This window comes from bacterium (assembly GCA_021372615.1).
Lineage (GTDB): Bacteria > Armatimonadota > Zipacnadia > Zipacnadales > UBA11051 > JAJFUB01.
In genome coordinates this window covers 1-57,671 of the sequence record JAJFUB010000102.1, presented here as the reverse complement: position 1 = coordinate 57,671, position 57,671 = coordinate 1, and the positions used below count along the sequence as shown (strand labels likewise).

The 57,671-nt window shown below is 68.0% G+C and carries 44 protein-coding genes and 1 tRNA gene (1 of these 45 running past the window's edge); 18 read left to right on the top strand and 27 right to left on the bottom strand.

Annotated elements, in window-relative coordinates:
- From LLH23_15690 to LLH23_15675, 4 genes are all read right to left on the bottom strand, one after another.
- Positions 1 to 767, bottom strand: partial view of a PAS domain S-box protein gene (locus LLH23_15690; protein MCE5239908.1) — the 5' portion only. The gene continues 1,819 nt to the left of window position 1, outside the view; the window shows 767 of its 2,586 coding nt (coding positions 1–767); the start codon lies at positions 765 to 767; its stop codon lies off the left edge, out of view.
- Positions 768 to 883: 116 nt separating this feature from the next.
- The gene (locus LLH23_15685; protein ID MCE5239907.1) at positions 884 to 2,287 is read right to left on the bottom strand and encodes a FecR family protein; all 1,404 of its coding nucleotides are present in this window, start codon (positions 2,285 to 2,287) and stop codon (positions 884 to 886) included.
- 131 nt (positions 2,288 to 2,418) lie between these two features.
- Positions 2,419 to 3,681 carry a glucose-1-phosphate adenylyltransferase gene (locus tag LLH23_15680; GenBank protein ID MCE5239906.1) on the bottom strand — a complete coding sequence of 421 codons (1,263 nt, stop codon included), beginning with the start codon at positions 3,679 to 3,681 and terminating at the stop codon, positions 2,419 to 2,421.
- A 25-nt stretch (positions 3,682 to 3,706) separates the two neighbouring features.
- Positions 3,707 to 5,647, bottom strand: coding sequence for an adenylate/guanylate cyclase domain-containing protein (locus LLH23_15675; protein MCE5239905.1), 1,941 nt, complete (start codon positions 5,645 to 5,647; stop codon positions 3,707 to 3,709).
- 258 nt (positions 5,648 to 5,905) lie between these two features.
- Here LLH23_15675 and LLH23_15670 point away from each other — a divergent pair, with 258 nt between their 5' ends.
- Both LLH23_15670 and LLH23_15665 read left to right on the top strand, forming a co-directional pair.
- Positions 5,906 to 6,112 (top strand): hypothetical protein, encoded by a 207-nt coding sequence (locus LLH23_15670; GenBank protein ID MCE5239904.1) that lies wholly within the window; start codon positions 5,906 to 5,908, stop codon positions 6,110 to 6,112.
- Positions 6,113 to 6,291: 179 nt separating this feature from the next.
- Positions 6,292 to 8,694 (top strand): hypothetical protein, encoded by a 2,403-nt coding sequence (locus LLH23_15665; protein ID MCE5239903.1) that lies wholly within the window; start codon positions 6,292 to 6,294, stop codon positions 8,692 to 8,694.
- A gap of 168 nt (positions 8,695 to 8,862) precedes the next feature.
- On the opposite strand, the gene LLH23_15660 is transcribed toward LLH23_15665, so the two are convergent.
- Complete coding sequence (locus LLH23_15660) at positions 8,863 to 10,833, bottom strand: right-handed parallel beta-helix repeat-containing protein (GenBank protein ID MCE5239902.1); 1,971 nt, start codon at positions 10,831 to 10,833, stop codon at positions 8,863 to 8,865.
- A gap of 155 nt (positions 10,834 to 10,988) precedes the next feature.
- On the opposite strand from LLH23_15660, the gene LLH23_15655 reads away from it, so the two are divergent.
- The 4 genes from LLH23_15655 (at position 10,989) to LLH23_15640 (ending at position 17,477) form a co-directional block, all read left to right on the top strand.
- Complete coding sequence (locus LLH23_15655; GenBank protein ID MCE5239901.1) at positions 10,989 to 12,026, top strand: Gfo/Idh/MocA family oxidoreductase; 1,038 nt, start codon at positions 10,989 to 10,991, stop codon at positions 12,024 to 12,026.
- A 206-nt stretch (positions 12,027 to 12,232) separates the two neighbouring features.
- The gene (locus tag LLH23_15650) at positions 12,233 to 14,782 is read left to right on the top strand and encodes a hypothetical protein (protein ID MCE5239900.1); all 2,550 of its coding nucleotides are present in this window, start codon (positions 12,233 to 12,235) and stop codon (positions 14,780 to 14,782) included.
- Positions 14,783 to 14,938: 156 nt separating this feature from the next.
- The gene (locus tag LLH23_15645; GenBank protein MCE5239899.1) at positions 14,939 to 16,249 is read left to right on the top strand and encodes an FAD-dependent oxidoreductase; all 1,311 of its coding nucleotides are present in this window, start codon (positions 14,939 to 14,941) and stop codon (positions 16,247 to 16,249) included.
- Positions 16,250 to 16,301: 52 nt separating this feature from the next.
- Entirely contained in the window at positions 16,302 to 17,477 is a 1,176-nt protein-coding gene (locus tag LLH23_15640; GenBank protein MCE5239898.1) for a FecR family protein, read from the top strand.
- Positions 17,478 to 17,564: 87 nt separating this feature from the next.
- Here the strand turns inward: LLH23_15640 and LLH23_15635 are convergent, their stop codons facing one another.
- The 4 genes from LLH23_15635 to LLH23_15620 all read right to left on the bottom strand — a co-directional run bounded on the left by LLH23_15635 (position 17,565) and on the right by LLH23_15620 (position 25,366).
- Positions 17,565 to 19,112 (bottom strand): AMP-binding protein, encoded by a 1,548-nt coding sequence (locus LLH23_15635; GenBank protein MCE5239897.1) that lies wholly within the window; start codon positions 19,110 to 19,112, stop codon positions 17,565 to 17,567.
- A gap of 112 nt (positions 19,113 to 19,224) precedes the next feature.
- On the bottom strand, positions 19,225 to 20,223 hold the full coding sequence (locus LLH23_15630; GenBank protein ID MCE5239896.1) for a Gfo/Idh/MocA family oxidoreductase: 999 nt from the start codon (positions 20,221 to 20,223) through the stop codon (positions 19,225 to 19,227).
- A 36-nt stretch (positions 20,224 to 20,259) separates the two neighbouring features.
- Complete coding sequence (locus LLH23_15625; GenBank protein MCE5239895.1) at positions 20,260 to 24,264, bottom strand: hypothetical protein; 4,005 nt, start codon at positions 24,262 to 24,264, stop codon at positions 20,260 to 20,262.
- Between the two features lie 61 nt (positions 24,265 to 24,325).
- Positions 24,326 to 25,366, bottom strand: coding sequence for an acyltransferase (locus tag LLH23_15620; GenBank protein ID MCE5239894.1), 1,041 nt, complete (start codon positions 25,364 to 25,366; stop codon positions 24,326 to 24,328).
- 149 nt (positions 25,367 to 25,515) lie between these two features.
- Between LLH23_15620 and LLH23_15615 the strand changes: the two genes are divergently transcribed.
- From LLH23_15615 to LLH23_15600, 4 genes are all read left to right on the top strand, one after another.
- Complete coding sequence (locus LLH23_15615; GenBank protein ID MCE5239893.1) at positions 25,516 to 26,283, top strand: sugar phosphate isomerase/epimerase; 768 nt, start codon at positions 25,516 to 25,518, stop codon at positions 26,281 to 26,283.
- Between the two features lie 89 nt (positions 26,284 to 26,372).
- On the top strand, positions 26,373 to 27,053 hold the full coding sequence (locus tag LLH23_15610; GenBank protein ID MCE5239892.1) for a DUF1559 domain-containing protein: 681 nt from the start codon (positions 26,373 to 26,375) through the stop codon (positions 27,051 to 27,053).
- Positions 27,054 to 27,119: 66 nt separating this feature from the next.
- Positions 27,120 to 27,389 carry a prealbumin-like fold domain-containing protein gene (locus LLH23_15605; GenBank protein ID MCE5239891.1) on the top strand — a complete coding sequence of 90 codons (270 nt, stop codon included), beginning with the start codon at positions 27,120 to 27,122 and terminating at the stop codon, positions 27,387 to 27,389.
- An 84-nt stretch (positions 27,390 to 27,473) separates the two neighbouring features.
- On the top strand, positions 27,474 to 28,247 hold the full coding sequence (locus LLH23_15600; protein ID MCE5239890.1) for a sugar phosphate isomerase/epimerase: 774 nt from the start codon (positions 27,474 to 27,476) through the stop codon (positions 28,245 to 28,247).
- A 214-nt stretch (positions 28,248 to 28,461) separates the two neighbouring features.
- Here LLH23_15600 and ftsH read toward each other — a convergent pair whose 3' ends face one another.
- The 11 genes from ftsH to LLH23_15545 all read right to left on the bottom strand — a co-directional run bounded on the left by ftsH (position 28,462) and on the right by LLH23_15545 (position 38,767).
- Positions 28,462 to 30,393, bottom strand: a complete 1,932-nt coding sequence (gene ftsH / locus LLH23_15595) for an ATP-dependent zinc metalloprotease FtsH (GenBank protein MCE5239889.1) — start codon at positions 30,391 to 30,393, stop codon at positions 28,462 to 28,464.
- A 31-nt stretch (positions 30,394 to 30,424) separates the two neighbouring features.
- A complete protein-coding gene (gene tilS / locus LLH23_15590) occupies positions 30,425 to 31,801 on the bottom strand; it encodes a tRNA lysidine(34) synthetase TilS (protein MCE5239888.1) in 1,377 nt (458 codons plus the stop codon).
- Between the two features lie 77 nt (positions 31,802 to 31,878).
- Positions 31,879 to 32,784 carry a phosphoribosylaminoimidazolesuccinocarboxamide synthase gene (locus tag LLH23_15585; protein ID MCE5239887.1) on the bottom strand — a complete coding sequence of 302 codons (906 nt, stop codon included), beginning with the start codon at positions 32,782 to 32,784 and terminating at the stop codon, positions 31,879 to 31,881.
- 18 nt (positions 32,785 to 32,802) lie between these two features.
- Entirely contained in the window at positions 32,803 to 33,513 is a 711-nt protein-coding gene (locus LLH23_15580) for a GNAT family N-acetyltransferase (protein ID MCE5239886.1), read from the bottom strand.
- A 9-nt stretch (positions 33,514 to 33,522) separates the two neighbouring features.
- A complete protein-coding gene (thrC, locus tag LLH23_15575; GenBank protein MCE5239885.1) occupies positions 33,523 to 34,596 on the bottom strand; it encodes a threonine synthase in 1,074 nt (357 codons plus the stop codon).
- Between the two features lie 79 nt (positions 34,597 to 34,675).
- Positions 34,676 to 35,965 carry a homoserine dehydrogenase gene (locus LLH23_15570; GenBank protein MCE5239884.1) on the bottom strand — a complete coding sequence of 430 codons (1,290 nt, stop codon included), beginning with the start codon at positions 35,963 to 35,965 and terminating at the stop codon, positions 34,676 to 34,678.
- 114 nt (positions 35,966 to 36,079) lie between these two features.
- Entirely contained in the window at positions 36,080 to 36,535 is a 456-nt protein-coding gene (locus tag LLH23_15565; GenBank protein MCE5239883.1) for a biotin carboxyl carrier domain-containing protein, read from the bottom strand.
- Positions 36,536 to 36,616: 81 nt separating this feature from the next.
- Positions 36,617 to 36,693 (bottom strand) — tRNA-Met (locus LLH23_15560).
- Positions 36,694 to 36,707: 14 nt separating this feature from the next.
- Positions 36,708 to 36,890: a hypothetical protein gene (locus tag LLH23_15555; GenBank protein MCE5239882.1), complete on the bottom strand. Its 183-nt coding sequence runs from the start codon at positions 36,888 to 36,890 to the stop codon at positions 36,708 to 36,710.
- Positions 36,891 to 37,127: 237 nt separating this feature from the next.
- Positions 37,128 to 38,285: a DegT/DnrJ/EryC1/StrS family aminotransferase gene (locus tag LLH23_15550; protein MCE5239881.1), complete on the bottom strand. Its 1,158-nt coding sequence runs from the start codon at positions 38,283 to 38,285 to the stop codon at positions 37,128 to 37,130.
- A 92-nt stretch (positions 38,286 to 38,377) separates the two neighbouring features.
- Positions 38,378 to 38,767, bottom strand: a complete 390-nt coding sequence (locus tag LLH23_15545) for a RidA family protein (GenBank protein MCE5239880.1) — start codon at positions 38,765 to 38,767, stop codon at positions 38,378 to 38,380.
- A 110-nt stretch (positions 38,768 to 38,877) separates the two neighbouring features.
- On the opposite strand from LLH23_15545, the gene rpsR reads away from it, so the two are divergent.
- Complete coding sequence (rpsR, locus tag LLH23_15540; protein ID MCE5239879.1) at positions 38,878 to 39,135, top strand: 30S ribosomal protein S18; 258 nt, start codon at positions 38,878 to 38,880, stop codon at positions 39,133 to 39,135.
- A gap of 89 nt (positions 39,136 to 39,224) precedes the next feature.
- On the opposite strand, the gene LLH23_15535 is transcribed toward rpsR, so the two are convergent.
- Positions 39,225 to 40,208, bottom strand: coding sequence for a MoxR family ATPase (locus LLH23_15535; protein ID MCE5239878.1), 984 nt, complete (start codon positions 40,206 to 40,208; stop codon positions 39,225 to 39,227).
- Positions 40,209 to 40,627: 419 nt separating this feature from the next.
- Here LLH23_15535 and LLH23_15530 point away from each other — a divergent pair, with 419 nt between their 5' ends.
- From LLH23_15530 to LLH23_15515, 4 genes are all read left to right on the top strand, one after another.
- Complete coding sequence (locus LLH23_15530) at positions 40,628 to 41,692, top strand: CapA family protein (protein MCE5239877.1); 1,065 nt, start codon at positions 40,628 to 40,630, stop codon at positions 41,690 to 41,692.
- Positions 41,635 to 42,618: a peptidylprolyl isomerase gene (locus tag LLH23_15525; protein MCE5239876.1), complete on the top strand. Its 984-nt coding sequence runs from the start codon at positions 41,635 to 41,637 to the stop codon at positions 42,616 to 42,618. The genes LLH23_15530 and LLH23_15525 overlap by 58 nt, the downstream gene beginning before the upstream one ends.
- A gap of 137 nt (positions 42,619 to 42,755) precedes the next feature.
- Complete coding sequence (locus tag LLH23_15520; GenBank protein MCE5239875.1) at positions 42,756 to 44,018, top strand: DegT/DnrJ/EryC1/StrS family aminotransferase; 1,263 nt, start codon at positions 42,756 to 42,758, stop codon at positions 44,016 to 44,018.
- A 107-nt stretch (positions 44,019 to 44,125) separates the two neighbouring features.
- Complete coding sequence (locus tag LLH23_15515) at positions 44,126 to 45,322, top strand: hypothetical protein (protein MCE5239874.1); 1,197 nt, start codon at positions 44,126 to 44,128, stop codon at positions 45,320 to 45,322.
- On the opposite strand, the gene LLH23_15510 is transcribed toward LLH23_15515, so the two are convergent.
- From LLH23_15510 to LLH23_15485, 6 genes are all read right to left on the bottom strand, one after another.
- On the bottom strand, positions 45,312 to 47,816 hold the full coding sequence (locus LLH23_15510) for a hypothetical protein (protein ID MCE5239873.1): 2,505 nt from the start codon (positions 47,814 to 47,816) through the stop codon (positions 45,312 to 45,314). The genes LLH23_15515 and LLH23_15510 overlap by 11 nt on opposite strands.
- 236 nt (positions 47,817 to 48,052) lie before the next feature.
- The gene (locus tag LLH23_15505) at positions 48,053 to 48,535 is read right to left on the bottom strand and encodes a hypothetical protein (protein MCE5239872.1); all 483 of its coding nucleotides are present in this window, start codon (positions 48,533 to 48,535) and stop codon (positions 48,053 to 48,055) included.
- Positions 48,536 to 50,860: a hypothetical protein gene (locus LLH23_15500; protein ID MCE5239871.1), complete on the bottom strand. Its 2,325-nt coding sequence runs from the start codon at positions 50,858 to 50,860 to the stop codon at positions 48,536 to 48,538.
- A gap of 114 nt (positions 50,861 to 50,974) precedes the next feature.
- Positions 50,975 to 51,718 carry a sugar phosphate isomerase/epimerase gene (locus tag LLH23_15495; protein MCE5239870.1) on the bottom strand — a complete coding sequence of 248 codons (744 nt, stop codon included), beginning with the start codon at positions 51,716 to 51,718 and terminating at the stop codon, positions 50,975 to 50,977.
- A 2-nt stretch (positions 51,719 to 51,720) separates the two neighbouring features.
- The gene (locus tag LLH23_15490; GenBank protein ID MCE5239869.1) at positions 51,721 to 52,719 is read right to left on the bottom strand and encodes a radical SAM protein; all 999 of its coding nucleotides are present in this window, start codon (positions 52,717 to 52,719) and stop codon (positions 51,721 to 51,723) included.
- Between the two features lie 43 nt (positions 52,720 to 52,762).
- Positions 52,763 to 55,474 (bottom strand): valine--tRNA ligase, encoded by a 2,712-nt coding sequence (locus tag LLH23_15485; GenBank protein MCE5239868.1) that lies wholly within the window; start codon positions 55,472 to 55,474, stop codon positions 52,763 to 52,765.
- A gap of 552 nt (positions 55,475 to 56,026) precedes the next feature.
- Between LLH23_15485 and LLH23_15480 the strand changes: the two genes are divergently transcribed.
- The 3 genes from LLH23_15480 to LLH23_15470 all read left to right on the top strand — a co-directional run bounded on the left by LLH23_15480 (position 56,027) and on the right by LLH23_15470 (position 57,541).
- On the top strand, positions 56,027 to 56,461 hold the full coding sequence (locus LLH23_15480; protein MCE5239867.1) for a transcriptional repressor: 435 nt from the start codon (positions 56,027 to 56,029) through the stop codon (positions 56,459 to 56,461).
- 162 nt (positions 56,462 to 56,623) lie between these two features.
- The gene (locus tag LLH23_15475) at positions 56,624 to 57,001 is read left to right on the top strand and encodes a desulfoferrodoxin (protein MCE5239866.1); all 378 of its coding nucleotides are present in this window, start codon (positions 56,624 to 56,626) and stop codon (positions 56,999 to 57,001) included.
- Between the two features lie 3 nt (positions 57,002 to 57,004).
- Positions 57,005 to 57,541, top strand: coding sequence for a ferritin (locus LLH23_15470; protein ID MCE5239865.1), 537 nt, complete (start codon positions 57,005 to 57,007; stop codon positions 57,539 to 57,541).
- The last annotated feature ends 130 nt before the right edge of the window (positions 57,542 to 57,671 follow it).

Genomic DNA, 57,671 nt, shown 5'->3' with positions numbered 1-57,671 from the left:
ACCAACTCGCGGTAGCGCGCCTCGCTGTCTTGCAGCGCCTGCAGCATCAGCTTGCGTTCGGTGATGTCCTCCGACACGATGGCGCAGTAGCCCTCGCGGGGGCTGTAGGCCAGCATGGCGAACCACTTGCCCAGGCGCTCGGAATGGCGCTCGAAACGCACCGGCGCCCCCGTCAGCGCCACCTGGCCGATCAGTTCCACCCATTCGCGATCCACATCCGGCCGCACCTCGGTGACGCGCATTCCCACCACGGAGTCGCGACTGATCCCGGTGATGCTCTCGAAGGCCGGGTTGACCTCGAGGAAGACCGCATCCACGGGGCGCCCCTGCTCATCGAGAATGACGCGGTAGTGCGCCAGCCCGTTGAGCATGTTCTCGACGAGCGTGCGGTAGCGGATGTCGCTTTCGTGCAGGGCTTCGAGGAGTTGCTGGTGGTCGCGTGCGTCCTCGAGCATCATGCAGTAGCCGCAGATGCCATCGGGGGCCAGCAGAGGCCACATGGTGACGCGCACCTGCCGCTCCTCGGTCGTGCCGACCCTGACGCGGCTCTCGAACTCGGTGAGGCGGAGGAGGCCCGGCCTGGTGGCGGGCTGGGGGAAGTCGAGGATAAAGTCACGGCACATCGTGCCGCGCAGACTGTCCTGAGTATGGCCGCAGAACCGCTCCCCCGCCGGGTTGATGTATAGAGCCCTGCCCTCCAGGTCACACACGACCACAGGCGCTGTCATGCCCTCGGCGATGGCGCCGTGGATCCGTTCGAGATCCATCCCAGACCTCCCGGGGCGATGCGGGCAGGAGCATCGCCGCAAGTGTGGCTGATGAGCGGGCGGTCAGCGGTTGTCTGCGACGCACGGCAGGCTGCGGCCCTCCGGCGGGCCGTCACTCAGCGTATGCCCCCCTCAGGCGGCATGGCGCCCGGCCGGAATGACACCTGCACGACCCTCCCTCGAGTCTCGGCGCTCTGGATCCATTGCCCCCCGCGCTCCAGACAGACGCGAGCCACCTCCTGGGGGGACATCTGTCCGGCCACGAGAAATGCGGCGCTGCTGTCAAAGCGCGGCAGGGGCGCGATCCGTCCGTCCGCTTGCAGGCTGGCCAGCAGCCCCTTCAGCGCCCGGACCTGGCGGGGGTCAGCGGGCCCGGTCACATCCACACGCACCGCCGCCGGGCGGTCCACGACGATGTCACGCATGAGCTGGGGGGCCATCTGCTGTGCCACGTCCTCCCCCAGCGCTTCCAGGACCGCCTGGATAGCCTGCCTGTCCCGGCCGTTCGGGAGGCCGAATGGCTTCTGGGGCGGCACGGGCAGCTTGCGTTGCGCCTGGGCCGTGCTGACCAGGTGGTAGTCATCCGCGCCCACGAGCCGGGCATGGATCGTCGCCACGCCAGCCGTGGCCCGGCCGGCGCCAGCGCGGGGCAGTTGCACGCGAATGGCCCCCACCAGGTAGTAGTCCGCGAGTTTGGGCTTCACCCGCAGCACACCCTGACTGTCGTAAGTGGCCTCGCGCAGGTGCTCGGGTTTCACCGGTGTGGCCAGATAGCCCAACTGCCGCAGTTGCTCCACGAGCCGATCGGAGGTGGCCATCGCCGCTTGGGGCCGCGTGTTCTCGACGACGCTCAGGGCCACCAGCACCCTGGGGTTGCCAACCCCGCTGAGAGCCTCGCAATGGCGGTTGTAGCGCACGAAGTCGCGTCGCTCATCCTCGTCGGGGTTGATGTCCGCCAGTGCGGGCCGCCCGCCCTGACGGGCGCGGGCGAAACGGTCCGGGGCCACGCGCACCACCTCACCGGCGCCGGTGACATCCACCTCCCCCTCGTACACATAGACCCCCGTCTCGCCGTCGTCGCTCACCTCGCAGCGGAAGATCGTGCCGCGCGCGCCGGCAGTGACCGAGGGGGTCTGGACCTCGAACTTGGTCGGGACGCCGATGGCCTTCTGGATCGTCACCCAGACCCCGCCCACCAGCGTCTTGAAGCTGGTGATGCCGTCCTGCTGGACGTGGGTGACGAGTACCTGGGAGTTCTGGTCGAGGCGCACGAACTGGTTGCTGCCGATGGCGAGCTGGGCGCGGGAGCTTGCCCCCGTCTTGAGGCCGTCCCCCGGCAGGAGCGTCTCACCGATCCGGGCGGTCTGGTAGCCCCCGGCACCGTGGCGCGCCTGCACCTGCCCGTAGCACTCGATGAGGCGGGCGCTGGAGGCCGCGATCTGGGAGGGCTGCTCGAAGGCCGTCTGGCAGGCGGCAAGAAACAACAGACAGCCCAAGACCCGTGGGAGCCTCTGGATCATGCAGATCACCCAAGCCTTCGGTTCGTAGACAGTTTAGTGGTCCCGCTAGCGCATGCCGGGCAAGAACTCCTCAAGAACGGGACAAGTCCGCGTCAAGGCGCTAGCGCACGAGGGGAACTGGCTGAGCCGGGTCAGATGATGGTGCCGTCCGGCACGGTCGTCGCCCGGGGGACGATGACGATCCCGTCGCGCACGACAAACAGCTCGCTGTCCATGTCCTCGGCGTACCGGGAGGCGTCAATGGTGACACCGTCGCCGATGCGGCAGTTCTTGTCCAGCAGCGCGCCGCTGATGCGGCAGTGGCGCCCGATGCCGATGGGGATGTCCGCCTGGCGCCGACGGCGCACCTCGTCGCTCTCGAAGTAGTCCAGCCCCATGACGATGGAGTCGCGGATGGTCGTGCCGGCCCCGATGAGGGTGCGCACCCCGATGACCGAGCCAAGAATCTCGGCATCGTCAATGATGCAGCCATCGGCGATGATGCTGCGCTCGACGTGGCAGTGGTCCATGCGCGAGGGTGGCAGGTTGCGCGGATGGGTGTAGATGGGGGCCTCTTCGTCGAAGAAGTTGAACCGGGCGTCGGGCCGCGTCAACTCCAGGTTGGCATCATAGAAGGCGCGAATGGTCCCGATGTCTTCCCAGTAGCCGTCGAAGAAGTAGGCGTCCACATGGCTCTGGCGAATGGCCTCCGGGATGATCTCGCGTCCGAAGTCCTCCTTGGTCTCGTCCGCCAGCACTGCGCGCAGCACCTCGGTCCGGAACAGGTAGATGCCCATCGAGGCGAGATGGGTGCGGCCGGGCGTGGGCGGGTGCATGTCCCCGTTCGACATCGCCAACCGGTCCAGCTCGGCCTCGGTCTGCGGCTTCTCCACGAAGTCCACGATGCGGTGGCCGGAGGTGTGCAGGATGCCCAGGCCGGACGCCTGATCGCGTGGCACGGGCAGGACCGCCAGGGTGGCATCGGCCCCCTCCCGCTCGTGTTGGGCGATGAGTTCGCTGTAGTCCATGCGGTAGAGCTGGTCGCCCGACAGGATCAGGACATGGTCGGCGCTGCCCAGGTCCAGGTGGCGCAGGTTCTTGCGGACCGCGTCCGCCGTGCCCTGGTACCACCCGGTGCTCTCCATCGTCTGCTCGGCCGCGAGGATGTTAACGTAGCCCTCGGTGAAGGTGTCGAAGTTGTAGGTGGTGCGGATGTGGCGGTGTAGCGAGTGGGTGTTGAACTGCGTGAGCAGGGAGATGCGCCGCAGCCCCGAGTTGATGCAGTTGCTGATCGGGATGTCAATGAGCCGGTACTTGCCGGCCAGCGGCACCGCGGGCTTGGCCCGCTCGCGCGTCAGGGGATACAGGCGGGTGCCGCGTCCCCCGCCCAGGATGACAGCTATGGTTCCGGCCATGCCAACCTCCACACTGGATGAGACACTACTTTTCCTTCTGCTGGAAGTGCCCCTTGACCTCGCCGGCGTAGCCCTCGGGCTTGTACACCCGCAGCGGCTCCGCCCGCCCCTTCAGCTCCACCTCGCCCAGCTCCACCAGCTTCACGCGCCCGGCCAGGCGCTCCGCCAGCGTCTCGCTCAGGATCAGTTGCGCCTTGAACTCCTTGGTCAGGGCCTCAATGCGTGACGCGGAGTTGACCGAGTCGCCGATCGCCGTATACTGCGCTCGCCGGTATGACCCAACGTTGCCGATGATCGCCTCCCCCGTGTGCAGGCCGATGCCGATCTGCAGGGGCACCCGGTCTTTCCGGCCCTCCCAGGCCTCGTTGAGCAGCTTCAGACGCTCCAGCATCTGCGCGGCCGCCTTGGTCGCCAGTTCGGCATGGTCGGGCTGGTTGCCGAAGGCGTTCCACAGCGCCATGATGCCATCGCCCATGAACTTGTCCAGGTAGCCGTCATAGGCGAAGATGGCGTCACTCATCTCCGACAGGTACTCGTTGAGTTGCGCGATCCACACATCCGGCGGCATCTTCTCGGCGATGGCGGTGGAGCCCCGCACGTCCGAGAACAGCAGCGTCACCTCCCGCCGCTGGCCCTGTCGCACCAGTTCGGGATTGCGCTCCAGTTCGTGCAACACATCCGGCGACACGTAAGTGCCGAACTGGTCGGCAATCTGCCGCTTCTCCAGGCCGAGGCGCTCGTACAGGGCCCAGACCATCGGGACCGCGGCCCCCAGCAAGATGGCGCCGTAGGGCACCACCTGGTTCAGCCACATGACGCCGACCATGAACACCGGCAGGGCCAGGACGGTCACCAGCCCGACCCCCAGCCACACCGCCTGCTTCTCGTCGCTATACCAGACCGCCCACCCGACCAGCGCCCCGAGCACGAGGGCATAGATGCCCCACACCAGCCCATGCGTGTTGTTGCGCAGCGTCTCCCCCGCCATGATCGTGTGCGCGATGTTGGCGTTGGTCTCCACTCCGAAGAAGACGCGGTTGTTGCGGGTGAAGGGCGCGGGGCGGATGTCATACAGCCCTGCCGCCGTCGGCCCGATGAGCACGATCTTGTCGCGGAACGTCTCGGCCGGCTCCTGTCCCGCCACCACCCGCCAGGCCGGGACATACTTGACCGTCTGCAGCGGGCCGGCGTAGTTGATGAGCATCTCGCCGCCGGCGAGGGGGAGCGTGGCGTTCCTGACCGCCAGGGCGCCACTGGCGGCGCTGTGCATGAGCTGCGCCCGGTCCAGCCCCAGCGCGAGCCGAGCGATCTCCAGCCCGAAGTGCGGCATGACGTCATCGGCGGGACTGGCCATCAGCGGCATGGCTCGGCGGTAGACCCCGTCCGCGTCCGGCACGATGTCCACGTAGCCCATCCCCGCCGCCTGCGCCAGCACCGGCACCGGCGGCACGAACTCGTCCGTCAGTCTGGCGTCGGAGTAGGCGCGGGGCACGCCAGGCGTCGTTGCCTGGCCATAGCCGTGCCAGGTGAGAGGCAACTCCGTTCCGCGCGCCACTCGCCGTTTGTGCGCGGCCAGTACCACTCGCCCGTGCTGGCGGACCGCGGCCGCCAGTACCGCGTCGTCCGCCGAGGGTTCGGGGAAGAGGAGGTCAATGCCCACCACCTTCGCCCCACCCAGCCGCTCGAGGAGCCTGGCGTAGACCGCGCGGTCCCACGGGAAGCGACCGAGGTGCTCGGGCTTGAGGCTCTCCTCGTCCACCGCGACGATGACGAAGTCGCTGATGTCGCGGGGCGCGCGGTGGTCGAAGTAGGAGTCGTACGCGAAGTTCTCGATCAGCGAGAACAGGCGCTGCTGCGGCCCTGCGACGAAGCGCATCACCACGATGACGAGGGCGGTGAAGCAGGCGACCTGCACGCCCTTGACGCGGCGTGCGCGCACAGCTCCCCCGAGTGAGTTGGCTGCCACGACGGGCACCTCCGCACTGATGTTGGTATCCACTCGCGCGGACAGACTGCCGAGGCCATGGCTACGTCCGGGGCATGGCCTGGAGGCCGGCCGGGGAGGCTCTGCGGCAAGCGCCTTGCGCGAGTCGTGAGCTTCCTTGCCGGTAAGCCATGAGCGTCGTCGGCTAAACTCTCAAATGAGCCGTGCGGACGCCGTGCCGAGGCGTCCGGGTCGAGCCCCGATGTGAGACCGCACTACCGATCCCCGGGGAGGGTACACATGCCTAGTTTCAGGGTCCTGTTGTTGGCATGGGCCATCGTGTGCTTGCTGGCGGTGTTCGTGGCCTGCCGACACGCGGCCGCCATGCCCATCACCCCGGCGATGTCATATGGACCGTCCGTGGGGGCCAGCGCTCCGGCCCCGTCGCCGGTGACGCACGTCGCCCCCGCCCTGGCGCCTGAACCGATCATTCCGTCGCCAGGATAAGCTCACCTGCTCCCGGCTCCTGTTCTCTCTCCCCTCTGGCAGAGCTGAGATGCGCAGCGAAGCCGACCCGATGCCCGCCCGGCCTCGGGTCGGCTTCGCTTCTGCGCGCCGGCAGGGAAGTCCACCCCCCGCGCGGAAGTCCACCGAGCGCGCCATCCCGTGAAGACAGGTGCCCTCCCATGCAGATCGCCTACGTCCCAGCCCTTGTGGTCGTGCTGCTACTGGTCCTAGCCGTGGCGCTGCCAGCCGGCGCGGCCCCCCTGTCGGCCGCCGAGGCCGCTGCCTGGCAGCAGTGGCTCGTGCCCCTGCCCAAGGAGGCGGACCTGACCGGCAAGCGCACCGTGCCGCTGGCCGACCTCCGTCTGAAGCTGCCTGCCCAGCCCACGGAGCTGGACCAGTGCCTCGCCGCGGAGCTGGCGGCGGCGCTGGGCGATAGGGCGGGCGCCAAGCTCGACCTCCTGTCGCCGGCGGGGAAGGCCACGCTCGACTTCACCCGCACCCCGGCGGCCCGCACCGCCCTCGCGGGCAAGCGCAACGCCGACCAGGGCTATGTGCTGATCGCGGCGGCGACGTTCGCGCGCTGTGATGCCCTGACCGACGTGGGCAGCTACTACGGCATGAAGACGCTCAAGCAACTGCTGCTGTCGTCACTGCGGGGCACCGGCGCAGCGGCCACAGTGGATCTGCCCCTCGGCCGCATCCTCGACTGGCCCGACCTGGAAGAGCGTGGCCAGTGGGGCGGTACCTGCACCCAGGACCTCGAGGCCCTCTCCGACCTGAAATCCAACCTCATCGAGCTGCACGCCAAGCTCAAGGTGGACGAGCAGGGCGTGCCCCAGGCGACGATGGACACCGAGGTCATGGCACGAGCCCGCCGACATGCCGTGCGCATCGTGCCGATCATCCACCACCTGGAGCAACTGCCAGGCACGGGGATGTTCCAGGCCTACCCGCAACTGGCGGCCGTGGACGCCCCCTCGACCAACCCCTCGGTCCGCAACGTCTGCTTCTCCCGACCCGAGATCGTGAAGGTCGTCGGCGGGTGGATGGCCGACCTCGGCCAGATCCCCGGCGTCAGCGAAGTCATGGTCTGGCTGTCGGAAGAGGGCAAAGGCTGTCAGTGCGAGCAGTGCAAGCAGGTGGACCGCTTCGAGTCGGAAGTGCGCGCCCTGACGGCGGCGTGGAATGAGGCGAAGAAGACCTGCCCGAAGCTCGGCCTGCGGGTGCTGCTGACCCAGTTCAGCTACCCCTCCAACGACAAGGTGCTGGCGGCGTTGGCCCCCGGCATGAAGGTCTCGTACTACCACGGCGGGCTGACCTACAACACCGAGCGCAAGCCGATGATCTACCCGCTGCTGGAGGACTATGTGCAGCGCTCGGGCTGGATGGGCGTCTACCCGACGCTCAGCTCCAGTTGGCTCACCGTCGCGCCCTTCTCCAACCCGGAGTTCACCCATGCCCGCCTCACCGAGTTTGTGGACAAGGGCCTGACCTGCCTGGTGGCCTACATCGTGCCGACGGCGGCGTACTACCAGGTTAACACCGAGGGCGGACTGGAATGGGCCTGGAACGCTCATGGGCGCACCCGGCAGGAGTTCGCCACCTCCTTTGCCGTGCGTCACGGCTTCAAGGACCCCGCGCAGTTCGTGCAGTGGACCGAACTCATCGGCCCGCCGGCCTGGGACCTGTACGCCTCGAACTACCCGTACCTGGAGAGTTGGGGCAAGCCGACGGTGCAGGTGGCCGCCGGGAGGATGAAGCTCGCGCTGGGCACCTCGATGTTCTCGTGCTTCAAGACGCCCGAGCAGTTCACGACGAACATCAGCCGCTGCGACGAGGCCCTCAAGGTGGCCACCGCACTCGGCGAGCCGCAGTTCATCCTGGAGACCGAGATCGTCCGCGCGTACACGCAGGTTCTGCAGGGCGTCTACCAACTGGGGCAGATCCTGCCGCGCTCCGCAGGAGCGCAGGGAGACAAGGGCCTCGCCCCCGAGGACCGCGAGGCGGCCGGGAAGTGGTTCCACCAGTGCCAGACGGCGCTGGACCTGCTCCAGGCCGACTACCCCAAGTGGCACGAGGCCTGCAACGCCGGTGCGGGTGGCAAGGCCCCCGAGCGGTTCAGCCGCACCGCACAGTTGATGGAGCAACTGGCCGCCGACCTCGGCGACCTGATGGCCAAGCACGGCTTCACTGACGAGGGCAAGCCCTACCGCATGCACCAGATCGGCTCGTGGAAGAGCGAGGAGTTCAAGGAGGCGCGGTCACAGTCGCGACGGCTGGACGTGACCCTCTACGTCGCGGGGCCCGGCAAGTACTGGTTCCGCCCGATCTACCGCAGCGGTCTGCTTGGCCTGGTCTGCACGCAGGCGAGGCTCGTGTCGTTTGCCAAGGACAAGCCGGAGGAGTTGCGCGAGGAAGCCGTGGACAAGCACCAGTGCCACGCGGGGGGCTGGGTGAAGGATGATGTCTACCTGGTGGAGCTGAAGCAGTACGACCCGGCGCGCGGCTACGCCCTCATCGCCGACATCGGCGGGGGCGACTCCACCAACGGCGATTTCTTCTTCAAGAAGCTCCGCGAGTAGACTAGGGGACGTGGTACGCCCGACACTCTTGTCGGGCGCCAACGTGGGATGGTAGTACGCCCGACATTCCTGTCGGGCGCCAACGTGGGATGGTGGTACGCCCGACACTCTTGTCGGGCACCAACGTGGGATGGTGGTACGCCCGACACTCTTGTCGGGCACCGCCACTCACTTCGCCAGTTCCACTTCCAGGTCGTCCAGGTACACGACGAACTGCTCGCCGGCCTTCGCGCTCACATCCAGGACGACCTCCAGCGGGGGGCAGTCCTGCTGCCTGTTGCCGTTCCCCCCGATGATGTTGGCTGGCGGCTCCGCGGTGACGTCCCACGCGATCTGCTTCCAGCCGCTCCAGTCCATGACCGCCGGCGCCCGGTAGAAACACTCGCCGCCGGCGTCGCGGAGGCGCAGCGTGAACTGGCGCCCGGAGTTGTCGCCATACACCCACACGCGCACCGCCGACACCGGCCGCGTGTACGGCATTTTCTCCGAGAAGAGCTTGAGCAGGTAGCGTCCCGGCGCGGCCGGCGGCAGCGTCACGCTGATCTTGCCCGACTTCGCTCCGCCGTGGGCCTGCTCCGTGGACAGCTCCGCCTTGCCGGCAACCTCCACCCCCGCGGCGTTCTTGACCGGCTCGGGGTAGATCCGCCCCCACGGGTTGACGGTCTCGAAGTCGTAGCTGATCAGCTCCCCTCTCTCGGTCTTCTGTGGCGTGCCGCCTGTGGCAGCGAGTTGGGTCGCGCCGGGAAGTGGGGCCGCCACGCCGGGCTCCTCCGGCCGAACTTGCCGCCGCTCCAGGCCGATGTCCGGCCCGCCGAAACCGTAGAGGTTGAACGCTCCCCCCGTCGCGTGGCTGGCCTTGCTCGTGACGAGCGTGTCGCCGACGAACTTCGGCTCCTCGACGATGCTCTTCTGGTCGTTTCCGGTGGCAGCGACATAGGCGGCGAACTGGTCGGGCTGGTAAGTCGTGTCCTTGATCGTCAGCCGGCCGGGGAAGTACAGGTTCGCCTCGGCCCCGTACGAGCCGGCAGCGAGCACCTCGGCGATCTGCCCCCCGGCGAGGATCGAGTTGAGCGTGTAGGCCGAGGCGCCCTCCTCGACCTGCAGGCACGTCTTGCCGCCCTGGATGACGCAGTGCTCGATCACGGCCTGCGCGTTGGGGGTGAGTAGCACACCGATCGCGTCGGGCTGCGACCGCACCGCGACGTTGCGCAGGTTGGTCACGCTCGTGCGCAGCGGCATCGCCTCAAAGCGCGGGTATCCCTGCTGGTCCGAGGCGCTCAGAGCGATCTGGATCGGGCTGCCACTGACCTCCGCGTCGCTCACCGAGTGCATCCCGCCGATGAAATGGATGCCCTTGGAGCGGTTGTCGCGGCAGATCATGTTCTGGTAGTGAGAACGGGCGACGCCGACATCCGCAATGCCGTGCCAGTAGTTGTGCGAGAACTCCGCCCCGCGCACGTAGCACTCGCAGTTCTCGTGGCAGCTGAAGCCCTCGTCACCGTTCCACAGGCCCTTGATGTTCTCGAACCACATGGGCGAGCTGCCCTGGTGGATGTTGAACCCGTCGTTGTAGAAGTGCATGGCGGTCAGGTTGCGGACGATGATCTCCCCGGCCCCGCTGGTCATGATCCCTGAGATGCGCACACTCATCTGCAGGTCGTAGTCGGCCGGCGTCTTGCCCTCGGCGGGGCAGAAGTACAGCTTGCCCGTCTGCCAGGCCCATTCGAGCGGCTTGAGCTTGTCCGGTGCCTTCGCCATCTCGTAGCGGCAGTCCGACCCGAAGAGGAACTCGACCTTCGTGGCCTGCGCCACCGACCATATGCCCCCGTTGTCCGTCCAGCCGTCCTTCGGGGCCGGGTCCGCACCCGAGATCGTGGCCCCGCCGCCGTCAATGATGATCGGCGCCTCGCGCGTGCCATGCACCATCACCGGAATGGACTCGCGGTAGGGGTGGCTCAGCTTCGTCAGGAGCAGCGTGTCTCCGGGCTTGAGGTCCCGTAGGCCCCGCGCGATCGTCTTGAAGGGGGCGGCGAGGCCGTCATTGGCGTCGTCGCCGGCGTCGCCATCCACACGGTAGGTAGCGGCATGGGCGGTCAGAGAGGCGAGGGACAGCAGCAGGGCGATGGGTAGAGATCTCATGGGGGCATCTTCGCTCGTGCAGGTGGGATTCCCTTGCAGGAGGCCGAGGGTGGGTGGGGAATTGTGCGACAGAGCGCGCGTGGGGACACGCGCGCCCACGCGGCGCATCCGGGACGTCTACGCCCACGCGACTCAGCGATCAACGGAGCCTGCCCATGTCCACCACCTACGGCGTCGGTCTCATCGGCTGCGGAGTCATCAGCTCGGTGCATTTTGAGGCGCTCAAGCGCGTGCCGAACGCGAAGCTCATCGCGACGTGCGACATCGTGGAGCAGCGTGCCCGGGACAGCGCCGAGGAGTATGGCGCCGAGGCCTACTACACGGACATGGACGACCTGCTGGCTCGCGACGACATTGACTACGTCCACATCACGACCCCCAGCAGTCATCACCACCTCGCCTCCATCGCCGCCTCGCGGGCGGGCAAGCACAGCTTCGTCACCAAGCCCATGGATGTGACGCTGGCGAACATTGACGCGATGATCGCCGCCGCGCGCGAAGCCGATGTGGTGCTGGCGGCAGTCCACCAGTTCCGCACCTACGGCAGCTATGGCGCCCTGCGCACGGCCATCGAGCAAGGCCGCCTGGGCAGGCTCCGCTACGGCAATGCCTTCGTGCCGTGGTGGCGCGAGCAGAGCTACTACACGGACCGCTGGCAGGGCACGTGGGAGTTTGACGGCGGCGGCGCGCTGATGAACCAGTCGGTGCACTGGGTGGACCTGCTGCTGTGGATGATGGGGGAGGTCGAGAGCGTGGGCGGCTATGCGGCCACGATGGCCCACGACATGGAGACCGAGGACATCGGCAGCGCCGCCATCCAGTTCAAATCCGGCGCTCAGGGCGTGTTGCAGGGCACGACCTGCACCTACAAGGGGCTCCCGACCCGCCTGTCTGTCCATGGCTCCAAGGGCAATGTCATCATCGAGGCGGACAAGATCACCCACTGGGACGTGGAGGGTGAGCCGAGCCTGGCCGAGCCGGGGGTGCTCGAGGAGACCTCCGCCGCCGATCCGCGCGCCGGCCTGGGTGATGCCGTCGGCGCCCATGCCCTGCAGATCGAGGCCTTCCTGGCCGCGATCGAGGGCCGGGGCGAGCCGGTCGTCCCGCCCGCCGAAGCCCGCCGCGCCGTCGAGTTCAACCTCGCCGTCTACCAGAGCCAGCGCACCGGCTGCAAGGTGAAGCTGCCGCTCTAGGGGGAGACGATCCCAAGCTCCGGAAGGGCTGCTGAGAACCCGACCACCGACAAGTCGCGGGGCGCCATGCCCGTAGGTATGGAGAGCCCTGCGACTTCGCGCCTCTGCCGACCGATCGCGCTGCATATGGATACAACACAGGGAGGAAATGCCTCGCACTATGGTGCATTAGGACAGACTGCGCTTGCTAGAGAGGAGCACGACAGATGCGTTGCGACAGCCTGGGTCGGTTGACGTGGGCCGTGGCCACAGCGATCGTGGTGGCGTCTCTCCTGGTATTGCAGGCAGGATGTGGGGGCGGGAACGGCGGGGGCGCGGAACGCGTTCTCCGCGGGATCGTGAACGAGACGAACTTCGTGGTGGAGGCCGGCGAGCGGGTACGCTTCGACGGTGATGTGACCGTGCAATGCCAGACGGCGCAGGTGGACGGCGAGTTGTTCGCTCAGGACGCCGCCGGGGCAGGGACGAATGGGGGTTCGCTGATCATCCAGGCAGAGGGCAACATCGCGGTGATCGGCCGCATCCGGGCTGGTGACGGGACCAACGGGAGCAGCAACAGTGCGGGCGGGGTGGGCGGCAGTGTCACCCTGGCGTCGGCCGGCGGGGACATCACGCTGGGGGGCGCCGCGGTCGTCGCCGGCGTGCACCCCCGCCAAGCGGACGGCGCCGGGCTGCAATCAGGTAATGGTGGCAATGGCGGCGACGGGACCCTGGGTGGGGCTGGCGGGAACGGGGGCGACATCGCCCTACAGTGCCTGGCCGGCACACTCCGCCTGACACCCGCCGTCGGGATGTTCACGCTGGGCAACGGCGGCAGTGGCGGCACCGGACTGGTGTCCACGGCCCAACTGGACACGGTCGTAATCCCCGCTACCCTCACCAACACCGGCGGCAACGGCGGCCGCTTCACGGGCGAGGTCAGCACCGTTGTCGGGGTCGCTCTGACCAGCGTCGAGCTTCCCGAGGGCGGGACTGCTACGCGGGCTGAGCTGCCGGACGGCGTCGTGGTCGGGGCCGAGGGCGGCGACGCAGGGAGCAGCACCTTCGGTGACGATCCGGGCGCCGCGGCTCGGTCTGTGCGTCTTGCCGGTCTGGTCACTCCGCGTGAGGGCTCGACCGTCGGGATTACCGGCGCGAAGGGTGGCAACGGATGGTTCAAGGGTGGCGACGCAGCCCTCCTGGCGTACCGGGGCCGCGGAACGGTTCCCGGCGGCGATGGCACCCATGTGACCTTGCGCGGCGGGGAGGGTGGCGGCGCCAATTGCATGGAGGCCAACTGCATACGCTATGCCGCCGGCGTGCTGCTCTTTGGCCATAGCAGAGAGCTACAGGGCGGCAGTGGCGGGGCCGCCGTCGCCACCGGTGGGGACGGCGGCAGCGGGGCAGCTTCGCAGGATGGCGGCGCAGGGGGGGGCGCCACAGCCACCGGCGGCGTGGGCGGCGATGCGTTCGACATGGTGCCTCGCGAGCAGTTGCGTCCGGGTGCCGGCGGGCGGGCACAGGCCACGGGGGGGTGCGGCGGCGATGGCGGAAACGGTGATGCCGCCAGCCGTGGCGGCAATGGCGGGGTCGGGGGCGAAGCCACCGCGACCGGGGGCCCCTCGGGCCGGGCATGGGCTGACCGAACCGCCAGTGGCGGCGACGCGCGGGCTGTCGGCGGCAACGGCGGCAACGGCGGCAATGGGCACAGCGCCGGCACCGGTGGTGGGGGAGGAGCGGCCACCGCCACGGGTGGTCTGGGCACGCCGAACGGCAGCGCCAATCGCACCGTAGGTACCAACGGCGCGAACGGCACCGAGATCGAGCCGCCCCCGGGTGCCCAGAGCTACAGCGTTGCTGTCTCGCGCTCCGGCGGTGATGGGGTCTACGCGGTCCTCAACTGGTACGGCTTTGCCGGGGTCTCGACGCGCCAGGTCCAGGACCCCTTCTACCTCCCCTACGAGGAGGTCATGGGCGAGAACATGTACATGAGCGCCTCACGGCAGCACCTGTGGGCGGGCACGATGAACGGCCTGTATCGTGTGGACGACCCGCTGGGCGCCCACACAGTCGGGCCGACGTATGATTGCTCCTTCAGCGGCAGCGTCGTCGGCGGGCCGGTATGGGTGGATGAGGGCCGCGACCTGCTGTACTGCGCCCTATCAGGGCGTGCGACGGTGGCCGTCTGGCAGGGCGTGAGCGCCGCGACCGTTCGAACCGCCTCCCTCACCCCCGTTCGCACCTTCAGCCTAACCGGGTACGAGCTGATGGGACTCGCCGGCGATGCCCAGGCTGACCGCCTCTTCCTGCGGGCCATCAATGCGAGCGACCAGCACGTAGTCCTGGTCGTGGACAACGCCAGCAGCCGCAGTGGCAACATCACAGCCAGCCGGACGATGACAGGGCTGGGCTCCCACCCGGCCGGGCTGGGCCTCGCCATCGCGCACAGTCGCCAGCACGACATCCTGTACGTGGGCCTGCCGCAGGCCATCGGGATCATCACCTCGGCCGCGACGGCCAACGGCGCGGTATCCCCGCGCCTGGTCACGGGGGGAGCGACGGGCATCGTCAGTGAGCCGGTGTCCATGGACGTGTACGGCAACACCAACGTGCTGTTCGTGGCCGACAACGGCGGCGCCACGTTAGCCTTCGAGAACGCCAGTACGCTCAGCGGCAGCGCGGCCTGCGCCAAGAGCGAGACCATCCACGAGTGGACGAGTGGCCTGGTGACGTGGCCGGAGCCGGCGGTCGCAGCCGCGTCTGTGGCACGGCGCTGACGCCGGCGCAATCAGTGGCGGGGGCGGCCTCACCTGAGGTCGCCCCCGCTGCGCGTAAGGGCAGGAGAGAGAAGAGCGGGCGTCGAAGAACAGAGCCAATCGTCACGCGAATCGTCCCACCACCATCGGCCCTCGGCCCCGGACCGGTTGTGCTCTATGATCTTCCACCCATCGTCATCGTGGCCTGTAGCCGCTCAGCGCGACGTCATTGTCTGCGGCGCCGGGCCGGCCGGAATCGCGGCGGCCTGCGGTGCGGGACGCATGGGGCTGCGCACGCTCATCGTCGAGCGTGCGGGCTTCGCCGGGGGCGTGGCCACGAGCTGCTGCTGCCCGTACCTCATGGGCTTCGCCGCCGGTGGGCGCCAGATCGTGGGCGGATTGGCTGACGAACTCGTGCGCGACATGGACGCCCGGGGCGATGCCCGGTTCGTCCTGCCGGCCTCACACACCCCCGATACTCAGCCCATCGGCGATCGCCCCCTGCTGGACAACATCATCATCTCGCTCGAGGGCTTTCGCCTGGCGGCCAACCGCCTGCTGGATCGCTACGGCGTCACCCGCCTCTACTATGCCTCCCTCATCGGGGCCGTGACACAGGGCGACCACCTCGCGGCCGTCGCCGTGGATCGCGCCGAGGGTCCCGCCCTGTACGAGGCGCAGGCCTTCGTGGACGCCACGGGCGACGCCGACCTGGTCTTCCGGGCCGGCGGTCAGGTCCGACACTACCCGGTCGAACAGAGCATGACCAAGACGATCCTCCTGCGCGTCGGCGGCGTGCAGGGCTTCCATCGTCCCGACGTGGAGGCAGCCTTCCGCGCCGCCGTCGCCGCCGGAACTGTCCCGCTGCCGGCCCAGGACGCTTTCATGGGGATGGCGCTGCTTAACCCGGGCGAGGTGCTGCTGAACTTCACCCTGACCGCGGGCGATGGCGTGTCTTCTGCAGATCTCACCCGCATGGACGACGAGCTGCGCCAGCAGGCCCGGCTGGCAGTCGGGTGGTTCCGCGCCACGATGCCGGGCTTCGCCGACTGCTTCCTGGTCGACACCGCGCACCGGGTCGGGGTGCGCGCCGGGCGCGGCATCGTGGGGCAGGGGACGATCACCCCGGAGGACCTCGACGGGGGCACGGAGGTGGCCGAGCCCGTGGCCGTCGGCACCCGCGGCTATGGCGGGCATGGTCTGACGCGCTTCGCCCCGCCGTGGCACAAGCACAATCCGGGACTGCGCAGCATCCCCTGGCGGACGCTGCTGCCGGTGAGCTTCGGCAACGTCGCGGCCGGTGGGCGGGCCTTGTCGGCCGACGCGCGGGTACTGGATGCCTTCCGCCTGATGGCCCGCTGCATGGCCACCGGCCAGGCCGCCGGCGTATCGGCGGGCCTGGCCGCGCGCGTGGGGCGGGAGATCGGCGCGGTGGGATATTCCGCGGTCCGTGACGAACTAGAAAAGCAGAGGGCGGTGCTGGAGTAGCCGTACGACGATGGCCGGTCTGTCTTATCAATGACGGTACCGAGGTGCCACCATGTTCGGCCGGAAGAAGAAGAAAGCGCCGCAGACCGATGAAGCGTTGCTCAGCGACGCTCTCGGCGATCTGCTTAAGGACCAGCAAGTCAAGGAGAAGCGTAAGCGGCGGCGTCAGTGGCTCCGTTGGCCCGAATGGCTCGACAGGCGGGTGGCCATCGGTCTGGCCGTCGTCGTCATCGTCATCATCGCCGATGCCGTGCGTCGTGAGAACGAGGAGTTCTACGCCGTCGTCACGCAGGCCGTGGGGACCGTCACTGTCACGACCCGCGATCTGCCCCAGGCGCGTGCGCCGCAGCTCAATGAGAAGCTGCCGGACTACTCGACCATCAAGACCGGCCCGGCCTCATGGGCCGAGCTGTCCTTCCCCGATGGCAGCAAGGTTGTGCTGGACGCCAACGCCGACCTGCGCATCAAGCTGCTGGAGTACCACCGCGGCGGCAAGTGGCGGTCGCGCTCCTTCCTGCTCAGCTCCGGTCGCCTCATCGCTCGCATCACCGACAACTTCGGCAAGGAGTCCGAGATGCGGGTGTACACGCCGGCCTGCGTGGCCGCTGCCCGCGGCACGCGCTTCAGCGTCTCCGCCGACGCGGCCGGCGCCGCGGCCCGCACGGTTGTCGGTGACGGTATCGTGGAAGTGCAGGGCTTCACGGGCAAGCGCATGTTCGTCCGCGGCAAGGGCGACTGCAGCGCCGTCGCCGGCGGCACCCCGACCCAGCCCGCCTTCGCCCCCGCCGCCGACCTGAACGCCTTCCGCAGCCGCGCCATGGTGCAGATCGTCCGCACCGACCCCTGGTACAAGCAGGCTGAGCTGACGATCACCCAGACCCTCGACGCGCCGCTGACCATCCTGGGGATCGGCAAGTGTAGCTGGGCCGTCGGTGCCGCGGACTTCGCCCGTCGCGCGGGCGCCCAGGAGGCGCTGCGCAAGATCCACGTCAACCTCGAGGGCGACACAAACTTCCCGCTGTGGGTCAACCCGGCGACCCTGAAGGAGTTGGGCATTCAGGAGCAGGGCGGGGTGGAGAGCCTGCTCAAGAACTTCGACGGGGCCGCGATCGAGAGCTACTGGTCGGATGGCAAGCGCTTCCAGATCACTGCGCGCGGGCGCGACCGGCACAAGACCCGCTACCAACTGGACGCCTCCGGCGTGCACCGCGCCGAGAATCAGGACTAGGCAGGGCTTCACGGAAGGCAACGGGGCGCGGGATACCATCCCGCGCCCCGGGTCGTTTTGCAGTCATCATCCTCCCATCCCCACGCCTCACTGCAGCTCCCGCTTCAGCACTTTCCCCGTCGGGTTGCGCGGCAGCTCCTCGCGGAACTCCACCACCTGCGGCACCTTGTAGCTGGGCAGCAGCCCGGCGCAGTGGCGCTTGATGTCCAGGTCGCGCAGCGTCACATCGGGCTGGCACACGACCACGGCTTTGACCAGCTCCCCCAGCGCCGCTCGCGCGCCGGTCGCCGGGATGCCCACCACGGCCACCTCGCGCACACCGTCATGCTGCAGGATGACCAACTCCACCTCGTGGGCATACACGTTCTGCCCGGCGACGATGATCATCTCCTTCTTGCGCCCCTGAACGGTGAAGTACCCCTGCGCGTCGACCCGGGCGAAGTCGCCGGTGTGGAACCAGCCGTCCTTGATGGCCTCCTCCAGCAGCCCCGGCCGGTTCCAGTAGCCGGGGATCACGTTGTCCCGCCGCAGGCACAGCTCCCCGACCTCACCGGCGGGCACCTCGACGTCATGCTCATCCACGATCTTCGCGTACACCTCGGGCAGCAGCTTGCCGATGGAGTCGGCCCGCTCGGCGGCGTCGGCCGAGGGCAGGACATGGGTGATGGAGATCGTCTCGGTCAGTCCGAAGAAGTTGTGCAGCGCCACGCCGGGGAAGCGCTCCCGCAGCAGGCGGATGGTGCGCGTGGGCATGGGGGAGCCGCTGTAGGCGATCAGCCGCAGTGACGACAGGTCCGCGCTCGCCAGGCGTGCCTCCTGCAGCACGAGATGGAACAGCGTGGGCACGCCGATGAAGGTCGTGCAGCGGTGGCGCTCGATGAGATCGAGTATCTCGGCCGGCTGCGGACGCGGGGCGATGATGATCGCCGCGCCCAGGTACGCGCAACTGGCCAGGAGGCTGTATGAGGCGGTCGGCGCGAAGCACGGGATGACGAGCAGGTGCCGGTCCTCATGGCGCAGCGAGTGGGCCAGGATGGCGTTCCAGACATTGAGCAGCAAGTCGCTGTGGCGCATCATCGCGCCCTTGGGGACGCCGGTGGTGCCCGAGGTGTGGAGGATCACGGCGAGGTCATCGGCGGCGATATCGTTAGCAGTAGTGCGGGCTTCCAGCCCGCCTAAGGCCTCCAGGTCCAAGGGGGCGAGCTGGAAGCCCGCACTACCCCCTGCTTTGCCCGCTACGAGCACATGCGGCGTCAGCCCCTCCGCCGCCAGCGCCTCGCACGTGGCCGCAGCGGTCTGCTCATGCACGACGACGACCTTCGGGTCGCAGTTCCTCAGCACATACTGCAGCTCATCGGCCCGCAGGCGGGTGTTCACCGGAGCCACGACCGCCCCGAGCCGCAGCGTCGCCCAGTACGCCACGATGAACTCCGGGCAGTTGGGCAGGGCCAGGCAGACCCGGTCGCCCTTGCCGACCCCGGCGACGTCGGCCAGATGGCCGGCCAGGCGGGCGATGAGCGCATCCGCCTCGGCGTATGTGAGCGTCTGGTCCTCGTACACGAGTGCCAGGGCGTTCGGGAGCTTGGCGACGGTGTTGTCCCAGAAGGCGGCGATGTGGGGGAGACCGATGGGCATGAGTGGGTTCTCCTGAAGAAACGACTGTAGGGCGGGGGCTTGTACCCCGCCCCACAGGGCATCACTCAGACGGCATGGGCGGGGCACAAGCTCCCGCCCCACAGGTGCTCTCTCAGAGCGGCAACTCGACCCGTGACTGGCGCTTGCTGGACTCCAGGATCGCCAGGGCCAGCTCGATGTTGGCCTTGCCCTCCTCGCCGGGGATCGTGGCGGGCGTGTCGTTGGCGATGGCCTCGATCCACTCGCGCAGCTCGCGCCGCCGGCCGTCCTCGCCGCCGACCGCCAGCTCCGCCGACGGCTTCTCCCAGTCGCCCTGGCCGCTGATGGACTTGTACTGGAACTGCTTGCCCCACTGGAAGCGCACCGCGCCCTCGCTGCCGGAGATCTCCACCTCGGTGCGGCCGATGGGATTGAACATGCCCTCGATGATGAGGCACATCCCGCCGCCCTCGAACTCGACGGCGCCGGTGGTGGCGCGAGCCCAGAGCCGGTCATCGCCGTGCAGCGCCACATCCCAGCCGCTCACCGCGACCGGCTTGCCGAACACGCAGCGCATGAAGTCAATCTCATGCACCGAGACCTCGAACAGGTAGTGGCCGACCTTCTCCGGGTCGTCCCGCCAGGTGTGGCCCCAGTCGGGTCGGGGGGCCGAGTAGCGGCAGATCAAGCCATGCCGGGGCTGCCCCAGGTCGCCCTGGCGCACCAGCTCGATGGCCGTCCGGAAGTCCGGGATGTAGCGCAGCACCTGGCCGATCTGCAGCTTGACGCCCGCCTGCTTGCAGGCGTCAATCATGGCCTGGCAGTCCTGCAGCGTCAGGGCCATGGGCTTCTCACAAAAGACGTGCTTGCCGGCCTGCGCGACCTCAATGGTGTTGGGCGCATGGAAGTTGTTCGGCGTGGCCACGATGACCGCATCCACGCCGCCATTCGCCAGCATGTCCGACAGGCTCTCGAAGACAGGGACGTTGTGCTCCTCGGCGAACTTGGCGCGGCTCTCCTCGAAGCAATCGGCCCCGGCGACCAGCTTCGCGCCCTCGATGGTGATGAGTTGGCTGACGAGCCCCTTGCCCATCCCGCCACAGCCCTGCAGACCGACCCGGACTTCCGACATGTGCTTCCTCCTGTAAGATAACGAGTGCCCCCGTGGTTATGGCTCGACGTGTATCACTTCGTCACGTTCGTCCCCGCGCTCGCCGTCCTCACCCTCCAGCCACTTCTGGAAGAGCTGCTGGGCTTCCTCCCGGCTGAGCGTACGCCCCGCCAGGACCGTGCGTAGCTGCCCGAAGTTGCGCGGCCTGACCTGCTGGCCCGACAAGACGCGGTTCAGATGGATGATGACCTCGTCGGTCAGGATGGAGAGCAGCGTGCGCGCCGGCGGGTTCTCGCCCAGGTTGGCCAGTTGCTCCAGACGCGTGGCGAGCTCGCCGCGCTGAGGCAGCGCCTCGGCATAGGCACGCAGGGCTGTCTGGAAGGCGGGGCGGCGCAGCTCGACCACGTACCCGGCCACCTCCTGGTCCGCCAGCGCCTTGATCTCCTCCAGCGGGACCAACTCCGGCTCCTCGTCCAGGCGCAGATGGCACTGGGGGCATGTCGGCGCCTGGTCGAGCGCCTCGTGCAGCCCGGGGAACGCACACCGCCGGGCTTCCTGGGCCTCGACCAGTTCGACGGCATGCGCCCCCTCGTGGTGCGGCTTGATGCTCAGCCGCTCCAGGTGCGCCAGCACCCGCAGTTCCGGCGCGGACTTGAGCGTGCGGTACTTGTCGAACACCGACATCCGGTAGCAGCGCGTGTGCCACGCGATATAGCGGCGCTTGTAGATCGAGAGGATGATCTGCACCAGCCGCCGGAAGGCCGTCTCATCGGCAATGAGGCTCTCGCCGCCGTCAATGAGCGTGAGCAGTTGCCCGCGCCGGTTCTGGAAGTCCGGGTCCGGCACTTCGGCCAGTTCCGGGCTGCGCAGGTAGTCGTAGATCGTGACGACATCCTCGGCGGTGCGGCTGAAGAACAGCTCCAGGGCCTGGACCTCGCGCAGCAACTGAGACAGCCGGCTGGGCGTCCCCTGCAGCAGCGGGCGCACCGCATCCAGGAAGCGCGCCAGGCTCTGCGCGGGCAGCACGTTGGGGTCGAGGGCATCGTACACCTGCTGCAGCTCTGCCAGGGCCTGCATGGTCTCGCGCCACTGGACGGGCTCCTGCCCCAGCCGCTGCCACAGCGCCTCGACGAGTCGCCGCAGCCGCGCCAGCTCGTGGGTCCGCTCCTCGCGGGCGGTGCGCAACGCCTCCCAGATGTCCGTCTGCAGCGCATGGTCGGCGCGTGGCACCATACGCTCGAGCAGCACCCGCGTGGCCCGCGTCAGGTCTTGCCATTCGCCGACGCTCAGCAGCGCCGCCCGCGCGACATACGTCACCGTTCGCTCCAGCGACCCGGCCAGGTCCTGAAGCTGGATGATCTGTCTCTCGCCGTCGAGCGCCACGAGATAGCCCGCGCGGATCAGCGCCGCCACGAGCACTTCATACAGCGCCGGTGGCAGCCCGAAGACGGACTTGGCCATGTGCCGCTGCAGGTCGTGGTAGGCCATGGGGCGGCCCGGCTGGTGCTCGGGCGTCTGGTCGCGGCGGCGCACGCGATCCATCACCTCGCCGGCTGCTTCGCTCTGCTCCACCTGCAGCCGCCAGCTCTCGCCCTCGCGCCGCACCAGTTGCAGTGGCGCCAGCACGTTCCCCGCGAGGTCGCCGGCGTCGGAGTCGTCGGGCCAGACCAGCCCGTCAGGGCCGAGCAGGCGGCGCACGATCCCCGGCGCGGTCTCAGCGGCCAGCGCCTGCCGGGGCGCGATGTCTCGGTACTTCGGATACAGCCGCGCCAGCGCCGGGTGGGCGAGGGCCGCCAGCGTGGCCGGCCAGTCGCCGCGCGTGGCGGCCAGGTCCGCTGCCCGCGCCACCGTCGCCTGCCCGGACACGACCTCGCCGCCCATGTAGGCGTTCTCGATCATCGCCCGGACCTCATTGCCCAGGCGCGAGGCCTCTTCGAGCAGGCGGTCGTGCAGGCGCGTATCCACGTGCGCCCCGGGCGCCTGCAGCAGCGCCCGGCACGCCGCGAACTCCTTGAGGCGGTCCAGCTCCTCGGAGGACAGCTCCTGGGGCAGCCAGGCCAGCACGCCGGCCGCCCAGCGGTTCTGGGGCAGGATCCCGGCGGCATCACGCCAGGCCCCGCGCTGCTCACCTGCCCGCAGAATCTCGGCGATGTGCAGCCGGATGTCCTCGACCGTCCCGCTGTCGGCCAGATCAGCGGAGCGTGCCGCCAGCCGGTCGCCGGACAGGCTCGTCAGCGAGCACGTCTGGGCCTGCAGCACCCGCGCGGAGTTGGCCCACGGCACTTCGAGCAGGCGCGGCTCCTGCAGATCGGCCAGCGGCAGCACCACGCTCGACGTCGCGGACGTGGCCGCATCCCACACGCGCGGGTCGTCATCGGCCAGCGACGCCTTCAGCGTCACCAGTTGCCGCCGGGCCAGCTCCGTGAGGCTCGTTTCGACATCAATGTAGTACGCGTCCCCCTCAGGTGTGGCGCCGCGGCGCACATCCACATAGCGCCCTCGCAGGCGCATCTGCTCCAACGCCTCGCGCGCCTGCGCCACAGTCACCCGCGCCCGCCCCTGCTCGTCGAGCCCGATCGTCTCGACCAGCGTGTCCAGCGGCGCGGACAGGTTGCCCAGCCGGAGCGCGGTCAGGCTGCGGGCCAGCATCAGCGGCAGGTCGGGGTTCGGGGCGTAGAGCTGCGGGCCGTTGTGGACGTAGTATTCGAGCGCCTCGTGCAGGTACGGTGCGGCCTGCGGGTGGGCGCTCAGCCGCCCGGCGACATGCTGCAGGATCTCCTGCAGGGACAGCAACTGGTGGGCCTGGCGGTCCATCACTGCCCCGGCACCCGAAGCGCTGAGGGCCTGCAGGAAGTCCGCCAGCCCGTCGGCCTCATTGAGGAAGCGGCTGTAGACCGACTCCAGGCAGGTCTGCGCGAGCGGATGCAGCGGGTACGATGCCTGCAGGTCCTCCTCACTGAAGCTGACGCGTCCACAGGCCTGCCGGTACTGATCCCATACCTCGCCGACGGTCGTCCGCAGCCGGCCCTCGTCGCTGACGCTGACCGAGCGCTGCAGGGCCACCCGCCGCATGTCGGCGGCGCTGAGGTCCACCACCTCGTAGTTGTCGAGGATGTTGGCCAGCATGTACGGCTCGATGCCGGCAGTCTGGTCCGGCGACGTGTTCATGGTGGCCAGCACGTACAGTGGGGCGATCTTGCTGCGCTGGCCGAGGAACTCCAGGAAGGCGGCGTCATTGCGCACGGCCTTCTGGCCGGTGGCGGCCAGGAACTGGCCCAGATCGTCCACCAGCCACACGATGCCGCGGAAGCGCCGGTCGCTGATGATGTCCAGTAGCCGCGCCAGCCGCTCGACGCGCGATTGGCGGAAGTCCAGCGGGTAGCCGATGTCCTGGGCGAACGCCCGAGCGGCGGCTACTGCCGCCGCGGGGTTGCGGTCGCGCAGATCGCGCCACGACCGTTGGGAGCCCGGCAGACGCGCGACGTGCGCATCCAGCTCGGCGCCGTACCGGGGGATGATGTGTCGCTCGACCAGGTCAAGGGCGTAGGAGTGTTCGGACAGGGGCACCGAGAGGCCGTGCCGATTGCGCAGCAGTTCCTGCTCGGTGCGGTCGAAGAAGACATCCTCGAGGTGCTCGTCGTGGGCCCGGTGCTCCTGCAGCGGCACCGGCACGACCAGCAGCGGGTCTACCCGCTCCAGCGACTTGAGCAGCGCCTCGTAGCCTTCATGGGTCGCCGCCATGAGCGGGCGCACCCGGGGGTACTCCAGCAGCAGGTCCGCCACGGCCAGGAGGTGCGTCTTGCCGCTGCTGCGCGGCCCGCGCACCAGCAGCCCCGCCCCACGCCCGCCGTTGCCCGCAATGCCCTTGAGGAACCGGTACAGCGGGTCGCTGGCCGGGTCGGTGGGGGTGATGTACGGCTCGATGATCTCCCCGGCCTGCGCCCCGGTCAGGAGGCTGAGGTCCTCGGACTCCCGGTCCAGCGCCTCCCGCAGTTCCTGCAACCGCGGCAGACTGATACCCTCGGCCTGTGGCTTGAGACGGATGACTTCAGAGATGCGCATTGTGAGTTCCTATGATGACGGGCTGCCAGGCCGGCCCGGTACCCCTGCAGACCGTCGCGCGCTACTCCCCGGTCGGCGGTGGGACGAAGCGCACGATGAGCAGGAGATAGTAGATGACGACGATCAGCGCCACCGCCACGATCACATACCCAGCCGGCTGAAGCTGATGGCCAGGCCACACCCGCTCCAGCGCGAACAGCATCAGGTTGCTGGCCAGCAGACCGAACAGCGCATTCTGGCCAAACCGCAGAATGGCGTCGCGCACCACCCCACGGCGGGCGGCCAGCGCGTCTGACGCGCGATAGACCAGGCACAACGCCAGCGGCGCGCCCAACACCCACACCAGGCTGGGCGGGTAGTTCGACGGAATGGCGTGTGTTGACAGATAGAACGTCGTCAGGACCGATGAGCATATCGCGCTCAGAGCGACGACGCGGCCACTGACCCGAAGTTGGTGCCGGTGGAAGAAGGCGCCAATCAGGAAGTAGGGCGCGAACTGCACCACCGGGTACGTCGGCGTTGCTGCGGTCCCGATCAGCAAGCCCAGGTGCACCGAGCGGATGCGGTCGTAGGGGATCAACGTAGTCCCCAGCAGGGCCACCATCAGCCCCCAGAACAGCGGCGGGCGCTCCAGCAGGGCCCTGATCGGCTTGAAGCAGACCAGCGCCAGCAGCATGTAGAGGGCAAAGGCGATCAGAAACTCCGAATACGGTGCCACATCGCTGAGCGTCACGATACGCCCCAGCACCGCCGGCGACAGCACGGTCTCGGACACCAAGAGGCGAAAGCACGCCGCCGAGATGTAGAAGGCCAAGAGAATCCGCAGGCCAGTCACGAGCAGGCGCCGCCAGACCTGCCCCAGAGGCCGGCTCAGGTAGGCCAGGTCGGTGGCATACCCGAAGCAGAACAGGAACCCCGGGAACGTAAACACGCTCAGGATGCCCATGACGGCGCGGGCCACGGACACCTCACGCACACCGAGCAGGCACGCCGCGTGGCCGTAGATCATCCCCAGGACCAGCAGACCCTTGAAGACGTCAATGAACAGGACCCGCGGCCGAGCGTCTGGTCGTGCGGCAACGCTGGCGGTGGCGTGAGCCATGCCGGTCGGCCCTCCATGCGCGTGGCCGGCGCCAAGAGTGCGCGCCAATACTGCCTCTATTCCCGCAACGCGCACCGGAGACCTGCTCCGCGAAGGTTCCCGTTGCCCCAGCGGCGAATGACCCAGCATCCACCCATCAGGAGGCCCCCATGGCTTCACAGATCGCCGCTCAGCTCTATACCGTCCGTGACTTCACCAAGACCCCCGATGACATCAAGCAGACGATGGCGAAGGTCGCGGCCATCGGCTATGAGGCCGTGCAGCTCTCGGCCCTCGGCCCGATGGACCCCGCCGAGCTGCGCCAGGTGTGCGACGACAACGGCCTCACCATCTGCTCGACCCACGTCAGCTTCGACCGCATGGTCGAGGACCTGCCGGGCGTGATCGCCGACCACCAGGCCTATGGCTGCAAGTACCCCGGCGTCGGCGGCATGAGTGCCCGCTACACCGGCAGCGCCGACGGCTACCGCGAGTTCGCCAAGGACGCCTCGGCGGTGGGCTTGAAGCTGCAGGAAGCCGGCATGACGTTCGTGTACCACAACCACAGCCAGGAGTTCCAGCACTTCGGCGACACGCGCGGGATGGACATCCTCTTCGGCGACAGCGACCCGGTCGGTTTCCAGTTCGAGCTGGACACGTACTGGGTGCAGCACGGCGGCGCCAGCCCCGTGGCGTGGATCAACAAGTGCGCGGGCAGGCTGCCGGTCATCCACTTCAAGGACATGCGCATCACCGGCGACCGCAAGCAGTACTACTGTGAGATCGGGCAGGGCAACCTGGATTGGGCCGGCATCATCGCCGCCTGCGAAGCCGCCCAGATCGAGTGGTACATCGTCGAGCAGGACGTGTGCGAGCGCGACCCGTTCGACAGCCTCAAGATCAGCTTCGACAACCTGAAGGCGATGGGCGTGGAGTAGGGGCAGGGGGCCTCGGCAACTGTGGCAGGAGGCGAGGGAGGGGCGTCGAAGGACGAATTGTCTCTACCATCACGCAGGAGGCAGACCCCATGACCCGTCGAGGCTTCACACTGATCGAGTTGCTGGTTGTCATCGCGATCATCGCGATCCTGGCCGCCATCCTGTTTCCGGTCTTTGCCAAGGCCCGTGAGAAAGCTCGACAGGCGAGCTGCCTGTCGAACGTCAAGCAGATCGGCATTGGGCTCATGGCCTACCTGCAGGACTACGATGAGCGCCTGCCCATGACGTACTTCTACATCGGCGCCGCGGGGTCCAGCGATCTGTACTGGCCCATAGACGTGTTGCAGCCCTACATCAATAACTGGCAGATCAACTTCTGCCCCAGCTTCAAGTGGGCCACTCCCTACAGTGGTTGCCGCCCTCCGGGCCTCCCGAGCCCGCTCGACGGCTCCTATGCCATCGTTTTCAACATCACGTCCAATCGCGGAAGGTATGCCAGCACTTCACTGTCCAGGTGCCCCATCGGCGAAATCGCCCGGCCGGCCGAGACGCTGGTGGCCTGCGACTCGACCTGGCCGGAGATCTTCGGCGCCTGGAGCGGCGACCCGGACCCGCTGGTCTTCACCGAGGTCGGCCGTCTGCCCCGCACCCCCGACAAGCACAACGACGGCAACAACTACGTCTTCTGTGACGGCCACGCCAAGTGGCTGAAGGACACCGAGCCGGGCATGTGGACCGTCCGCGATGACAACGTCGCCGCCATGAACTGACGCAGGGCGCCTGGCCACCCACCACCGCCCCGGCCCACATCCAGGGGGACGCAAGGGAGGCAACACATGAGCAGCCAGACCCGAGGCATGGTCCCACTCCGGATCTGCCGGGAGACAGCCGCCGGGGAATGTGTGCCGGCAACAGGGCCACAGAGGATCAGCATCCTCAGGGGGAGCGTCGTGGTCTTCGAGGTCGTCACTGACGCGAATGGCTATGTGATAGCGAACCTGCCGCCAGGCAGCTACACACTGCTCGTCAACGGCGGCTGCCCGACGCCGCTGACGGTGACCCAGCCTGGACAGGAGGTAAGGGTCTGCAGCAAGTGTGCCACCTGACGGTACCCAGGCGCGATGAACTCGTGCCACCACAGGAGAAACGCGGGTGCGGTTGCGCCCGGACATGACAAGGAGAGACACACCATGAGTTGCCGCATCGCACTTCAGCTCTACACGGTCCGCGACCATATGCAGACCGCCGAGGACGTCGCCAAGACCCTCAAGACCGTCGCCAAGATCGGCTACAAGTACGTGGAGGTCTGCGGCTGGGGCGTCACCGGCGTCGCCAAGATGAAGAAGCTGCTCGACGCCAACGGTCTGACCGCCTGCTCCACCCACTGCAGCTTCGCCGATATGCAGAGCGACATCGCGCAGGTCATCGCCGACCACGAGACGCTGGGCTGCAAGTTCCCCGGCATCGGTGGCATGCCCGGCGAGTACCGCAGCTCCGGCGAGGGCTTCGCGACCTTTGCCAAGCTGGCCAACGAGGTGGGGGAGAAGCTCGCCGCCGCCGGCATGAGCTTCTGCTACCACAACCACAGCTTCGAGCTGGCCAAATTCGACGGCAAGACCGGCCTCGACATCCTGTGTGAGAACTCCGACCCGCGCTTCGTGCACAACGAGCTGGACGTGTACTGGGTGCAGCACGGCGGCGGCAGCCCCGTGGCCTACATCACCAAGCTGGCCGACCGCACGCCGTTGGTCCACTTCAAGGACATGGGCATCTCGCCGGACATGAAGCAGTTCTTCGCCGAGGTGGGGGAGGGCAACCTGGACTGGGCGAGCATCATCGCCGCCTGCCGCGCGCACGACGTGCAGTACTGCATCGTCGAGCAGGACGTCTGCCCGGGCGACAGCCTCGACAGTGTCAAGATCAGCTTCGACAACATGAAGGCGATGGGGCTGTCGGTCCAGTAGACAGGCCTCGTCCCGCAGCAACACAAACAGGGCCGGCTCAACTGAGCCGGCCCTGTATCGTCTGCGTAATGCTGCGGCCCTAGATCAGCGCCCGAGGGAGGAGCCGGGGGCCGCCTGCCGGGGGCTGCCGCCCCCGCCTGGTGTGAGCCGCGCCTCCGGCGCTCACCCCGCCGTCTCCTCATCTACTCATCCCCTCATCCCGCCTTCCCGCCGTTCACGACCCCGGCGCCTCGCGCACCGGGCGCGTCACCACGCCCGGGCGCTTGTCGGGCGGCTCGGTCGGCGGCTTGGGCGACGGCGTGCCGGTGACCTTCGGCTTCTCCGGCAGCTCCTCGCCGGCCATGATCGCCGCCACCTCGTCCTGATCCAGCGTCTCCTGGTCCAGCAGCACCTCGACCAGCCGCTCCATCTTCTCACGGTGGTCCATGATGATCTCGCGGGCGCGGGCATAGCATGTGTCCACGATCCGCCGCACCTCGTCATCAATCCGACGCGCGATGTCCTCGGAGTAGTTGCGCTCCTCGCTGAATTCCTTGGCCAGGAAGACCGGGCCATGCTTGCGGCCGTATGTGACGGGCCCCAGTTCGTCGCTCATGCCGTATTCGGTCACCATCTCGCGCGCGATCTGCGTCACGCGCTCCAGATCGTTGGCCGCCCCGGTGGTGATGTCGCCGATGATAAGTTCCTCGGACGCCCGCCCCCCGAGCGCCTGCGTCATGCGGCTGAGCAGCTCGGTCTTGGTCATCAGGTAGCGGTCATCCTCGGGCAGGCTGATGGTGTAGCCCAGGGCCATGCCGCGGGGGAGGATCGTGACCTTGTAGGTGGCGTCGAAGTTTGGCAGCATGCTGCCGACCAGGGCGTGTCCGGCCTCGTGGTACGCCAGCACGCGGCGCTCGGTGTCGCGGATGACGCGGCTCTTGCGCTCCGGGCCGGCGATGACGCGCTCGATGGCCTCATCGAACTCAGGCATGGTGATGATCTTCTTGTTGCGCCGCGCCGCCAGCAGGGCCGCCTCGTTCACGAGGTTCTCGATGTCCGCCCCGGAAAAGCCCGGGCTCCGCCGTGCCAGCACCTTGAGGTCCACATCGTCGGCGAGGGGCTTGTTCTTGCAGTAGATCTGCAGAATAGCCTCGCGCTCCTTCACGTCGGGATTAGGCACGACCACGCGGCGGTCAAAGCGGCCCGGCCGCAGCAGCGCCGGGTCGAGGATGTCGGGGCGATTGGTTGCCGCCAGCAGAATGACATCGGCATTGGGGTCGAAGCCGTCCATCTCCACGAGCAGGGCGTTGAGGGTCTGCTCGCGCTCATCGTGCCCGCCGCCGAGGCCGGCGCCGCGCAGGCGCCCCACCGCATCCAGCTCATCAATGAAGACAATGGCCGGCAGATGCTGCTTGGCCTGGTCGAACAGGTCGCGGACGCGCGAGGCGCCCACGCCCACGAACATCTCCACGAAGTCCGAGCCGCTGATGTAGAAGAAGGCCACACCCGCTTCACCGGCCACCGCGCGGGCCAGGAGGGTCTTGCCACACCCGGGCGGGCCCACCAGCAGCACGCCCCGGGGGATCTTGGCGCCCAGGGCCCGGAAGCGCTCCGGGTCGCGCAGGAAGTCCACGACCTCCTGCAGCTCCTGCTTGACTTCCTCCATGCCGGCGACGTCGTTGAAGGTGACCTTGGCGAAGTTGTCCGCCGCCATCTTGGCGTGGCTGCGCCCGAAGGACAGCGCCTGCCCGCCGGTGGCCTTCATCTGCCGCACGAGGAACACATAGAACAGGAAGGCGATGAGCAGGAACGGGATGACGTTGAGCGCCAGCCGCCCCACCATGTCGCCCCAGGTGCCCTCATAGTACGCAATCGGCACGTTGGGGTTGATGGCCTTGAGCTGGGCATGGTACTGCGGGTCGCCCGGCACCTGCACGATGAAGTTGGTCTTGCCGTCCTTGGCCCCGGGGCGGAAGTCGCCCATGGCCTTGTTGGTGCCGTACAGCGTCAGCTTGGAGATGGCGCCGGTACGCAGGTCCTGCTCCATGTCCGTGTAGTTCTCATAGTGCAGCGTCTTCTGGGTCTGCTGGCTGATCCGGGGGATCTGCAAGAAGACAAAGAGCATCGCCGCGGCTACGATGAGGTATACGATCGGGTTCTGCTTCATTGCTGCCTCCAGGGCTATCTGAGCGGCGCAGCTACAGCTCGCCCAGACTCAACGTCAACAGTCGCTTGGTCCCCCCCTGAACGCGGGCCGCCGCGGCCAGCCGGTGCCCCACGATCCACAGGATCTCGCCGTCCTCCCGCGTCACCAGCCACGGCCGGCGCTGCCGGGACGGCACCTTGTTGTCCACAAAGAAGTCCTGCAGCTTCTTCTGGCCGCTCATGCCCAGCGGCACGAAGCGGTCTCCGGGCCGGGCACGCCGCACGAGCAGGACCTCGCCCGCCCGGTCGGCATCCAACACCGCGCAGTTGGCCTCGGCTGGCGGGTAATGCTCCGTGGGCGCCGCCGCGACAGTCGCTACCATCGCCCGACCGCCCGGCAACTCCACCCGCCCCGGCACACAGAGCCGCACTGCCCCCTCGTCCGCCTCGGTCTCCGCCGCCGGCTCCGCGACCGCCAGGACGCCGTACACTAGTTCGACCCCCGGACCGGGCGATAGTTCCAGCCGCCGGCCGGTGCCCCCCGCCTCTACCAACGCTTCCAGGGCTTCCCAGCGTTCCTGGGCGACGTCAACCAGCGGGTGTCCCGCCTCGTGCAGGAAGCGCCGCAGCACCCGGTGTCGCAACCCGCGCGGCATCTCCCGCAGCCGCTCCAGGGACAGCCCCTGGCCCTGCCGTGCCCCCGCGAGCGCCTGCTCTACCAGCGGCTCGGTCCACTCGATCTCCGCCAGGGCGTGCTCAGCCGCCCGGCACAGCGCCCCCTCGATCCCCGGGCCGTACTCCCGCTCCAGTTGCGGGAGGAGATCGGCCCGCAGGCGGTTCCGCAGCGGCGCTGGGTCGAGATTGGTGCTATCCAGCCGCACCTCAGTGTTAGTGATTCGGCAATACTCCCCTGTTTCCTGTCGGGTGACGAGGATGAGGGGGCGAATGATGCGGCCGCGGCGGGGGGGAATGGCGCGCAGGCCCTGCAGCCCCGCGCCGCGGAACAGGTGCATCAGCAGCGTCTCGGCGCGGTCGGTGGCCGTGTGGGCCAGCGCGATCTTGTGGCAGCCGTGCCCATCGGCGGCACGGTCAAAGAAGCGGTAGCGGGCCCGTCGCCCGGCCTCCTCGATCCCGATCTTCTCACCCTCGGCCAACGCCGCGACGTCCGTCCGGTCGGTCGCAAAGGGCAGGCCCAGACGCGCCGCCAGATCTCCCACGTACTGCTGGTCGGCGTCCGCTGCCTCGCCCCGCAGGCCATGGTGCAGGTGGGCGACGACCAGCTCGATCTGCAGGTCCGGAGCCAACTCGTGCAGGAGCAGCAGCAGGGCCAGGGAGTCTTGGCCCCCGGACACGCCGACGAGCACACGATCGTGGGGGTCGAGAAGGTCGTAGCGTGCAACGGCCTGCAGCAGCTTGTCGCGGATCGGCATGATGGCCTGCGGCCCGTGGGAGCGCGGCTCTCCAGAGCCGCTTTCCCGGGGTGCGGCAATGGAGAGCCGCGCTCCGACTACCCCGGCGGCTCCAGCCCCGTGAGGCGCCGGTATGCCTCCTGGTAGATGCGTCGGGTCTCGCCGACGACCTCGCCAGGCAGTTCCGGGCCGGGGGGCTCCTTGTTCCAGTCGAGGGTCTCCAGGTAATCGCGCACGTACTGCTTGTCGAAGGCCTCCTGGGCGCGCCCCGGCTCGTACTTGCCGGCGTCCCAGTAGCGCGACGAGTCCGGCGTCAGCAGCTCGTCCACGAGGATCAGCTCACCGTCAGCGATCCCGAACTCGAACTTCGTGTCACAAAGCAGGAAGCCGCGCGAGGCGGCGAGGTCCGACGCGGCGGTGAACACTTGCAGCGAGACGTCACGCAGCCGCTCGGCCAGTTCCGTCCCCACCCGGTCGCGCACGCCCTGCATATCCACGGGCATGTCATGCCCGCTCTCTTCCTTGGTGGTGGGGGTGAACAGCGGCTCCGGCAGCCTGGCCGACTCGACCAGGCCCGGCCCCAGCTTATGCTCGCCCACCAGGCCGCTCTTCTGGTACGACTTCCACCCCGAGCCGGCCAGATAGCCCCGCACCACGCACTCAATCGGCACGACCTGGGCCTTGCGGCACCACATGCTGCGGTCGGCCAGGATGTAGCCCTGGTCCTGCACCGCGGCCGGGAAGTCCTTCACGCGGTGGCTGAGCAGGTGGTTGGGGATGATGCTCTCGGTCTGGGCAAACCAGAACACGGAGAGCTGGGTCAGCACCTTGCCCTTGCCGGGGATGCCGTTCGCCATGATGACATCGAAGGCGGAGATGCGGTCGCTGGCGACGAGCAGCATCCCGTCGGGGTACTCATAGATGTCCCGGACCTTGCCCTGCCGGCGGCTGATCGCGCCGGGCAGATCGGTCTCCAGGACAGCCTGTTGGGGTCGGTCAGACATGCGTTCCCTCCGCAAGGGTCAGTTCCCGCTTCGCAACGGCAGCGCCAACTCGTACATCGTGCCCGCCTGGTCGTCGGACACGTCCGCGAAGTCGTCCGCCCATTGGGTCTGCACCTCCGCGCCATGGGCGCCGGCCCGCTGTGCAACGACCCCCTCGCGCAACTGGGGGTGGACTGCTTGGCTGATGGTCTGGAAGCCGCGACGTTCGAGCGCCAGCCGACTCAGCTGGCCACACCAGTCAAGCAGGGGCGGGATGTGGCAAACCGCCATGGCGCGCACCTCGTGCCAGCCAGTGCGGCGCGCCCACTCGAGGGCAGCATCCAACATCTTGCCAGCGATTCCCTGCCGACGATGGTCAGCGGCGACTTGCACGCAGTTCAGGCGCAGAACAGGAGCCTCTACCCGCGGCGGAAGCGTCTCCGCCGCCTCGATGAGAGGACGGATGTGCTCCTCCTGCTGCACACACAGCCCCCCAAGCTGCTTCTCGAGTGCCTCGGGCCAGAACCGGATCTTGCCCACTACGCGACCTGCGTCAAGGGCCATCGTGCCGCTCGCGCCGTATCGCTGGGCCAGGGCCACCAGTGCACCTGCCACAGAACCCGCCGGGAGCGAGCCGATCGTCTCAACGTACGCCTCTGCGCCCGGCCGGCAGTCGGCCAACTGGATGGGCGCACCATGCAGGCAAGTGTGCACGGGACAGCTCTCGTCCATGAGCCGATAGGCAACCATGACGGTCTCCTACAGCCCCAGCAAGTCCACCACCTGCTGCGTATCCGCCGGCACCTGCTCGGGCTGCGCCGCGATCTTGATCGCGTTGTCCGGGTCCTTGAGGCCGTGGCCGGTCAGGACGCAAACCACCGTCGCCTTCTCCTGACCGAAGAAGCCGCTGGCGATGAGCCTCTTCAGCCCCGCCACCGACGCCGCCGACGCCGGCTCGCAGAAGATGCCCTCCTGCGAGGCCAACTCGGAGTACGCCGTCAGTATCTCCTCATCGGTCACGAGGTCCACCAGCCCGCCGCTGTCGTTCACCGCGGCCATGGCGTCATGCCACCGCGCCGGGTTGCCGATGCGGATGGCGGTCGCGACCGTCTCCGGCTTCGCGACCGGGGCGCCATGCACGAGCGGGGCCGCCCCCGCGGCCTGGAAGCCGCACATGCGCGGCAGGCGGTCAATGACGCCCGCTTCCTTGTAGGCCAGGTAGCCCCACCAGTAGGCCGTGATGTTCCCGGCGTTGCCCACGGGCAGCACGTGAAAGTCCGGCGGCCCGCCCAGGACATCGCAGATCTCGAAGGCGCCGGTCTTCTGGCCCTCCATGCGCATGGGGTTGAGCGAGTTGAGCAGCTCGATGGGGTAGTTGTCGGTGATCTCGCGGACGATGCCCAGGCAGTCGTCGAAGTTCCCGGCGACCTGCAGCGTGCGCGCCCCGAACGCCAGCGCCTGGGCCAGCTTGCCCAGCGCAATCTTGCCCTCGGGGATCAGCACGATGGACATCATGCCTGCGCGGGTCGAGTACGCTGCCGCCGAGGCCGACGTGTTGCCGGTGGACGCGCACAGCGTGGCCTTCACGCCCCGCTCGGCGGCCTTCGAGATCGCCATGGTCATCCCACGGTCTTTGAAGGAGCCGGTCGGGTTGAGACCCTCATACTTGAAGAACACCCGCAGGTTCGGAGCCCACTGCGGCGCCAGGTGCTTGCTCTCGATCAGCGGCGTGTTGCCCTCGAGCAGCGTGATGCGCGGCGTCGCGTCCGTGACGGGCAGGAAGTCCTTGTAGGCCTCAATGAGGCCGGGCCAGCGACGGCATACTGGTGTCATGATCGTTCAACCTTTGTACCGCTGCGGCGGCATGGACGGGCCGAGCATCTCCCGAAGCCCGAATCCCGATTCCCGCCCCTCAGTCCTCCACTCGCAGCGTCGCCGGGATCTCCTCCACAATGGCCAGGCGACTGATCGCGCCGAGGGCGGACTGCAACTGGCTCTCGGGGTTCTTGTGGGTCACCCACACGATCTCGGCGACTTGCCCGTCCGTGGCCGACTGGTGCACCGAGGCGATGCTGACACCCTCGGTGCCGAAAATCGTGGCGATGGAGCCGAGCACGCCCGGGCGGTCCTTGACGCGCATCCGCAGGTAGCTCTTGGTCTGCACTTCGGCCATCGGCATGACCTGGGCCGGGGCTTCGCAGGTGCACAGCACGCGGCCCGAAGCCTGGTGCAGGCGGTTGCGGGCGCAGTCCAGCACATCGCCGGCCACGGCCACGCCGGTGGGGTGGCCGCCCGCTCCGCGCCCGTAGAGCATCACGTCGTCACAGCCCTCGCCGCGGACGAAGATGGCGTTGAAGACGCCGTTCACGGCCGCCAGTGGGTGGCTGTCGCGCAGCATGACCGGGTGGACGCGCGCCTCGATGCGGTCACCGTCGCCCCGCCGGGCGATGGCCAGGAGCTTGATGACATAGCCCATCGTCTTGGCGTAGGCGATGTCGTGGGGCGTGACCTGGGTGATGCCCTCGGCGTAGATGTCGTCGAGTTGCACGTTCAGCCCGAAGGCGCTGGCTGCCAGAATGGCGATCTTGTAGCGCGCGTCGTAGCCTTCGACGTCGTTGGTCGGGTCGGCCTCGGCATACCCCAGTGCCTGGGCCTCGGCCAGCGCCGTCCCGAAGTCCAGCCCTTCCTGGCTCATGCGGGTCAGGATGTAGTTGGTCGTGCCGTTGACGATCCCCATGATCTCCACGACACGGTCGGCCTCGAGGCTCTCCTTGAGCGAGCGGATGATGGGGATGACGCCGCCGACGGCGCCCTCGAACTCCACGTCCACGCCCTGCTCCTCGGCCCGCGCCAGGATCTCATGCCCGTGGCGGGCGATGAGTTCCTTGTTGGAGGTGACGACGCTCTTGCCGTGGGCGATGGCGGCCAGCACGAAGTCCAGGGCCGGCTTGACGCCGCCGATGGTCTCCACGACGATGTCAATGTCGGGGTCGCTGACGAGGGCCATGGCATCGGTAGTGCGGATCTCTTCGGGCACAGCGATGTCGCGCTCGCGCGTCCAGTCCACGTCCGCGATCTTGGTGACCACGACCGGGGCGCCGGCGCGGCGCGTGATGCTGTCGGCGTTGCGGGTCAGCGCGCGGTACGTCCCGGCGCCGACGATGCCGAACCCGATGATACCGACCTTGATGCTGTCTGGCATGGCGTCCTCCGCAGGGCGGGGGATGAGGGACTGGGGATGGGACCTTCAGGGGTAGAACGACGACGCGACGGGGCCTGGCCTTCGCGACCCCCGAACCTCCGATCCTGTTCGTCCCTAATCCCGGAAATGGAACGGCTCGATGAGCACGAGGGGCTCGTCAGCCTCCACGTGCGCTCCGTTGTCGGGGAGGAACTTGACGACCCGACCGTGCAGGTGGCTCGTGACCTCGTTGAACAGCTTCATGGCCTCGATCAGGCCGATGGTGTCGCCGACCTGCACCTCGTCGCCCGGCTCCGCGTACGGCGGCTTGTCGGGCGAGGGCCTCCGGTAGAAGATCCCCGCCATGGGGGAGCGCAGCGGCTCGGTCCCTTCGGGGATCTGCGGCGCGACCGGGGCTGACGCAGCCGCCGATGCGGCGCCGGCCGCTGCCGGGGCCGCGGTCGCCGGGCCGCCGGCAGTGGCCTTGAGCACCACCCGGTCGTCGCCGACGGCGACCTCAATCTCCGCCAGCGGCTCGGCCTGCAGCACCTGCATCAGCCACATCAAGTCGTCGTTGGTGATCTGTTCCATGGGCGTTTGGGCTGAGCGACCCGTACATGCCACAAACGACGGGCGGCAAGTCCCGTCGTTGCTGTGGCTGACGAAAGAGTATGGTAGCGGGGAGTGGACTTGAACCACCGACAACGCGGGTATGAACCGCGTGCTCTAACCAACTGAGCTACCCCGCCATACATTCACGCCATTACTGGTTGGACTGCTGCTGCATCCGGCGCTTCTTCTTCTTCTTCTTCTTCGCGAGTTTCTCTTCCAGTTCGCGCGCCTTCTGCTCGGCCTCGCGCCGAATGTTGCGCTTGATCATCTCGTCGAGCTCACCCAGCGATTCACGGTCGAACCGCCGCAGGCGCTCGTAGTCGATTTTGGCCATGACTTCGATCTCCTCCAGAGGCAGGGAGTATACCAACACAGGAGGGTGAAGTCAAAGACTTTTCACCAGACGGCAGCAGGAGCAGGACTACTTGATCTTATTGGGCTCGCACAGCTCCTTCTTCTTCTTGGCGATCGCCCCGCACTTGGTGCACCGGTAGTTGCCTGGCTTGTCCGCGGCCGTCTTCTTCCCCTTCAGGCACATGGCATGGCCTCCTTGGAGAAGAGTATAACGTGGTTAGCCAAACGACTCAAGCACGCCCCGCAGCTTCTCCGCCGTCCGCACGTAGTTGGCCCGGTCCCCGCCGGTGCCGCTGAGCATGATCCGGGGCATCAGGTACTCGGCGTTCGGGCACAGGTCCTGGGTGTAGTCGGGGTGGCGCTCGGCCAGCGGGCAGCCGCGCGGGCAGTCCCGCCCGTAGCCGATCTGGTCGCGAATGGTGTCCTGCTTGTAGGCCGGGGCGCCGATGTAGCCGAAGCCGATGGGCACTCCCTGGTCGGCGCAGGCCTGCTTGAAGGCCCCGTAGTCAACGCCCACCTTGTCGCCCTCGAAGCGCGCCGCCCAGATGTGGTAGGTATGCTCATACTGCGCCGGGTCGGGGTTCACCTGCGGCTTGACGATGGCCTCGTAGCCCGCGACCGCCTCGGTGAGCAGCCCGGCGTTCTCGATGCAGATGTCCACGTAGCTGCGAGCGCGTCTGAGCTGCACCCGGCCGATGGCCGCCACGACCTCATTCATCCGGTAGTTCCATGACAGCAGCTTGGGGCAGGTGCCGAAGGTGGTCATGTCATACATGTGCCGCCGTACGTCGGGGTCGCGCATGATCGTCATCCCGCCGTCGCCGAGGGCCATCTGCTTGGACTGCTGGAACGAGAAGACCCCCACATCCCCCACCGTCCCGGCATACTGTCCCTGGTACTTGGCGTAGATGGCGTGCGAGCAGTCCTCGATGACCAGGATGCCATGCCTGGCGGCGATCTGCCGGATCGGGTCCAGGTCGGCCATCAGCCCGGCCCAGTGGGTGACGATGACGGCCTTGGTGCGGTCCGTGATGGCGGCCTCAAAGGCCACCGGGTCCATCAGCTGGGTGTCCACGTCAATGTCGGCGAAGATCGGCACCGCATTATGGTACATCACCGCCAAAGCGCCGAAGACGACCAGCGGATCGCAGATCACCTCGCTCCCCGCCCCGGCGCCGGAGGCCCCCACTGCCACATGGAGCCCGGCCATGGCGTTGACCACGGTCAGTCCATAGGGCGAGCCGAACTCGGCCGCGAACTCCTGCTCAAACAGCTCGGACTGCGTGCCGGTGCCGATGGAGCACAGGTTGCCCTTGTCCAGCACGGCTCTGACGGCCTGGAGATCCTCGTCATCGAAGTAGTGGTAGCCTGCCACCAGGCTCACCTCCCCTGTTGCTGACGTCAGCCTGCGCCTTCCGCGCGAAGAAGAGCGCCACCTGCCCCGGCCAGCGCGAAGGCTGTCGTGGGCTACTCCAGTACCGCCACGGCCTCGATCTCCACGAGCCAGTCCGGCGAGACCAGGGCGCTGACGGCGGCGGTCGTCGCGGTGGGGAAGGGGGGCTGCAGGTACTCCTGACGCACCTCATTGAAGATGGGGAAGTCCGCCATGTCGGTCAGGAGCACGGTGAGCTTGACCACGTCCGCCCACGTCGCTCCGGCCGCCTCCAGGTTGGCCTGCAGGTTGCGGAACACCTGGTGCACCTGCGCCCGGAAGTCATCCTTGCCGACCAGTTGCCCGGCGGCGTCCACGGCCACCTGGCCGGAGATGAACAGCAGGCGGCTCCCGGAGGCGAGCATGGCCTGGCTGTACGCCGTCTTGGGGGTAGGAACGTCGGGGGACTGTACCGTCTGTCGCATGTCTGCCCTCGCAGGGATGCCAAAATGTTTGACCTGCGGCCGCTGTGTCGCTATACTAACACTCTCAAGTTGCCGCCGGACCGTGGGTCCGCAGGAAGGGATGTTACGTCGTGGCACATGAATCGGGTCCCCGTGGTGAGCGCGGCGGTCTGCGCCGCCGCAAGAAGAAGGTCTGTCTGTTCTGCGTTGAGCCGCAGGCGCGGGTCATTGACTACAAGAACGTCCGCATGCTCGAGCAGTTCATAGACGACCGCAAGCGCATCCGCAAGGCGCGCCAGACCGGCACCTGCCGCCGGCACCAGAACCGTCTGGCGGGCGCCATCAAGCGCGCTCGCGAGATCGCGCTGCTGCCGTACACCTCCGGCTAACCAGCCAGGCGCAACAAGACGACAACGCCGGGCGTCACCCAGACGCCCGGCTTTTGCGCGCTGAGCCGGCGGCGAGCAGCCTCGTGCGCCTACCGGGGGATGGTGTCCAGCAACCTCCGCACGATCTCGTCGGCCGTCACCCCGTCCGCTTCGGCCGCGAAGCTGGGGATGAGGCGATGCCGCAGGACCGGCAGCGCCAGGGCCCGCACGTCCTCCGTATCCGCCGTCAGCCGTCCCTCCAGCAGCGCCCGCACCTTCGCCCCCAGCACCAGCGCCTGCGGCGCGCGCGGCCCGGCGCCCCACTGCACCCACTGCCTGACGAAGCTCGGAGCCGTATCATCGGCCGGCCGCGTCATCCGCGCCAGCCGCACCGCATACTGCACCACGTGCGGCCCCACCGGCGCCGCGCGCACGACCTCCTGCAGCCGCAGGATCTCCGCCCGAGCCATGACCGGCGACACCTCCGGCAGCACGTTGGAGGTCGTCTCCAGGACGATGCGCTCCTCCTCCTGCGCCGAGGGGTAGTCAAGGAAGACGTTGAACATGAAGCGGTCGAGCTGAGCCTCGGGCAGGGGGTAGGTGCCCTCCTGCTCCACCGGGTTCTGGGTCGCGAGGACCAGCAGAGGCGGCGGGAGGGGATAGGTCTCACCCCCAGCCGTCACCTGCAACTCCTGCATGGCCTGCAGCAGGGCACTCTGGGTCTTGGGCGGGGTGCGGTTGATCTCGTCGGCGAGGATGATGTTGGCGAAGATGGGCCCGCGCAGGAAGACGTACTCCCGCCGGCCCGTCGTGGGGTTCTCCTGGATGATGTCCGTGCCGATGATGTCGGCGGGCATCAGGTCCGGGGTGAACTGGATACGGGAAAAGGCCAGGTCCAGCGCCCGAGCCAGTGTGCGCACCAGGAGCGTCTTGCCCAGCCCCGGCACCCCGACGAACAGGCAGTGCCCCCGCCCGAACAGCGCGATCAGCAGTTCGTGGATGACCTCCTGCTGGCCCACGATCACCTTGCCGATCTCCGCAGTCAGCAGGCGTTGGGCTTCGGCGAGACGGCGCGCTGCGGCCAGGTCATCCATCGGAGCGGGACTCGGGGCATCCGGAGGGGGCGGGGTCGTCACGCGGCTATCGTAGCACTGCCCCCCTGCACCGTCAACCCACCGCTATTTCGGGGACACCATCCGCTATTTCGGGGACACCATACTTAATTCCGCCCCGCGTGGCCTGTCGTCCGGCACTGTCGACGTCGAATTAAGTATGGTGTCCCCGAAATAGGGGCTTGAGGGCATTTTGAGCCGCTTGCGTTGACTCCTGCGATTGTGCTCCCCTATCATGCACCGCACGAAGAGGAAACCCTTGTCGCATTCCGAGGTCTAACATGGATATGAAGCGGTCCGCTCCTCTTGTCATCGGGTTGTGCGGTGTGGTCCTGTTGGGGGTCACCATGCGCTGTTTGGGGGGCGTCACTCCCGTTGGCGCATACTACCAGGCACAACCGATGGCCGTCGCACCTGTCGCCGCCAACCCGGCCGCCGCGCCGGCCCCGGTGACGGCCGATTCGCCGGCGCAGCAGGCCCCTGCCTGCCGCAAGTTCACCATGGTCGCGGTCGGTGACTGCATGACCGACCGCAACGTGGACGACGCCATCCGCAAGAACGGCGTGCATAGCATCCTGGCGAAGGTCAAGGGCCTCACCGCAGACGCCGACGTGAGCTTCGCCAACCTCGAATCGCCTCTGTCCACCGTGGGGCCCCATGCCCCGAGTGACTGCATCTTCCGGGCCCGCCCGGCGACGGTTCAGGTGCTCCTGGACGGGGGCTTCGACGTCGTCACCCTGGCCAACAACCACTCCCTGAACGCCGGCCGCGAAGGCATCATGCAGACCCTGGGCGTTCTGGATAAGCACGCCATCAAGTACTGCGGCGCCGACCGTGACCGCCAGGGCGGCCGCCCGGCCCTCCTGAGCGTCGGGGCGTACCCGGTGCGCATGGGCTTCCTTGGGGCCACCGACCTGACCATCAACCACGGCTCGTACAACAAGGTCAGCCCGGACCGCAGCAACCTCATCGCCCAGATCCGCGCTGCCCGCTCCCAGTGCGACATCCTGTGTGTCTCGTTCCACTGGGGTGAAGAGTACCAGTCCATGCCCAGCCAGCGACAGAAGGACACCGCCCACGCGGCCATCGAGGCCGGGGCCGACATCGTGCTGGGGCACCATCCGCACACGCTGCAAGGCCTGGAGGTCTTCCAGGGCAAGCCCATCCTATACTCGATGGGCAACTTCGTGTTCGACCAGCGCGAGGGTGAGCGCATGGAGAGCGCCATCTTCAAGATTGACTACGCCGAAGGCTGGGGCTGGCAGATCATGGCCAAGCCCATCTGGATCCCCCGCGCCCGCATGGGCCCGATCTACCCCGCGGCCGACCGGCGCGACAAGATCCTGGCCCGCCTGGTGCGCATCTCCCAGCCGCTGGGCACGCAACTGCAGATCAGGAACGGCAAGGCCTGGCTCCGCATCCCTGCGTCAGGCGCCGTCGCAGACACGAAAGGAAGCAACCCATGAAGCACCTTGTGCGGCTTGTCTGGCCGCTGCTGCTGTTGGTAGCGGTCGGGGCGTACGCCCAGGCTCCGGCCGACAAGCCTGCAGCCATCGTCAACGGTGAGGTCATCACCCAGTCCCAGTTCCTCAGTGCCCTGCAGGCCCGTTACGGCGAGCGCGTCCTGCGCGACATGTGCGGCAACCTCGCCATCCGCCAGGCGGCCAAGGCCGCCGGCGTCAGCGTCACCCAGGAGGAGCTGGAGCGGCGCTTCCAGGCCACCCAGGCCCCGATTGACGCCCGCGCGCCCATGACCGGCGAGACCTTTGCCACGTGGCTCGCCAAGCAGGCCCTCACCCCCGAGGCCTTCGTCGCCGGGCTGTACGACCAGATGCTGATCGAGAAGATGGTGGAGAAGCAGATCAGCGTCAGCGACGAGGACGTGGCGCGCCTCTACCAGGCGAACAAGGAAGCCGTGGGAGAGCCTGCGCAGGTCCGCGTCGCCCACATTCTGGTGAAGACCCCCGAAGAGGCCCAGGCCCTGCGCACGCAGATCACCACCGGCAAGACCACCTGGGAGGAGGCCGCCAAGAAGTCCAGCCTCGACGCCCGCACCCGCGAGAACGGCGGCGACATGGGCTTCGTACCCAATGGCGATACCGACTTCCAGAAGGCAGCCTTCGCGCTCAAGGCCCAGAACGAGATCAGCCCGCCGGTGCAGTCGGCGATGGGCTGGCACCTGCTCAAGCGCATCGGCTTCAAGGCCGCCCGCGTCCCGCCCTTCGAGGAAGTGGGCGCAACACTGCGCGACATGCTGCGCCGGCGGCAACTGATGAGCCTGACCCTGGCCAAGCGCACCGAGATCCTGAAGGGGGCCAAGGTCGAATCCAAGGTGCAGTTCCCGTCCGAGGGCTCGCCCGTGCCGGGTGCCGCCCCTGCCCCTGCCCAATAGAGGCCGCCCGTGCCCACCGCAGCCCGGCGCTCGCGCCGGGCTGTTGCCGTTCCGCCCGCCTGGGCAAAGAAGGGAACCCTGAACGGGCGGGGAAGCTATCACCAACACGCGCGTCAGCAACAGGAGGTTTGAGCGCAATGGATGCGGTCACCAGCGACAAGATCCTGGCCACCGGCAGCCTGGAGGTTGCCTGGCCGAATGAGCCGCTGCTCGGCGGCTATTACGGCGAAGAAGAGATGGAGGTCCTCAACCGGACCGTCCGGGAGTCATTCGATCCGACCAAGGGCTTCGGGTTCATCTGCCCGGAGATCGAAGAGTTCGAGGCGGCCCTGGCCGAGTACTGCCAGACCCAGGACTGCGTGAGCATCAACGGGGCCGGCAGCGGCCTGGACATGACCCTCATGTGCCTGGACCTGCGGCCCGAAGACGAGGTCATCGTCCCCTCGGTGAACTTCCGGGCGGCCCTGATGGCCGTACTGGGGCAGCGGGCCAAGCTCGTGCTGTGCGAAGTGGACCCGCAGACGCTGTGCGCCGATGTGGATGACGTGGCCAAGAAGCTGACCAAGAACACCCGGGCCATGATGGTCACCCACATGAACGGGTATTCGGCGCCGATCGACAAGTACCAGGAGATCGCCGCCGCCAACCCGCACCCCGAGTTCGGCCCCGCCAAGTTCATCGGCGACGTGGCCCGCTGCATGGGCGGCGAGTACAAGGGCAAGAAGAACACCCACGGCGCCTGGATGAGCGTCCTGTCGTTCCACACCCAGAAGCTCATGACGACCCTGGGCGAAGGCGGCGGCGTCACGGTGGACGACCCGGATCTGGCCCTGCGCCTGCGCGGCCTGCGGCAGTTCGGCTGGGCCACCGGCTGGGGCAGCAACTACAAGATGACCAAGATCCAGGCCGCCGTCGGCCTCGTGCAGCTCCGGAAGCTCCCGCAGATGCTCGCCGAGCGCTACGCCGTGGCCAAGGCCCGCAACGAGATGCTCAAGGACGTGCCGGAGCTGACGCTGCCGTATGAGGCCCCGGAGGTCAAGCACACGTACTACCTGTACACACTGCTGGTACCCGAGGCATGGGCCGGCGCCAAGCGCGACCAGCTCATGAAGATCCTCATCGAGGACTACAAGGTCTCCAGCGTCGTCGCCAACCCACCGTGTCACAACACGGTGCCGTTCATCCGCGACCGTGTGCCGGGGCAGGAAGTGCCCAAGTCCGAGGTCATTGCCAAGCGGCTGTTCTGCATTCCGATGCACCCGCGCATGAGCCAGAACGACAACGAGTACATCTGCGCGGCCGTCAGCAAGGCCGTCCAGCGCATCCGCGAGGGCGACACGACGTATCTCGCCGCCGAGGAATCAGCCGCGACGAAGGCGATTACGGGGCGGGCGGGGTAGCCCATGCGCGTGCCGCAGTCACAGTAGCGCGGGCAGCTCGCCCGCGCAGGGACACTCCAGTAGGGCAGGCGAGCCGCCTGCCCTACTGACTTTCCGAGGTTGACACAATGGTCCACCTATGCGGCTCCCCTGACGCCATCGGCCGTGAGTGGGGCGAGATGAACCGGGGCGACATCGTCGCCCATCTGGACGAGTTCCTGCGCCTCGCCCGCGATGAGCACGGGCAGGACGAGGCCACCCTGGTGGCGCGTTCGCAGCGTCATGTCGGGATTGTCCGGCAGCTCGCACCCCACTGGCTCGACGAAGCCGCCGCCATCGCGCAGGTGGCCGGCGTCAGCCTCGATCTCTACCTGGCCTGCCTCGTAGGCCGCTACCGGGGGCTACTGTTCGCGGAAGACTGCATCTCCTATGCGGCCGTCGGCTCCGCCACGGCTGACGGCCGCCCGCTCTTCCACAAGAACCGCGACAACCTCGCGCGCCCCCAGGCCTTCTACCGCAAGGAGACGCTCGTGCCGGGCGTCCTGCCCTTCATCTCTGTCGGCGACACGAGCGACACCGGCGCGATGATGATGGTCAACGCTGCCGGGCTCGCCGGCTCGGCCGACCAGGCCGGCAGCGACCCCGACCCCTACTACGGGGGTCTGATGAACCCCTACGGCCTGCGCCACATCGCCGAGACGGCGACGACCTGCGCCGAGGCGCTGGAAATCGTGCGGATGATGAACGACCGGGGCTGGTACGCCGGGGGCAACATCGCCACCAACTGGGCCTTCGCTGACGCCACCGGTCACGCCATGGTGGTCTACAACGCCCACGGCAAGGTCGAAGTCACGTCCGAGACGCGGGACGGCTGCGTGCAGACCGTGGAGCGTGAGGGCCTGCGCCCCCTGCTGGACGAGCGGCGGGGGAGGCTGACGCCCGCCGACTTCGACGCCGCCTCGCGCCTGCCGGGCGTGTGCGTGGCCGGCAACTGCTCCTCGCTGACGGTGCAGATTGACCCGGACCGCCCGGATCTGTTCACCTGCGCCTGGGCGGCGCTGGGCAAGGCCGACGAGACAGGCTACTTCCCCCTGCACATGGGCGCAACGGGCACCCCCGAAGCCTATGCCAATGGCGCCACCTTCGCCCACTGGCAGCGTCGTGTGCCACTGGCGTCATGGCAGCAGTTCGAAGCGCAGACGGAGCAACGCCGTCAGGCAGCCGAGACCGACGCGCAGGCCCTGCTGGCCGCAGGCAACGCAGCAGCTGCCCGCGAGTGCCTGGCACAGTTCGCGGCCGACACCGCCGCGCGGGCTACTTCCTGAGCCCCTCGATCCGTCGGATGACCTCGGCCCGGACCGCCCCCAGGTCCGCCGTCCGCATGTCGAGCCCGTCCAGCCACTTCTCCGCCTCGATGGCTGCGGGCTGCTGCGGCGACTTGGCGATCAGCGTCCTGAGCGTGGTCACATACCGCAAGTCGTCTTGCCCCTCGCGGAAGCCTTCCAGCGCCAGCGTCGTGACGACACCATCCACCGTCGGGTAGGCTAGGCAGTGGTCGCGATAGGTGTCGTCATCGAAGTCGTTCCACTGCGCCCCCGAGGAGTCCATGAAGCAATACGTGCAGGCCCCGTCGTAGTCCATCCGCCACAGGTACAGGCCGTAGTTGCGGCGGTACATCTCGGGGTCTTCGGCGGGGGTCTGCGGGTGGGCGTAGTTCCAGATGAGATGCCCGCGATCGTGCCAGGCGGCGGCGTTGTCGGCCGCGGGGTCCCCGGCGCGGTTGAACAGATCGAGCAGGTCGCCCACCGCCTCCAGTTGGCCCTGGAAGCCGGACACGATGACCTTGCCGCCCGCCTCGTGCACCGCCTGCCAGGCGGTCCGCTCGGCCCGCAGCTTCTCTCCCCGCGCCTCGTCAATGCCGTAGAAGTACACGCCGGTGAAGCCATACTCGGCGGCCACGCGGATGGTCTTGCGGATGTTCTCCTGCATCGCCGCCAGCGCGGCCGGTTCGGTGGGCGCGCCGATGAGCCCAGAGTCGGCGAAGTACAGCGGTCGCCCGGACATCCCCGCCTCTTTCGCCATCTGCAGGTGTCGGCGGAACAGGGGCTCGTCCACGTAGATGATCTTGGGCGACCAGATCATGGCGGGCGCGACGATTCCGTGCTCAACCATGGCGCGCAGTTCCGCGCGGAACTGCTGTTCGCTCTTGAGCTTGTAGCCGATGCCGCCCGCCCCGGTCCCGTCCAGCTCGCCCCAGTAGTACAGGCTGCCGGTGAACGGGCGGGACAGGTCATAGTGCGTGCGCGGCGCCTCCAGCTTGAGCGGCAGCACCTGGACCGTCAGCGGCGTCTCGCCCAGCGGCTTGCCCTGCGCCGTCAGCGTCACCCGACCGACATACCTCCCCGGCTTGCACCCCTCGGGCACGCGCACGGTGAGCCACACCTGCTTGTTCTGCCCGGCCGGCAGGTCGAGCGGCTGCAGCGTCGCAGCATCCCGGACCGGGTACTCGTCCGTCTTCAGGTTCAGGCCCCAGGAGGGCTTGGGCGGCGTCGGGTCGTCTATCCCCACGTAGCGTGCGCCGGCGGGGAAGCTGAGCTTCAGGGAGTTGTGCTGCCCCTCCAGGTCCACCCGCACCAGCGAGTCGTCGTTGAGCAGCAACTCGGGCACGAGCACCCTGTGCGCCCGGTCCTGCGCCACCCCATGCGGCGCCGTCCCGGCCTGATACCAGCACTTGACCCACTTCACGTCCACGGCGCTCGCCGGGATGGAGCCGCCGGGGCCCTTGAGCGCCGACACACTGGGCAGCAGGCGCGTCACGCCCTGCGGCGCCCACAGTACGAGGCTGGCCGACTCGGTCTCGCCCGGGCAGGCGGTCACTGCCAATGGCCCCAGGCGCGCCCCGTGCAGGGACGGGCTGTAGGGCAGCACCATCTGCGACGTGACGGGCGTCGTGGCATAGGCGAGGAGGCCTCGGGTAGTGACGACGCCAGACTTCAGCCCTGCCACGGCTTCGGTGAGTCGTGCCACCGCCGTAGCCGGCCCGGCCAGCACCCGGTCGAGATCGGGGCTGCCCGGCTCCATCCGCGCGCACGCCGCCAGCGCCGCATCCGCGCGGGCCGCTTCGGCAACGATGAGTTGCCGCCAGGCCTGTGCGAGGGGCGTGCGTGGCAACCCGGCCGCATCACGCACGAGCTGGCGGCTCATCTCCCGCACGCGGGGCAGCTCCGCCGCCACGAGCGCCGTGGCCGCCGGCCCCAGGTCCACGATGCGGATGTCCGACAGCAGCGAGGTCGTGTTCGCGCCGGGGTTGTGGTGGAACCAGATGGTGATCTCGCGCGTGTAGGCGGGGAACCAGTCCGAAACGAGCATCGCATTCTCGGTCCACTGCTGGCCCTCGCGCGACGTGTCCTGCCGGGCATACGGCTTGCCGGTCTTGCCCGCGGCGTCGAAGAAGTCCACGCGCAGGTGCAGCGGCTCGCTACCGGACACGAAGCGTGTCCGCCAGCACACCACGATGGGGTGGCCGGGCGTGATGGCGACGTGGCGGGCCAGGATGAGGTCCTCGTTCTCCTTCTCGGAGGAGACGACCCGCGCGCACTTCCCGCCCCCCTCCGGCCGGTCCACGACGCTCCAGCCCTGGTCGGGCTTCCAGTTGTCCAGGTTGCCCGCGCAGAAGTCCTCGCGGCACAGCACCTCACCGGGTGGGTTGGCGTCCCAGAGCTTCGCGATGAGGGCAGTGGTGGCATCCCGGTAGGTGATGGCATGGGCGGCAGCAGAGGCGACAACGAGGGCGAGACAGCACGACAGGATCGGTCGCATGGTGGCACTCCATTCGGTCTTGAGCCGCGCCTCCGGCGCTCGGCGGGGAGGGAGGGGATGGCGCCGGATGACGGGGGCTTCCGCCCCCGCCTAGACTGAGTCGGCCCTCCGGGCCTCGAACGGCCCCGTCCCACGGCACCCAACGGCCCCCGTCGCCCGGCCCCCTTCTCCTCACGCACCGGCGCCGTGTCGTAGCCGTCAGCGCCGGAGGCGTGGCTACCGGCTTGCCCGGCCCCTCACTGCCTCTGCTCGCGCGCGAACAGGCACAACGCCGCCACAATCATCAGCGCCGAGACCGAGACCGGCAGCCACACCGGGCCGAACCACGCCGTGGGGATCAGGAAGAGCAGGTCCATCGTCTGCAGCGACGCCGGCCAGCCGATCAGCACCTTCAGGCTCACATAGTAGAAAATGTCCCACACCGCGAAGGCGTACAGGAACACGGCCAGCTTCTCCAGCGGCCGGCGCCCAGCCAGCACCGCCAGCGTCACCAGCATGATGATCGTCGCGGCCTCGCGCCCCTGCTCGCTCGTGATGATCCAGTGCGGCACCTGCTCGTACACTGCCCGGTCCAGCTGCTCGGGTGTCGGCACGATCCCGAGGATGTGCCGGATGTAGACCACCACCACCGCCTCCAGGTGGCCCATGGCGATGGCGAAGGCCGTCAGGGCGGCCAGACGCGCGGGCAAGGCAGAGCGCCGCGGCGGGGCAGCGGGCATCTACTTCACCCTCTCGATCACGACCACACCCCCGGCCGGCACGCGCACCTCGGAGTACAGGCTCCCCTTGATGGTCTTCTCCGCCGCCTGGAACCCTGTGATCTGCGGACCGTCTGGCCCATAGGCATACACCTGTCGCCTGCTCTTGTCGCCCCAGCCGAACAGCCCGGACTTCGCCGTCAGGATGCGCTCCCGGCCGATAGCATAGCCGGCGTGCAACTCGACGGGCGTGAACGGGTACATGTGCGCCGTGACGGTCGGATGGGTCAGCTTGACGACGTTCCAGCCACAGTAGTAGTACCACAGCCCCCCGTTCTGCAGGTGGCCGCGCACCGATGGCACGATGTCCTCCTCCGCGCGCACCCGGTCGGGCGAGCTGAGCCCGACCGGGCAGTACAGGTGCGCATAGCGCAGGTTGCTCGGGTGCCACGCCTCGACGAAGCGCGGGAAGTGCAGCTTCGTCATCGTCTCGGTGACCGGCTGGCCGTTGCCGATCAGGACCTTCCCGGCGTCCAGCACCCGCCGGGCCTGCTGGACCTGGTAGCCCTGACAGTACAGCGGCGTCAGCGCCACCTTCTCCTGGACGGTCATCTGCTGCATGTTCGGCAGGGCCGAATGTCCGTCGAACAGCCCGTAGGCGACGTCGGTCGCGCTATGCGACAGCTCGTCCCAGTACACGCCATCGAAGCCGAGCCCGTCGCAGACGAGGTCGAAGGTCTTGTTCATCTCGCGCCCATAGGCGTTCGTCGTCGTGGGCAGGAAGAGCCAGAAGGTCGGCTGCCAGCTTCCGGCGGCGTACGAAAGCTGCTTGCCATCGGCCCCCAGATGCCGGGCGTCGGCATACAGCGTGGTCGCCTCATCCCAACGCGTGATGTAGACGTGCAGGTACTGCAGCACCTGCAGTCCGGGCATGAGCGCCCGGAGCCTGTCCGCCTGGGCCTTGAGGCGCTGCTGCTCCTCCGGCTCGCGCAAGAAGGCCAGACCGTGCGCCAGCACCGCCGGACGCGGCATGGGGATCTGCAGGGACACGATCTGGAGCGCCCCGTTCTGCAGCCAGCCCTTCAGGTCTGGCACCTCGGCCTCGTGGGTCGGGTGCGGAGCGAACGCGAACGCCCCGGGGATCGTGAAGTTCGTCCCCCAGTTCCGCCGGATGGCGTTGACGAAGTCGAAGTAGTCGCCCTTCAGTACGGGATAGATGGACCAGCGCAGCTCATACGTCGCCCGGGGCTCCAGCATGAGGTAGTTGTCTACGAGCCCCGCCTCGGCGGGCTGGCGCGTCGCCACCTGGGCACACTGCACGCGCAGGACATCATCCTCAGCGACGATCCCCAGCCCGTCATCGCCCAACCTCAGGAAGACGGTCGGATTGTCCCCGCCCCTCTCGTAGCCCTCCATGATCCGCGACTTCTGCCCCCGCAGGTACACCTCGGCCCCGTTCAGGCCGCCCGTCTGGATCATGTGGCGCACGCTGATGTGCAGGTCCTGGTCGGTCAGGTTGGTCAGCTTGTCACTGATCGCGATGTGGTCGGGAAGCCGCTTGATGGTGCGGTCGAGACGATAGTACTTCGCAGCCGCCTCCCGCCCGGCGCTGTCGGCCTTCTCACCCAGCATACGCCACCCCACGTTCCGGTACGAGAAGCTGCTGTTCAGGTCCAGAATGAGCTTGCCGCAGGTCACGCGCAGCCCGCCTCCGGGGTGGGTCTGCAGCTTGTACGCGACCTTACTGCGGTCGGTCGGCGCGATGACGGCCAGGGGGGCGTTCGGGTCTTCGGGCTGCTCGTCAGGCGGCACCACCCTTGCCGGCGCCGTCACCAGCGCCACGTCCTTGAGCACCAGCGCGCTCTTGATCCGCGTCTCCGCATGCCGGATGACGATCTCGTTCGCCCCTGCGTGGAGCAGGTCCGACACGTCGAGCACGGAGTCGTAGGCGTGGCCTCCCACGAGACAGGCCGGGTGATCCTCGCGGTTGGCCCCCTCGTAGTCGGGCGAGTAGCAGACCCGCCAGCCCTCCTGCCCGAACCAGTCCAGCTTCAGACCGCTCAGCATCTCGGTCTCAGGGAGCTTGTTCAGCAGTCGCTTGCGCTCGACGGCCTTGCCGTTGACGGTGATCCCCATGGAGAACGTCGAGCCGCCCAGGCCGGGGGAATCCAGCCGGGCGAGGAGCGAGAGGGCGAGCTTCTGCTGCAGGGCCTCGGCGGGGATACTGAGGGTGAACGTCTGGGCCTGGCCCGGCTCGATGCGGGCCTCAGGGGCGATGGGGAGTGGGGGAGCGGCGAGGGCAGCGGCACCGACGCAGAGTGCGCAGAGGACGCTGAGCGCTTTCATCTTGCCTCCCTCGTGGCGGGACGGATGCCGTGGCCGTAGGAGCGCCGGCTTCCAGCCGGCACGCGTGTCCCTACGGCAACGGCGGGCCGGCTGGAAGCCGGCGCTCCTACGGCACTACACGCCTGCGGCTCGCAGGTACTCCCGGCTGATCGCCAGGTCCAGCAGCGGGTCCTGTAGGTGCGTGTCATGCTCGACGAACAGCCAGCCGTCATAGCCGACCTGCTTGAGCGCCGCGACGACCGCGGCGTTGTCCATCCCGATGTTGCCGGCGCCCAGCTCGCAGAAGCGGCCCCGCTCGTACCAGCGGTCCAGGCCGATCTCGGGCTTGAGCACGAGCCAGTCCTTCAGGTGCATCGAGACGAGGCGGTCAGCGTACTTGTGGACGATGGCTAGCGGGTCGCCATCGGCGGCGGCCAGGTGGGCCGTGTCGAGGATCAGGCCGCAGTCGGGGCACCGGGAGAGGAACTCCTCCAACTCCGTCTGTGACTCCACCAGGGATCCGAGGTGGTTGTGCAGCGCCACCCGGATGCCCCAGCGGCGGCACGCCTCGGCCTGGATGTTGACCTGCCGGCAGAAGGTGTCGAAGTCCTTGCCGGTGACCTCGGTCCACACGTACGTCTTGCCGAAGGCCGCGGTCCACTGGATCGAGACCTCGATGTTCGGCCCACGGCAGGTGGCGAAGTCCATCCCGTGGCGGTGCATCCGCGCGGCCTTGAGGACCGCCTCGGCGCCCTCGTTGGCCGCCAGGCGCTCTGTGCCCTCGTAGCCGATCTTCTGGAGGTCGAGCCAGCGCTGCTCGCTATCGAAGCAGCCGCCGTCCCAGACACTCATGCCGTAGTCTGCGATGCCGATTCTCATGTTCATATCGCTCCTTCAGAGCAGGGCCCGAACTGCAAGATGCCGATCAGCTTCTGCCGCACGCTCGCCCCGTACGGGTGCAGCAGGTCGGAGTCCGCGAACAAAGTGTCTGCCTCGGGCGGTGGCGTCAGATGCGCCGGGGTGGCGGCCAGCTCTTCGGCCCGCGCCTCGAGTGCCTCACGCCCCTCCGACAGATGCCCCAGTAGTCTCACCGGCGGCGGGGCCATCAAGTAGACCTCCCGGTCGCGGGTGATCTTCAGGAAGGCTGAAGAGCCCATGAACGGCTCGAGGCTTTCGCCCGCGTTCGCCAGCCGCTGCCACTCCGCCAGCCAGTATGCCTCCGTCAGCTTCTCCGGCTGAACGGGTTGCTTGTCTACCGCTTTCCATGCTTCCTGCATGACCCACGGCGCCAGGCGCTCGCGCACATCTCGCAGCGACGGCCGCAGCGCCTCGTAACGCCACGTGCGACGGTTCCCCCGGTTGGCCACGATTTCGAGCCACGGCTCGCCGGCGGTGGCTTCACGGCCGACCGCAATCACCTCGGGTATCTCTTCGAGGTTGCGGTTGTCCAGGTAGAGGTTCCAGTGGATGCCGAAGCCGTGCTCCCGCCCCAGCCGGCTGGCCTCGATGATGTCGGCATAGGCCCCATGGCGGCCCACGAACCAGTCGTGGTGCTCTGCGGTGCCGTGCAAGGTCAGCGAGAGGAACCGCCGGCCGTAGTCCCGCAACTGCCGGAGGACAGCGCCCGGGTCGGGGGCACGCGCGATCCCGAAGCCGTTGGTCGGAACGTACTCCTCGGTCTCAGCGCAGATCGGCGGCCCCAGGATCGCCGGGAACTCCGGGTGGGCGCTGGCCTCGTAGTACGGGTAGATCTCCCAGCCCTCGGCGACCAGTTCCACCATCTCGGCCAGCGAGAAGAACGCGCCGTAGGGAGGGTGTCCCTCGGCACTGCAATGGCGGCAGCAGTTCGTGCAGCCAGCCGCGTCAATGAGCGTGAACATGCTGGAGCCTCCATCATCCTCAGATGGTGGCCATGTAGACTGGCTACAGGAGACCCTCAAACAGCGCCTTCTGCTCGTTCAAATGCGCGATCTGGGCCTCGGTCTCCGCGAGGCGCGCGCGCTCCTGCTGGACGATCTCGGGCTTGGCGTTCTGCACGAACCTCTCGTTACCCAGCTTTCCCTCCGCCCGCTGCTTGTCCTTCTCCAGGTCGGCGAGGCGCTTGCTGAGGCGGTCGAGTTGGGCCTGCGGGTCCTCGATGGCCCCGGCCAGCGGCAGGATCACGGTCACGCCCTGCACGATGGCCGTGAGGGCCTTCTCATTGGAGGGGCAGGTGGGAGCGGTCACCGACCGCGACTGATCGGGGTCGGTGACCCCTCCCACGGCAGCCAGCCCTCCCACGGTGGCCCCATAGGTAACACTCTCCAGCCGCGCCAGCGCCCGCATCCCGTGCTCCACCTCGCGCAGCACCGCCTCCGCCTGCGCGTCGGCCACCATGTGCACACTGATCTTCTGTTGCGGCGGCAGCCCGAGCTGCGCCCGCCAGGAGCGGATCTGGTTGGTGATCTCCATCACCATGGCCATCTGCATCTCGGCCTCGTCGTCGCGGTCGGCCGCCTCGGCGGTCGGGTACGACGCCACGGCGATGCTGCCCTCCCCCAGCCCGCCAAGCTGCCAGATCTCCTCGGTGATGAACGGCATGAACGGGTGCAGCGCCCGCAGGATGCCGGACAGCAGTCCGCGGAGCCGCGCCCGCATCTGCGCCGCCCGGGCCGCGTCCTCGCCGTACAGGTCGGCCTTGGACAACTCCACGAACCAGTCGCAGAACTCGTCCCAGGTGTAGGCGTACAGCGCGTCGGCGGCCTGGGCCAGGTCATACCGCTGCAGGCAGCGATCGGTCTCGGCCAGCACCGCTGCCTGTCGCGACAGGATCCATCGCTCCGGCAGGCTCAGCTCGCCGTCCGGCGCCTCCTCGGTTCCGTCCTCCTGGTTCATCAGCACGAACCGCGCGGCATTCCAGAGCTTGTTGCAGAAGTTCCGCGCGCCCACCATGCGGTCTTCGGAGTAGCTCAGGTCCTGCCCGTGGGTGATGAGCTGCACCAGCGCGAAGCGCAGCGCGTCCGCGCCGTAGCGCTCGATCAGGTCAATGGGGTCAATGTTGTTGCCCAGCGACTTGCTGATCTTGCGGCCCTTGTCGTCGCGCACGAGGCCATGGATGAACACCTCGGAGAAGGGCTTCTCATCGCGTAGTTCCATGGCCATCATGATCATCCGCGCGACCCAGAAGAAGATGATGTCATAGGCGGTCACGAGCACCGAGGTAGGGTAGAAGAAGCCCAGCTCGGGGGTCTGCTCGGGCCAGCCGAGGGTGCTGAAAGGCCACAGGCCCGAGCTGAACCACGTGTCCAGCACGTCCGGATCGGGCCGCAGTTCGGCACTGCCGCAGCCCGGGCACACGGTGGGGTCCTCGCGCGTGCAGATCTCTCGGCCGCACGCCTCGCACGTCCACACCGGGATGGGGTGGCCCCACCAGAGCTGCCGGCTGATCGGCCAGTCGCGGATGTTCTCAAGCCAGTCGGTGTACACTTTCGTCCACCGCTCGGGCACGAAACGCACGTCACCGGAGCGCACCGCGGCCAGACCCTTCTCGGCCAGCGGCGCCATCTTCAGGAACCACTGCTCGGACACGAGGGGCTCCACCACCGTGTGGCAGCGCTGGCAGTGGCCTACCGAGTGGGTGTAGTCCTGAATGCTCTCCAGCAGGCCCAGCTCCTCCAGGTCAGCCACCACTTGCTTGCGGCAGTCGTAGCGGTCCATCCCGGCGTACGCACCCGCCTCGGCGGTCATCTTGCCGTCTGGGGCGATGACCACAACGCTGGGCAAGCTGTGCCGTTGGGCGATCTCCAGGTCGTTGGGGTCATGCGCCGGCGTCACCTTCACGGCTCCGGTGCCGAACTCCCGCTCCACGTGCTCGTCGGCCACGATCGGGATCTCGCGGTTCATTAGCGGCAGCAGCACCGTCTTGCCGATCAGGTCGGCGTAGCGCTCGTCCTCGGGATGCACGGCCACGGCGGTGTCGCCGAGCATGGTCTCGGGGCGGGTCGTCGCCACGGTCACACCGCGGCTGCCGTCGGCCTGCGGGTAGTGGATGTGCCACAGGCTGCCCTGGTGCTCCTCGTGCTCGACTTCCAGGTCCGACAGCCCGGTTTCACAGCGGGGGCACCAGTTGATCATGTAAGCCCCGCGGTGGATGAGCCCGCGCTCATAGAGCGTCACGAAGGCCTCGCGCACCGCCCGGGCGCACTGGTCGTCGAGCGTGAAGCGCTCGCGCCGCCAGTCCATCGAGCCGCCCAGGCGCCGGAGTTGCTCGACAATGTGGCTGTGGTGCCGCTCCTTGAGCGCCCACACGCGCTCCACGAAGGCCTCGCGCCCCAGGTCATGCCGGGTCAGGCCCTCCTTGGCGAGTTCCTTCTCCGCCACGTTCTGGGTGGCGATGCCGGCGTGGTCCGTGCCGGGCAACCATAGGGCCGCATGGCCGCTCATGCGCTTCCAGCGGGTGAGCAGGTCCTGGATGGCGTTGTCCAGCGCGTGGCCCATGTGCAGGATGCCCGTCACGTTGGGCGGCGGGATCACGATGCAGAAGGGGGGCTTGTCGGGCTCCACCTCGGCGTTGAACACGCCGGACTGCATCCAGTACTCGTAGATGCGCCCCTCCACCTGCTGGGGTTCGTAGGCTTTGGGCATGTCGGTAGGCATGGTGAACTCCAGTGATGAACGATGAACGCGGAATGATGAATGGGGGATGGGACCGCCAATCGCTGGGGCCGCGCGCGTCGCCGCCCATTCAGCATTCATCAGTCACCGTGCGGCAGTAACGAAATCGCCTCTCATCCTGGTGGGTCAGCAAGTGACCACCCCTGGGACGAGAGGCCGAAGAAGGCTCCCGCGGTACCACCCACGTTCCGTGCGTCGCCGCACGGCTCTCTGGCGCACCCTCATGCGCCGACGCGCTAACGGGCGTACCCGGTGCGAGTTGAGGGGCGCGTTGTACGCAACTCGCCGTTCACCCGCACGGCTCGGGGGCGACGTTCAGCGGGGGACGCTGCCGGCACTCTCACCTTGCCGCCGGCTCTCTGGAAGCGCCCTGGGCCGGATGCTATCCGGCCCCTCCATCCGCCTACTCCTCCCCGTCACAGCCACACAACTCGATTTGCCGTAGTATAGACGGGCGGGCAGAGGACGTCAAGGAAGCCAGAATGCCCCTTGACAGCAGGAGAGCCGTGGCTATAATCGATAACGATAATCGCTATGGATAATACCAACAGCCGTGTCACCCATCGCCACAGCCGCCAGCGTGACATCGTTCTGGAGGAGCTGTGTAAGCTCACCTCACACCCGACGGTGGATGAGCTGTTCCTGATCGTGCGCGAACGGCTGCCGCGCATCAGCCTGGCCACCGTCTACCGGAACCTGGAATTGCTGGCCGAGCAGGGCGTCATCCTCAAGCTCGAACTCGCCGGCCACCAGCGCCGCTTCGACGGATGGGCTGCGCCTCACGCGCACATCCGCTGTGAGGCGTGCGGGGCGGTGGCCGATGTGGACGTCGAGCCGGCCCAGACGCCGCTGGGCGAGGTGCAGCAGCACACAGACTACCTCGTGACCGGCCAGCACACGGAGTTCGCGGGGCAGTGCCCCCGCTGTCAGGCGACCACCGCAACACGGACGAGACCAGGCGCCTGCTGATGGGCATGCAGACCCCTGGCAGGCACGGCGCCCCCGGGGAGCGAGTTGGGGCGCCGGGGAGGAGTATCGCTGCCTGGATTGGTTCTTGTGTCTGAGGAAGTGCCTGGCGTAGCCAACAACCGCGACGCGGACAAGACCGCGAGAACAAAGGAGAGTGACACGATGGCCGTCGAACTGGGACAGGTATACAAGTGTGAGAAGTGCGGGATCATCGTTGAGGTGGTCCATGCCGGCAAAGGCGCCATGGTGTGCTGCGGTGCGCCCATGACCCGGCTCGTCGAGAACACCACCGACGCCGCCAGAGAGAAGCATGTGCCGGTCGTCACTGCCGAGGGCTCCGGCACGAAGGTCGCCGTCGGCAGCGTGGCCCACCCGATGACCGAGGAACACTACATCGAGTGGATCGAGGTCACGGACGCCGGTGGCAAGTGCGCCCGGCAGGTCCTCAAGCCCGGTGACGACCCGGCGGCGAGCTTCTGCCTGAGCGGCGTTGTCGCCCGCGCGTACTGCAACCTGCACGGCCTGTGGAAGGGTGAGTAGCCGATGATGGACGAGAAGATGCGGGTCGCCATCAACGACCAGATCAACAAGGAACTGTACTCGGCGTACCTGTACCAGTCCATGATGGCGCACTTCGACGCCCTGGGGCTGGCCGGGTTCGCCAACTGGATGCGCGTGCAGTCCATGGAAGAGACGCTGCATGCCTACAAGTTCTACGACTACATCATCGAGCGCGGCGGGAAGGTCACGTTGCAGGCCATTGACGGCCCCGAGACCGAATGGGCCAGCCCGCTGGCGGCCTTCGAGGCCGTGCTCAAGCACGAGCAGTTCGTCACCTCGCGCATCAACGCCCTGATGGACATTGCCCAGGAGCTGCGCGACCACGCCTCGGCCAGCTTCCTGCAGTGGTACATTGACGAGCAGGTCGAGGAGGAGGCCAACGCCGAGCAGATCTGCCAGAAGCTGCGTCTCATCGGCGACAACCCCAACGGCCTGTTCATGGTGGACCAGGAGTTGGCCGCGCGGGTGTTCGCCGTGCCGGCCGGCATGCCGGCCGCCGTGGGCGGCGGCGCGGCGTAGGCGGACGGCAACTCAGCCAGAGCAGCCAGGGAGCCCGTGTAGACGGGGCAATCCGGGAGGACAACGCAGATCCGACAGGGTAGTGCGGGCTTCCAGCCCGCCTCAGGCGGGAAGGTAGCGCCCCGGGCGG

Bases quoted from the DNA above. Each gene is read 5' to 3' on its own strand.
- LLH23_15555 (MCE5239882.1), bottom strand. From the start codon at position 36,890: ATGGCCAAAATCGACTACGAGCGCCTGCGGCGGTTCGACCGTGAATCG.
- LLH23_15625 (MCE5239895.1), bottom strand. From the start codon at position 24,264: ATGCGCATCTCTGAAGTCATCCGTCTCAAGCCACAGGCCGAGGGTATC.
- LLH23_15480 (MCE5239867.1), top strand. From the start codon at position 56,027: ATGGATAATACCAACAGCCGTGTCACCCATCGCCACAGCCGCCAGCGT.
- LLH23_15655 (MCE5239901.1), top strand. From the start codon at position 10,989: ATGTCCACCACCTACGGCGTCGGTCTCATCGGCTGCGGAGTCATCAGC.
- thrC (MCE5239885.1), bottom strand. From the start codon at position 34,596: ATGACACCAGTATGCCGTCGCTGGCCCGGCCTCATTGAGGCCTACAAG.
- LLH23_15545 (MCE5239880.1), bottom strand. From the start codon at position 38,767: ATGCGACAGACGGTACAGTCCCCCGACGTTCCTACCCCCAAGACGGCG.
- LLH23_15610 (MCE5239892.1), top strand. From the start codon at position 26,373: ATGACCCGTCGAGGCTTCACACTGATCGAGTTGCTGGTTGTCATCGCG.
- LLH23_15500 (MCE5239871.1), bottom strand. From the start codon at position 50,860: ATGAAAGCGCTCAGCGTCCTCTGCGCACTCTGCGTCGGTGCCGCTGCC.
- tilS (MCE5239888.1), bottom strand. From the start codon at position 31,801: ATGCCGATCCGCGACAAGCTGCTGCAGGCCGTTGCACGCTACGACCTT.
- LLH23_15635 (MCE5239897.1), bottom strand. From the start codon at position 19,112: ATGCCCATCGGTCTCCCCCACATCGCCGCCTTCTGGGACAACACCGTC.
- LLH23_15520 (MCE5239875.1), top strand. From the start codon at position 42,756: ATGGATGCGGTCACCAGCGACAAGATCCTGGCCACCGGCAGCCTGGAG.
- LLH23_15640 (MCE5239898.1), top strand. From the start codon at position 16,302: ATGTTCGGCCGGAAGAAGAAGAAAGCGCCGCAGACCGATGAAGCGTTG.
- LLH23_15515 (MCE5239874.1), top strand. From the start codon at position 44,126: ATGGTCCACCTATGCGGCTCCCCTGACGCCATCGGCCGTGAGTGGGGC.
- LLH23_15510 (MCE5239873.1), bottom strand. From the start codon at position 47,816: ATGCGACCGATCCTGTCGTGCTGTCTCGCCCTCGTTGTCGCCTCTGCT.
- LLH23_15535 (MCE5239878.1), bottom strand. From the start codon at position 40,208: ATGGATGACCTGGCCGCAGCGCGCCGTCTCGCCGAAGCCCAACGCCTG.
- LLH23_15570 (MCE5239884.1), bottom strand. From the start codon at position 35,965: ATGCCAGACAGCATCAAGGTCGGTATCATCGGGTTCGGCATCGTCGGC.
- LLH23_15585 (MCE5239887.1), bottom strand. From the start codon at position 32,784: ATGTCTGACCGACCCCAACAGGCTGTCCTGGAGACCGATCTGCCCGGC.
- LLH23_15615 (MCE5239893.1), top strand. From the start codon at position 25,516: ATGGCTTCACAGATCGCCGCTCAGCTCTATACCGTCCGTGACTTCACC.
- LLH23_15665 (MCE5239903.1), top strand. From the start codon at position 6,292: ATGCAGATCGCCTACGTCCCAGCCCTTGTGGTCGTGCTGCTACTGGTC.
- LLH23_15620 (MCE5239894.1), bottom strand. From the start codon at position 25,366: ATGGCTCACGCCACCGCCAGCGTTGCCGCACGACCAGACGCTCGGCCG.
- LLH23_15645 (MCE5239899.1), top strand. From the start codon at position 14,939: ATGATCTTCCACCCATCGTCATCGTGGCCTGTAGCCGCTCAGCGCGAC.
- LLH23_15685 (MCE5239907.1), bottom strand. From the start codon at position 2,287: ATGATCCAGAGGCTCCCACGGGTCTTGGGCTGTCTGTTGTTTCTTGCC.
- LLH23_15470 (MCE5239865.1), top strand. From the start codon at position 57,005: ATGATGGACGAGAAGATGCGGGTCGCCATCAACGACCAGATCAACAAG.
- LLH23_15490 (MCE5239869.1), bottom strand. From the start codon at position 52,719: ATGTTCACGCTCATTGACGCGGCTGGCTGCACGAACTGCTGCCGCCAT.
- ftsH (MCE5239889.1), bottom strand. From the start codon at position 30,393: ATGAAGCAGAACCCGATCGTATACCTCATCGTAGCCGCGGCGATGCTC.
- LLH23_15505 (MCE5239872.1), bottom strand. From the start codon at position 48,535: ATGCCCGCTGCCCCGCCGCGGCGCTCTGCCTTGCCCGCGCGTCTGGCC.
- LLH23_15670 (MCE5239904.1), top strand. From the start codon at position 5,906: ATGCCTAGTTTCAGGGTCCTGTTGTTGGCATGGGCCATCGTGTGCTTG.
- LLH23_15630 (MCE5239896.1), bottom strand. From the start codon at position 20,223: ATGTCGGAAGTCCGGGTCGGTCTGCAGGGCTGTGGCGGGATGGGCAAG.
- LLH23_15495 (MCE5239870.1), bottom strand. From the start codon at position 51,718: ATGAGAATCGGCATCGCAGACTACGGCATGAGTGTCTGGGACGGCGGC.
- LLH23_15650 (MCE5239900.1), top strand. From the start codon at position 12,233: ATGCGTTGCGACAGCCTGGGTCGGTTGACGTGGGCCGTGGCCACAGCG.
- LLH23_15600 (MCE5239890.1), top strand. From the start codon at position 27,474: ATGAGTTGCCGCATCGCACTTCAGCTCTACACGGTCCGCGACCATATG.
- LLH23_15565 (MCE5239883.1), bottom strand. From the start codon at position 36,535: ATGGAACAGATCACCAACGACGACTTGATGTGGCTGATGCAGGTGCTG.
- LLH23_15475 (MCE5239866.1), top strand. From the start codon at position 56,624: ATGGCCGTCGAACTGGGACAGGTATACAAGTGTGAGAAGTGCGGGATC.
- LLH23_15580 (MCE5239886.1), bottom strand. From the start codon at position 33,513: ATGGTTGCCTATCGGCTCATGGACGAGAGCTGTCCCGTGCACACTTGC.
- LLH23_15530 (MCE5239877.1), top strand. From the start codon at position 40,628: ATGGCCGTCGCACCTGTCGCCGCCAACCCGGCCGCCGCGCCGGCCCCG.
- LLH23_15485 (MCE5239868.1), bottom strand. From the start codon at position 55,474: ATGCCTACCGACATGCCCAAAGCCTACGAACCCCAGCAGGTGGAGGGG.
- LLH23_15680 (MCE5239906.1), bottom strand. From the start codon at position 3,681: ATGGCCGGAACCATAGCTGTCATCCTGGGCGGGGGACGCGGCACCCGC.
- LLH23_15605 (MCE5239891.1), top strand. From the start codon at position 27,120: ATGAGCAGCCAGACCCGAGGCATGGTCCCACTCCGGATCTGCCGGGAG.
- LLH23_15660 (MCE5239902.1), bottom strand. From the start codon at position 10,833: ATGAGATCTCTACCCATCGCCCTGCTGCTGTCCCTCGCCTCTCTGACC.